We start from the raw sequence: 55,517 nt of genomic DNA, 5'->3' as shown, positions 1-55,517 counted from the left end.
AGCACCCGCACGGAAAAATGCTCAAGTGCATGCGACAATGTACCCCGACCTACCCTGCCAGGAGGCTGCCATGGCCCGCCACCGTGAACTCAAGATCACCCTCAAGCCGCTGCCGTTGATTGTGTGCGTTGCCTTTGGCCTGTGGCTGGGCGCCGTGGCCATTGCCGCGAGCCTGTGGCTGGCGCTGCAACTGTGGCCACAGCAGGTGCAGCCGCTGGCCCAGGCCGTGGCCCCCGGTGTGTACCGGCCTGCCGCCCCCCCGGCGCCAGCCCCGGCACAAGACGCCCAGGCCGAGATGTTCGAGCACTACAAGGGCATTCTGCGCAAACAGGAACTGCAACAGGCCGCCGAGGCCGCGCAGGGCAACCCGCGCAACCTCAACAGCCCCAAATGCCAGTTCTGGATGCAGCAGAACCGCACCGCCCCCACCGACAAAAGCCAGGCCAACGTGCTGGAGTTCTGTTACTGACCATGGACAAGACCCGCCTGCTGGCGCAGATCGTCGCCACCCTCGAGCATGACCTTGACGTGCTGACCCGCGCGGCGCAAAGCGCCTACGAAACTGCCACCGCCGAAGAGAACATTGCCGAGAACAAGTACGACACCCTGGGCCTGGAAGCTTCGTACCTGGCCACCGGCCAGGCCCGCCGCAGCGCCGAGATCCGCCAGGCGCTGCTGACCTACCAGCAATTGCTGCTGCGCGACCATGACCCGGCGCGCGGGGTGCAGATCAGCAACCTGGTGACCCTGGAAGATGACGCTGGCGGGCAGCGCCGGTTGTTCCTCGGGCCTGAGGCGGCGGGGTTGAAGATTGGTGAGGGGGATGAGCGGGTGACCGTGATCACCCCGCGCTCACCGCTGGGGCAGCAATTGATGGGCAAGCGGGTGGATGATGAGGTGAGCCTGGGAGCGCAGGCATTGTTCATTACGGGTATTGCCTGACCGGGCCCTACCGCCGGCAAGCCAGCTCCCACAGGATTACCACAGGCCTGAATACTGCAGGCTCCCTGTGGGAGCTGGCTTGCCGGCGATAAGTCTCGGTCAGGCAAAACACACCTAAAGGGTTTGCAAGGCATCGAACCGCCCCGCCAACCCCTGTTCGGCAAACTGCTCCACCACAAAATCGATAAACGCCCGGGTCTTGCCCGGCATCAGCTTGTGCTCGGCGAAATACAGGCTGATATGCCCGTCATCCACGTACCAGTCAGGCAACACCCGCCGCAGCCGCCCTGCCTGCAGGTATGGCACGGCAAATGGCAGGCTCACCAGGGCAATCCCCAGCCCCTGCTCGGCCACCGCGCACGCCGCGTCCGAATCGCTCATGGTCATCGCCTGGCGCAGTTGCATCGGCTGCTGCGCCTGCCAGCGGCTGGTCAAAGGCCACGAGCGCACCCGCCCGGTCTGCGGTGAGCGGATCAGGATGCCGTCGTGCCGCTGCAGCACCTGCGGGTCGTCAATCGGTGCGTGCCGCTGCAGGTAGGCCGGTGCTGCCACCAACACCCGGTGGGCCGGGGTCAGCTTGCGCGCCACCACCCCCGGCGGCAGATCGAAACCACCGCCAATCGCTGCATCGAAGCCCTGGCCGATCAGGTCGACCTGGCGGTTGTCGAAATGCCAATCCGGGGTAATCGCCGGATAACGCCGTAAAAACTCACCCAGCAAGGGCAACACATACAAGCGCCCGAACACAGTGCCCATGCTCACCCGCAACAACCCGGCCGGCTGGCCTTCGGCGCTGGCCAGGTTGGCCACGGCATACTGGATGGTACGAAAGCTGTCGCTGACTTCGCCCAGAAAACGCTGCCCCGCCTCAGTCAGGGTCAGCTTGCGGGTACTACGCTGGAACAACCGCACGCCCAGGCGCGCCTCCAGCTGAGCCACGTGCTTGCCCACGGCGGCGGGGGTAATGCTCAGGCGCCTGGCAGCTTCGGCAAAGCTGCCGACCTCGGCACTGCGGATGAAGCACTCCAACGCGTTGAACGATTCCACGGCCATCATTGCCAACCCAAGGTTTACTCTGCTGATAGTGATTGCCATCTTATCAGCAGGTAATCAAGCGCCGATACTTTGCCCATCCAAGGCATTTCGGCCTGGCTTCCAGCAGGAGATCAGCATGTCCAAGCAACTTTCACTCGAAGGCAAAGTGGCCCTGGTTCAGGGCGGTTCCCGCGGCATAGGCGCAGCCATCGTGCGCCGCCTGGCACGCGAAGGTGCGCACGTGGCCTTCACCTATGTCAGCTCCGCCGGCCCGGCAGAAGACCTGGCCCGCGAGATTACCGAAAACGGCGGCAAAGCCTTGGCCCTGCGGGCCGACAGCGCCGACGCAGCCGCCGTGCAACTGGCAGTGGATGACGCCGTGAAGGCCTTTGGCAGGCTGGATATCTTGGTCAACAACGCCGGTGTGCTGGCGGTAGCACCGGTGACCGAGTTCGACCTGGCCGACTTTGACCGCATGCTGGCGGTGAACGTACGCAGCGTGTTTGTCGCCAGTCAGGCCGCAGCCCGTTACATGGGCCAGGGCGGGCGCATCATCAATATTGGCAGCACCAACGCCGAGCGCATGCCATTTGCCGGCGGTGCGCCTTATGCCATGAGCAAGTCGGCGCTGGTTGGCCTGACCCGTGGCATGGCGCGTGATCTGGGGCCACAGGGCATTACCGTGAACAACGTGCAGCCGGGGCCGGTGGACACCGACATGAACCCCGCCAGTGGCGAGTTTGCCGAGAGCCTGATCCCGTTGATGGCGATTGGACGGTATGGCGAGCCGGAAGAAATTGCCGGCTTTGTGGCTTACCTTGCTGGGCCAGAGGCGGGGTATATCACCGGGGCAAGCCTCACGATTGATGGTGGGTTTGCCGCTTGAATTGATGGGTTGCCTGTTTCGGCCCATTGCCGGCAAGCCAGCGCCCACAAGATCACCACAGGCCTTGAACCCGTGGGGTTCCCGTGGGCGCTGGCTTGCCGGCAATGGGGCCAGAACAGGCTCAATCATTGCCCCCCAGATGCTGTTCCATCACCTCCAGAAACGCCCGGGCAGCAGGCGTCGGGCTGGAGGACCACACGGCATACAGGTGCCGCACCGGCGCATCTACCAACCGCGCCAGTGCCACACCTTCGAAACCCTGGGCCACCCGTTCCGGCACCAGGCCCACCGCCATGCCCCGCTGCACGAACTTTTCCACCAGGCGCACATGGCCGATCTCGAATTGCACCCGATGCTGCAGCCCCGCTGCCTGAAACGCCTCATCTGTCTGGCGCCGCGCCCCGGTGCCTTCGGGGAAATCCACCAGCACTTCATCCGCCAGATCGGCCAAAGCCAGCTGCCCGCAGCCGGCCAGCCGATGATCAACCGGCAACAACGCCACCAGTTCCTCCCTGGCCAGCAACCGATGCTGCACGCCCTGCACCACCTCGCCCTGCCACAGGCCAATGAAACCAACGTCCAGGCGCCGCTCGACCACATCGGCTATCAGCCATTCGCTCTTGGCCGTGATCCAGCGCACATCCACATCCGGGAATCGTCCGTGGAACACGGCCAGCAAGTCGACCAGGTCCAGCGCCGTGAGCGAGCTGATTTCCCCTATCGCCAGCCGCCCGCGCACCTGCCCGCATGCCGCCGCCACGTCATCGGCAATGCGCCGGGCCGCGTCCACCGCCGGCCGCGCGCTGAGCACAAAGGCCTCACCGGCAGGCGTCAGGCGCACCCGCCGCGAACTGCGCTCAAAAAGGCTTACACCCAGCTGCGCTTCCAGCCGCGCCACCTGGTGGCTGAGCGCCGACTGCACCACATGGCAGCGCTCAGCGGCACGGGTAAAACTGCCAGTGTCGGCCACGGCGAGGGCGTATTCGAGCTGCTTGAGGTTCATCGATCTATCTGCTTTCAAGATGGATAAGTTGAAAACTATACATTGGCGTCATGCCTGACACTTCTTGATAATTCCCCCACTTCCTACTGCCCGCCAAGAGAACCGCATGAACGCCCCCACTCTCAGCCGCGCCATGATCCTGCTGATGGCCACCGCCACCGGCCTGGCCGTGGCCAGCAACTACTACGCCCAACCGCTGCTGCACAGCATCGCCCAGCAGTTTGGCCTGAGCACTGCCAGCGCCGGCAGTATCGTCATTGCCGCACAGCTCAGCTATGGCGCCGGCCTGTTGCTACTGGCGCCGCTGGGTGACCTCTTCGAGCAGCGCCGGCTGATCACCGTGATGACCGCCATTGCCACGTTAGGGCTGGTCATCAGTGCATGTGCGCCGAGCCTGCCCTGGCTGATCCTCGGCACGGCGCTGACCGGGCTGTTCTCGGTGGTGGCGCAGATTCTGGTGCCCATGGCCGCGACCCTCAGCGAGCCGCATCAGCGTGGGCGCGCAGTCGGTACGCTGATGAGCGGCCTGCTGCTGGGCATCCTGCTGGCACGTACTGCTGCCGGTTTTATGGCCGAACTGGGCGGCTGGCGCAGCATCTACGTGTTGGCCGCTGTGCTGATGGCGGTCACCGCGGTGGCGCTGTACCGCAGCCTGCCGCAGCATCACAGCCATGCCGGGCTGAAGTACCCGGCACTGATCGGCTCGGTGTTCCGCCTGTTCATTGAAGAACCGGTCCTGCGCCTGCGCTCGCTGCTCGGCCTGCTGGCGTTCAGCCTGTTCGCCCTGTTCTGGACGCCCCTGGCCTTTTTGCTGACCAAGGGCCCCTACCACTACTCCGATGCAGTGATCGGCCTGTTCGGCCTGGCCGGTGCAGCCGGTGCGCTGTCGGCGAACTGGGCAGGGCGCCTGGCCGACCGCGGCAAAGGCGCGCTGGGTACCACCGTGGGCCTGGTGGTGTTGCTGCTGTCGTGGGTGCCGCTGGGCTTTGCCCAGCAGTCATTGCTGGCCCTGCTGCTGGGCGTGCTGATGCTCGACCTGGCGGTACAACTGGTGCACGTGAGCAATCAGAACGCAGTGATTGCCCTACGCCCCGAGGCACGTACGCGGCTGAACGCCGGGTATATCACCTGCTATTTCATTGGCGGGGCGCTGGGGTCATTGCTGGGCACGCAGTTGTTCCAGTACCAGGGCTGGATGGGCATTGTGGCGGCGGGCCTGGTGATTGGCGGGCTGGCGTTGCTGGTGTGGGGCCTGGCAGAGCGTAAGCGCAAGAACACCTTGCAGGTGGCCTGAATGACTCTTGCTGGCCTCTTCGCGGGCACGCCCGCTCCCACAGGTGCATCACAAACCTCAGGGCAGTGACAAGCCTGTGGGAGCGGGCGTGCCCGCGAAGAGGCCATTAGCCACGGCGACAATGCACCGCACGACCCTCCGTCGCATGGTCGTTGACTTGCCAGGCCAGGCAGCGCCCATTAGGCGCTGGTCAATGCCCTTTCCTGACAGGACGACTTTATGACAAGACTCACGGTGCAATCCGGCGATTTCTTGCAAGGTGAAGGCGAGTATCGCAACGGATCGCTCACACTCAAGACCCCGCGCAGCCCGTCACCGGGTGAGCGGATTTCCCTGGCCCGCATCAGCGACCTCCGGCTGGCCAGCCTGGAAACCAGCCGCAGCCTGGGCAGCGCCCTGGGCTGGGGTGTGGCGGGGGCCCTGGTGGCCGGGCCGGTGGGCTTGCTTGCCGGGCTGTGGCTAGGCGGCAAGGAGCAAGAAGCTACCTTCCTGGCCACCTTCAAGGATGGTCGCAAGCTCATGGCGATTACCGACGGCAAAACCTGGTCGAAGATCGATGACAGTTGGCGGCAGCACAAGCACCCTGCCAACCAGGGCTGAATATCGCGGGGCCTGGATCGTTTTATGCTGAGGGCGGCTGTTAAGATGCCGCCTTTTTCATGGCCTGTGCCGGCCTCTTCGCGGGTTTACCCGCGAAGAGGCCGGCACAGGTGTGCGCATCCAGGAGCCCCGCATGCCCCCGCGTCACCCCCGCCTGCCCCTGAGCCTGCTCAGCCTGGGCCTGGCCCTGCATTGCCCCCATGTGCTCGCCGAAAACAGCGTGGTGCTGGCCCCGCTGCAGGTGTCCGACACCTACGGCGACGACGGCTATCAGGCACACCAGGCCGCAGTGGGCGGCTTCCAGCCCGCGCCCTTGCTTGATACCCCTGCCGCCATCAGCGTTTTCAGCCAGCAACTGCTTGAAGACCGGCAGGTGCGCCAGCTAAGCGAAGTGCTGCAAAGCGACGCCTCGGTTGGCGAAAGCTATGCCCCCATCGGCTACTACGAAAACTTCAACGTGAGGGGCTTCGAGCTTAACGCCGCCAGCAGCTACCGTATCAACGGCCAGACCATTGCCGGCGAGCAGAACGTGGCCCTGGAAAACAAACAGCAAGTCGAGTTGCTAAAGGGCCTGTCCGGGCTGCAAAGCGGCGTTTCAGAGCCGGGTGGCCTGGTCAACTACGTGACCAAGCGCGCCGAGGATGTGCGTAGCGTCACGCTGTCGACCAACGCACAGGGCGAACGCTACCTGGCCACCGACCTGGGTGGCTGGTTCGGCAGCGAAAAACAGTTCGGCCTGCGTGCCAACCTGGCCCATGAGGACATCCGCTCGTATGTCGACCATGCGGATGGCAAGCGTGACTTCGCCTCGCTGGCCTTCGACTGGCAGATCAACCCGGATGCCACCCTGCAACTGGATGCCGAATACCAGCACCGCGAACAGCGCTCGGTGCCGGGTTACCAACTGCTGGGCGGCACCGCAGTGCCTCATGGCATCGACCCGGACGATCGTTTGGCGTACCAGCACTGGGCCAAACCCGTGCAGAACGACTCGCTGAACCTGGGCGGGCGCTTCGAGTACCGCTTCAACGAGGCCTGGACCGGCACCTTGAGTGCCTCGCGCAGCAAGGTGGTGATCGACGATTACAGCGCGTTTGCCTGGGGTTCGAGCGAAGGCGCGTTCTTTGCCGGCAATGGCGACTACGACATCTACGACTTCCGCAGCCCCGACGACACCCGCCGCACCGATGAAGCACAGGCCATGCTCAACGGGCACTTCGATGCGCTGGGCGTGGGGCATGAACTGACCGTGGGCACCAGCGCGCAGCGGCGCACGCTGGATCAACGGCCGTACTACAACGAGTGGCTGGGTACCGGCAACATCTACACCGGCGCCCCCGCCTTCGACCCGTCCGACAAAGCTGTCGGCGCCAGCGAACGCCGCCTGGACAGCCGTCAGTACGGCCTGTTCGTCAGCGACCGCATCAGCTTCAACGAACAGTGGCAGACCGTGCTGGGCGCCCGTGAAGTGCGCCTGGATGAAAAGACCTGGGACGAGAACGGTGTTGCCGGGCGCCATACCCGCCAATATGAGTTGCTGCCCAATGCTGCACTTATCTACAAGCCGCAGCCAGATACCACGGTATACGCCAGCTACGCCCAGGGCCTGTCTGCCGGCGGCACGGCACCCTGGTTTGCCAGCAACGCTGCCGAAATCCTCGCCCCCACAACCTCACACCAACTGGAACTGGGCCTCAAGCACGACTGGCAAGGCCTGAGCCTCAGCGCCGCGCTGTTCCAGATCCGCCAGGCCTACCAGTACGCACGCCCGGACGGTGCTGGCAACTTCACCTACGTGCAGCAAGGCCAGCAGAAAAACACCGGCCTGGAGCTGGGTGCCAGCGGCTGGGTAACCCGCAACTTGCAGGTACAGGCCAGCGCCGCAGCCATTCGTGCGCGGGTGAAAAACAGCGGTACCGATGCCTATGAAGGCCATCAGGCAATCAATGTGCCCAGGTTCCGGGCAGCACTGCACGCGCAATACACGCTGCCGGTACCGGGGCTGGCCCTGTTGGGCGGGGCGCGCTACAGCGCCAGCAAGTATGCGAGCCAGGCGGGCAATGTGGAGGTTGGCGGGTACACCGTGTTCGATGTAGGGAGCCGGTATCGTACGCGCATTGGCGGGTATGACACGGTGCTGCGCCTGACCGTGGATAACGTGTTCGACAAACGCTATTGGCGCGATGTGGGGGACTATCTGGGGGATAACTACCTGTTCCAGGGGGCGCCACGTACCGCTCGGCTTTCGGCTTCGGTCAGCTTTTAAGATCTTGGGGCCGCTTTGCGTCGCGATGGGCTGCAAAGCAGCCCCAAAGGCCCAAATACAAAAAGCCCCCGTGCTTTTCAGCGCGGGGGCTCTTCGTAGAATGTGGCGGTGAAGAAGGGATTTGAACCCTTGATACGATTTCTCGTATACACACTTTCCAGGCGTGCTCCTTCGACCACTCGGACACTTCACCGTTTCTCTTCAAGCCTTGCGGCCCGTCGAGGTGCGCTAATTTAGTGAAAGACATTCCCTTTGGCAAGCACTTTTTTCAAATTTTTCATGTATTTGCATTTGGCACGCGGTGAACGCTGACCGACCAGTCAGCCTTGCTGCTTTACCTGGCCTCTGGCGCTGGGTAACGTCGTCGCCACGCCAACAAAAGGACTCTGCCATGAGCGAGCTGATTAACTACCACGCCGAAGACGGCATCGCCACCCTGACCCTGAACAACGGCAAGGTCAACGCCATCTCGCCGGACGTCATCACCGCCTTCAACGCCGCGCTCGACCGCGCGATCGAAGCGCGCGCAGTGGTGATCATCACCGGGCAGCCAGGCATCCTGTCGGGTGGTTACGACCTCAAGGTGATGACCAGCGGCCCGCAAGAGGCAATCAGCCTCGTCACCGCCGGCTCTACCCTCGCCCGCCGCCTGCTGTCGCACCCGTTCCCGGTGGTGGTCGCCTGCCCGGGCAATGCCGTGGCCAAGGGCGCTTTCCTGCTGCTGTCGGCCGATTACCGCATTGGCGTCGAAGGCCCGTACAAGGTGTGCCTGAACGAAGTGCAGATCGGCATGACCATGCACCATGCCGGTATCGAACTGGCCCGCGACCGCCTGCGCCGCTCAGCCTTCCACCGCTCGGTGATCAATGCCGAGGTATTCGACCCACACGCGGCGGTCGATGCCGGCTTCCTCGACAAAGTGGTGCCGGCCGAGCAGTTGCAGGAAGCGGCACTGGCGGCGGCGCGTGAATTGAAGAAGCTGAACATGCTGGCGCACAAGAACACCAAGCTGAAAGTGCGTAAAGGCCTGCTGGAGGCCCTGGACAAGGCGATCGAGCTGGACCAGCAGCATATGGGCTAGGCCCACCGGCCTCTGTGGGAGCGGGCTTGCCCCGCGAAGCAGGCAACGCGTTGCACGGCACCGGCTCCGCCGGTGTTCGCGGGGCAAGCCTGCTGCCACCGTCAGCAAGGCGCAGCAACAAGGTTTGCCCGAACCAGTGCACATCCGTACACTCCCCGGCGACTGTCTGGTGTGAGTCGTACCATGCTTTATTCCTTGCGCATGCTTCTGCTGGCGCTGCATTTCCTTGTGGTTGGCGTCGTGGGCCTGGTCATCGGCCTGTGCCGCCCCTTCAACCCCGACAACAGCCGCATATTCGCCCACCTCTACAGCCGCCCGGCCACCAGACTGCTGCGCATCAAGGTCAAGGCCGAGGTCGGCCCGCTATGGGATCAGCCCCCCGGTTGCGTGATCATCGCCAACCACCAATCCAACTTCGACCTGTTCGTGCTCGGCCAGGTCGTGCCACGACGCACCGTTGCCATCGGCAAGAAAAGCCTGGGCTGGGTTCCGTTGTTCGGCCAGCTGTTCTGGCTGGGCGGCAACGTGCTGATCGACCGCAAGAACAGCTACCAGGCACGCAAGGCCCTGCAGAAAACCACCCGCGTGCTGCAGGACGATACCTCGATCTGGGTGTTCCCCGAAGGCACACGCAACCCTGGTGAACACTTGCTGGCATTCAAGAAAGGCGCTTTTCACATGGCCATCGAGGCCGGCGTGCCGATTGTGCCGGTATGCGTCAGCCGCTATGCCAAACGCATGGGCCTGAACAGCTGGCGCCAGCGCACGGTAGTCGTCCGTTCGCTGCCGCCCATTACAACCGCCGGCATGACCCAACGGGACATCCCGGCGCTGATCGAGCAGTGCCGGGTGCAGATGCAGCAATGCATCGACCGCATGGAACACGAGCTGGCCTGAAGCCGGTTGCTCTTGGGCCGGGTACGGCCCAAGCTGTACCCCGTGTTCAACCGGAATAAGCAGGCAACCATGGGTCGAGTCGTGGCATCGGCGGTGTACAGCGCCGGCAGAAAGGTCACCAACATCAGCATCGACGAAGGCAGCGAGTGGGCGCGCAAGCCGGGGCACTTTGTGTGGATTGGCCTGGAAGAGCCCAACGCCGAGGAACTGGCCAACCTGCAATGCCAGTTCAACCTGCACGAGCTGGCCATCGAAGACGCCCTGGAAAAGCACAGCCGGCCCAAACTGGAAACCTTCGGCGACGCGCTGTTCATCGTCACCTACTCGCCAGTGCGCCATGAAGGCAAGCTGGAGTTCATCGAAACGCATATCTTTGCCGGCAACGGCTACATCATCACGTGCCGCAATGGCCACTCCAAATCCTATGCCCTGGTGCGCCAGCGCTGCGAGGCGCGGCCGCTGCTGCTGGAGCACGGTGAAGATTTTGTGCTGTACGCCCTGCTCGACTTCGTCACCGAGAACTACCAGCCGGTCAGCGAGGCCATTCATGGTGAAATCGAGGAGTTGGAGCAAAGCGTGCTCGGCGGTTCGTTGCAGGAGGATGACATCCGCCGCCTGCACAGCCTGCGCCGCGACATCCTGCGCCTGCGCCGCTATGTGGCGCCGATGGTGGAAGTGAGCGAGGAGTTGCAGCGCCTGAGCTTTCCGTTTATCGACAAGAACATGCGCCCGTATTTTCGTGATGTGCAGATTCACGTGACCCGGCAGATGGAAGACCTGGCCGGCATCCGCGACATCGCCAGCCAGACCATCGAGATCGGCATGCTGCTGGAGTCGTCACGGCAGAGCATCGTGCAACGCAAATTCGCGGCCTGGGCGGCGATTCTGGCTTTCCCTACAGCGATTGCGGGGATTTACGGGATGAACTTCCAGAACATGCCGGAGCTGGGGTGGCACTATGGATACTTCGGGGTACTGGGGGTGATCGTGCTGGGATGTACGGGGTTGTTTGCCAGCTTCAAGAAGTCTGGCTGGCTCTGAGATTGCCGGGGCCGCTTTGCGGCCCCCGCCACTACGCCGCGTTATGCTTGCTCACCGGCTGCTGGATAAAGCGCATCATCCACTCCCCCACCAGGTCGCCCTGGTGCTCGGTGGCCAGGCTGGCCACCGCCTTGTGGTACACCTCATCCCCCAGGTATTCCTGGCGGGCATCCAGCAGCGCGCGTGAATAGTCGTGCACGAACTCCGGGTGGCCCTGGAAGCACAGCACCTGGTCGCGGATGTGGTACGCCGCATTCGGGCAGAAATCGCTTGAAGCAATCACCGTGGCGCCTTCCGGCAGTTCGGTCACCTGGTCCTGGTGGCTGATCAGCAAGGTCAGCTCCGACACCTCCGGGTCCATCCACGGCGCATGGGCCGCCAGCGAGTAGCGATGGATGCCCACGCCCCAGCCCTTCTCCGCCCGCTCGGCCTTGCCACCCAAGGTCAGCGCCAGCAACTGATGGCCAAAACACACCCCCAGCAGCTTCTCGCCACGCTCGTAAAGCTTCAGCAAGTAGGCCCTGAGCGTCTGGATCCAGGCATCTGTACCGAACGAATCGGCCTTGCTGCCCGTCACAAGGTAGGCATCGAACACTTCATTCTCGGCGGGATAGTCGCCGTGCATCACGTTGTAGACACGAAATTCGGCGGCAATCGGCTGACGCGAGAAAAGCTGCTCGAACATCCTGCCGTAGCCCTGGTACTGCGCCGTCAACTCCGGTCGCAGGACATCGGTTTCAAGGATGCAGATGCGTAACGACATAGGGGTAGTCCTGAACGACATGGGTGGGAATCTGCTGTAGAGACTGACGCGAAAGACACGTACAAGCAAGTAGGCTGCACTGACGAACGGTCACATTTCGTCGGTACCCGCTTTGTGCTTGCGCCCCTGTCTAGTCAGAGCATGCCAGCCAGATGGCACATGGCCTCATAGCTAACTGAAATCAATGAACCACACAATTAGAACAAAGGGTTCTCAAACATGCATCACACACACCCTACTGTTGGATGTATATCCACTTTCAAGAGGCATGCAGTTCAGGCGCCAAGCGTCGCCACTGTGATCGACCCGAAGCGCGACAAGGAAGCCAACGGGTATTCAGGAATAACAACAAGAAGGCGGTCCGCCATGTTCAGACAATCAAAAATTCGCCAAGCTGGGCTCATTCTCTTTGCCACGACATTGCTGTTGATATTGCCGAACCTGACACGTTTATTCGGCTGACCCTTTCGGTGGCGCCAACGGGCAGTGCACAGGTAACCTGCCGGCCTTGATGGTCGGAGATTACCCATGCGCCACTGCCTTGCACTGTTTGCGTTGTTCCTGAGCCTGCCGCTGTCGGCGGCGCAACTGCACCTTGAGCTGGGCGCCAGCGCGCGCCAGTGGAGCAGCGCCGAACTGCTCGGCCACCCGCAGGCCCGGGATATCAGCGTCGATCAGGATGTGTCATACAAACGCCCCATGCACTATCGGGCGGTGCCATTGGCCACGCTGCTGGAAGGCGTAAGCCCCGCTGATCACCTGCAGGCCGTGGCACGGGATGGCTTTGCCGCCGAAATGCCCGCCGCACCGCTGCTGCAGCCAGGGCCGGCACGGGCCTGGTTGGCCATAGAGGACCCCGACAAACCGTGGCCGGCATTGGGCAAGGGCAAACCCAGCGCGGGGCCGTTCTACCTGGTGTGGACTCAGCCGCAAGCGAGCGGCATTCGCCCGGAGCAGTGGCCGTTCCAGATTTCCACCCTTCGTAAACTGGACGCTGTCGAGACGCGCTTCCCGGCCTTGCTGCCCGATCCGAAGTTGCCAGCCGATAGCCCGGTGCGCCAGGGCTTTGCCTTGTTTCAGCAGAACTGCATGGCGTGCCACCGCCTTAACGGTGCGGGGGATGCGCAAATGGGGCCGGATTTGAACATGCCGCACAACCCGACCGAGTATTTCCAGCCGGGTTATCTGCGCCAATTGATTCGCAACCCGCAAAGCCTAAGGCAGTGGCCGCAGGCAAAGATGCCGGGGTTTGCTGAAAACGTGCTGAGTGAACAAGACCTGGATGCGTTGCTGGCTTATCTGGGGCATATGGCTGGGCGCAAGCCTTGAGGGCTTCTTCGCGGCTTCACCCGCGAAGAAGGCAACGGAAAACCTTCAGGCAGTCTGCCGTTCGTGCTTGACTCCCCACCCTTCCACCTCCCCCCCATAAGGTGTCACCAACTGCTCGAACGCCTCTTCAAAGTCGCCAATCCCGCCATAGGTCGCATACATGACCTTGCTCAGTTCCAGGTGCCAGGCACCGTCGCCCAGCTCTTTCACCTGGGCATTGAGCGATTCGCCACGAAACTGCCCGGCGGCGCGGCGGGCACCTGCTTCATCGGGGAATACGGCATAGAACTCGATGGGGTGGATCTGGGTGAAGTCGAAACCGCCTGCCTTCATCTGGCGCAGGACGTTGCTGCTGATATCGTCGTTCTGGCTGCTCATGAATCGTCCTCCTGAATAACGCAATGGATAGACTTTCCGTGCACTACGCACCTGCCGGCAATCAATGGCCGAGCAGTTCGAGCTGATGCAAGACGCGAATTGAAACGGCGCCTACCCGCAGAATGGCAGGCACCTTTCATCATCGTAGCGCTTGAACAGGCACCACGCAAACGTGTGGGTCAGGGCGCTTCGTGAATACTGGTGATGGTCACCCCGCTATGCTCCTTGAGCCAGCGGGCGGTCGGGGAAATGGTGCGGTCCTGGAAGTCGTTGAGGTCCAGCTCGTCCATCACCGGGAACAGCTGCGAACGGATGGCCCGCGCGGCTTCCTCCTCGCTGGGACGGTGCTCGGTCCGCAGCATCAGGGTGGACGGTTCGCCTTTTTGATCGGCAAAGATGACTTCCCACTCTTTCATTGAACAAGTCCTCCCAATCCAGATACACCACGGTGTGATGCCTGATCAACTGACCTTGGGGCCGGGAGAATGTTCAGTCTGTAAAGGCCTCTTCGCGGGGCAAGCCCGCTCCCACAGAGATATCAACGGCGGGTTTGCGATGATTTCCCTGTGGGAGCGGGCTTGCCCCGCGAATGGGCCGCAACGCGGCCGCTTTTGCAGCCTTACTTCGGCGTGCCGTGCACGACACCGGCGGTGTTATCCAGCAGGCTCTTGGTCGCCGTCTGGATATACGCTTCCAGCTTTTTCAGCATTTCTGGCTGGTCCGGGCTTTCAATCAGTTCGGCCTTGAACTCGCTGCCCAACTGATAGCGGTACATGCGCGGGGTCATGTCCTTGGACTCGATCAGGATGCGGTCGCCTTGCACCAGGCCGACGATCTGCTCGCTGCCCGACGGCTTGATCATGCCCACGCCCTGGTCACCCTCAGGCAGGTTGAGCAGATCACGCCCCCAGCACTGGTGGCGGGCCTTGCCACCCAGGCGGCCCATGATGGTCGGCACGATGTCGACCTGGGTGCCCACGGTGTGGTTCACCGCACCAAACTTCTCCTGAATGCCCGGGGCAATCAGCAGCAGCGGCACGTTGAAACGGCCCAGGTCCAGTTCGGTGACTTGCTGGTGGTTGCCAAAGCCATGGTCGCCGACGATGACGAACAGGGTTTCCTTGAAGTATGGCTCTTTACGCGCCTTCTCGAAGAACTGGCCCAGCGCCCAGTCCGAATAGCGCATGGCAGTGAGGTGCTCGTCCAGGCGGCCTTGCCCGGTGACCTTCTCGACCGGCAGGTCTTTGGGCAGCGCGTATGGGGTGTGGTTGGAAAGCGTCTGCAGCAGCGCGTAGATCGGTTTCTTGCCGTCGTGCTTGGCCAGCTCCTCGTTGCCGCGGTCGAACATGTCCTGGTCGGACACGCCCCAGGTCGGGTCGGAGAACACCGGGTTGACGAAGTCGTTACGGCCAATGAAGGTGGTCATGCCCTGGTTGCCGAAGAACCCGGACTGGTTGTCCCAGGCAAAATCGCCGTTGTAGACGTACACGTCGTCGTAATCACGGGCGCTCAACAGTGCCGGCAGGCCCGACAGCTTGTGGCCGCCTTCCGGGGTCTGCATCAGGTATTCGAAGCCTGGCAGGTTGGGGAAGCAGGCCATGGTGGCGAACATACCTTGATGGGTATGGGTGCCGTTGGAGAAGAAGCGGTCGAACAGCAGGCCTTCTTTGGCCAGCTTGTCGAAGTACGGGGTAATGTTGTTGGGGCTGCCCAGTGCGCCTACCGAGTGGCCGGCGAAGCTTTCCATCAGGATCACTACCACGTTCTTGATCGGCAGGGTGCGCTCGGCCGGCGGCACGAAGTCGCGGCGGATGGCAGCCTCGTCGGCATCGACCAGGGTGTCGTGTGCCGTCAGCAGTTGCTCGCGCACGCTTTGCGTGGCCACGTTCTGCTCCAGTACCGGCTTCCAGATGTTGGCGCGGTCTTCGCCGAAGCGGCTCTTGGCAGCGTCGATCAGGGTCAGGGTGCCGTTCAGGCCTAACTGGTTGACGAAGTTGGAGTCAGTGGTAAACGCATCACCCCAGCGCATTGGCGGGCCTTGGCGCAGGGTGCCACGGGCAGCGACCACGGCCACCAGCAGAATCACCATGAACACCGCCAGGCGGTTGTACCATGGGGCAACCCGGTGCAGGCCTTCGCCACGGGTCGCGCGGTCGATGCCCTTGAACAGCAGGCTCAGCAGCCAGGTACCGAAGGCCCAGGCCAGCAGGTAGCGCACCACCGGGAAACCGTACCAGAGCATGCTCATGACGGTTTTCGGGTCTTCCTTGATGTACTGGAACACCAGGCCGTTAAGGCGCTGGTGGAACTCGCGGTAGAAGTCCATCTCCATCAGGCCGAGGAACATTACCACGCTCGAGGCAAGGGTCAGCCAGAAGCGGAACACCCCACGCCGGGCCATGGCCCAAGGGCTTAGGATGGCCAGCAGCAGCGGGATGCTGAGGTACACCACCACGCGCAGGTCGAAGCGCAAGCCGTTGAAGAAGCCTTCGGCAACGGTGGAATACGGGGTATCACCGATCATGTCGCTGTTGTAGACCAGCAGCGCCAGGCGCACCAGGCTGAGCATCAGCATGATCACCAGCCCGCTGAGCAGCGTGTAGGCCAGGTGGGATTTCAGGGTCGGCGAAAACGACGTTCGCGCGCCCTGTTGCTTCAAGGCGTCCGTGTTAGCCATGAATGGGGAGGTCCTAGGATTGCGGTTTGCGAAGAGGCGATGGCGCTAGACCAACGCAGCATTGTGCGGGTGCGGATTCTGTTTAAACCAATGTGAAAATTTTGTCACTGGGATGTTGCGGCTTTTGTCTGTGCCGGCCTCTTCGCGGGCTTGCCCGCTCCCACAGGAGCCCCACAACTCTTGAGAGCGGCGCAGTACCTGTGGGAGCGGGCGAGCCCGCGAAAAGACCGGCACAGGCGTTCAGATGCGCACGTTCCCCCGCGGCCCGGCAATTGCCCAGATCACCAGCCCTACCACCGGCAACAGTGCGATCAGCAAGATCCACAACACTTTGACACCCACCTCGCTGCCACTCTTGATGACATTGAGGATGGCCCAGATATCCAGCGCCAGAATGATCAGCCCGACGAGGCTGTTGAAGGTAGACCCCATGCCTAAACTCCTGTCCAGAGGCTTTGCTGCACAGCATAGCCAGCTATCGCACCAATAGAAGGGAATCCTTGGCCGTTGGCACAGGTCCCTGAGTAGACTGACTGCAATAACTGATTCGAGGTTCGCATGCCCCCCGCACACAGCCAAAGCGCCGCCCCACTTTCACTGCTGCACGCCTGGCGTCAGCAGGTGGCCCACACCCCTTGGCTCAGCGCCGGCCTGGGGCTGAGCCTGCTGGCAGTGATCGCACTGCTGGTGGCCAGCTTCTGGAACGCGGTGAACGGCGACCATGCCGATAACCTGCACCTGGCCGTGCTAGGCGGGTTGTCCGGCTTTGGCGCCACCGCGTTGGGTGCAGTGCTGGCGGTAGTGCTGCGCGATGTCAGCGCCCGCACCCAGGACGTGATGCTTGGCTTTGCCGCCGGCATGATGCTGGCGGCCAGTTCGTTTTCACTGATTCTGCCGGGCCTGGACGCCGCCCGCGAGATCACCGGCAACGGCCCGGCTGCGGCCTTTACCGTAGTGCTGGGCATGGCGCTGGGCGTATTGCTGATGCTGGGCCTGGACCGGTTCACCCCGCACGAGCACGAAAGCACCGGCCCATGCGGCCCCGAGGCCGAGCGTATCAGCCGGGTATGGCTGTTCGTGCTGGCGATCACGTTGCACAACCTGCCTGAAGGCATGGCGATTGGCGTGAGCTTCGCCAATGGCGACATGAACATCGGCCTGCCGCTGACCAGCGCCATCGCCATCCAGGACATCCCTGAGGGGCTGGCCGTGGCGCTGGCCCTGCGCGCTACCGGGCTTTCGAACATGAAAGCCGCGCTGGTGGCGATAGGGTCTGGGCTGATGGAGCCGCTGGGGGCGGTGATCGGGCTGGGGATTTCGACCGGCTTTGCCCTCGCCTACCCGATCAGCATGGGGCTGGCGGCGGGGGCGATGATCTTTGTGGTGAGCCACGAGGTCATCCCCGAGACCCACCGCAATGGGCACCAGACGGCGGCGACCCTTGGGTTGATGGGTGGCTTCGGCGTGATGATGTTTCTGGATACCGCGCTGGGCTGAGGTTTTGCGGTTGCCTGTGCCGGCCTCTTCGCGGGCTTGCCCGCGAAGAGGCAAACGACGAAATCAGATGTGCACGGCGACTTTCAGGGCTTCCAGGGCCGGCTCGACCTTGATGCCCAGCGCTGCACCCAGTTCCAGCACGCGCGCCAGGTCGTTCTGCCCCACCATCACCACCTGCAGCTCGTCATCCAGCAACTGGCTGAAGTTCAGCAACACATAACCACCGGCTTCTTTGTTCAGTGCGCCCATCTGCACCTGAATGCGGTTGAGCGCGGTCAGTGGCTCGGTGCGGGCCAGTTGCTTGGGCTTGAGGGTGAACGGCACGCTGCTGTCGAACGAGTCGCTGATCTGCTGGAACAGGTCCTGATAGCTGTCAGCCTGGAACACTACAGTGTCCGGCAAGCTGCCCAGCACCACCCATTCGCCCAGCGGGATGGGGAAGCTGTCGTCGTAGTTGATGTCGGGGTTGGCGGCCAGGAAAGCGGCCGGGTCGGCGTAGGCCTGGGCGGCCTCGTCGGCGATGCGCTCGATGTCGGCCTCACGCATGCAGCCGGCGCCAATGAGGCTGATGAATTCGAGCAACTGAGTTTTCATGAAAGGGGGCCTGCGACGGGTGAAAAGTCGCCAAGGATAGCCGCAAATGCCCCCGGGCGGTTAGCCGGCAAGCGTTTGCAAGCGTGCGGCTGTGTCCACCGCGCCCATGGTTTGCGCGGCCATCAGCGCGGTGGCGCCGCGGGCATCCTGGCGAGTCGGGTCGGCGCCTTGGGCCAACAGGTACTCGAGGATTTCGCTGCGGTTGAACATGGCCGCCAGCATTAATGCGGTGCGGCCGTCCTGCGCTGCGGCATCGACTGGCACGCCGTGCTCCAGCAGCAGGCGGATCATCGCCAAATCCCCCTTGAACGCGGCACCGGCAATCGGCAACTGGCCGTTGTCGTTGGCAATCAGCGGGTCGGCGCCCTGCGCCAGGAGCACGCGCACCGCGTCGTGGTGGCCGTGGTAGCTGGCCAGCATCAGCAGGGTATCGCCTTTGTGGTTACGCAGGTTGGCCGGCAGGCCGCTGGCAAGCAGGCGACCTAGCATTTCAGCATCCCCCTGGCGGGCACGTTCGAACACTTGCTCGGCGAACGCAGCAGTTTCGTCGTCGGTCATTGTGGCTGGCGCGGTGTGGCTGGACATCGGGAACCTCCTGGCATAAATGATTGCCCAAGTGTTTGTCAGGCACGCCATTGTGGTCAAAGGTTCAGATTCTATAGGGCCAATAGCTAAAGCCGGACCCGTGCAAAATGCACTGTGCAAAATGCACGACCATGCAACCTGCACGGCACCGCTTCTTCAAATACCTATTAAGTGACTGTTTTTACTGGGTTTTTTCTGAAATCAAGTTCTGGCACGGTCGCTGCAATCATCAACTCATGTCTGCCACACTAGCCAGGAGTTGATATGGACCTCATCCAGCAAAAGTTCGTCTCGGTATTTTCGGCCTATCAGGTGACTACCCAGGCACGCCCTGATGGCGGCGTACTGTTGACCCTGCGTGCCGCTGACAACAAAGTCACCCGCCGGGTGCTGACCTATGCGCAGCTGCACAACGCAGAGCAACTGTCCTGGGCGATCAGCGCCATCCGCCGTGACCTGGCTGAACAGGCCAGCGAGTTGCCAGTGATTACCATGCTGCAGAGCCAGCAACGGTTTGCCCTGCCGACCTATCGCTGAGCTTGGTGGTGTTGCTAGTGGCCCCATCGCCGGCAAGCCAGCCCCCACATTGACCACGTCGGCCTCAAGGCCTGCGCATAACCTGTGGGAGCTGGCTTGCCGGCGATAGGGCCTACCCAGCAATTAAAGCTCGTCAATCCCCATGAACGCCCGCGCAGTCACATCTCCGGTGAATCGCGCTTGCGCGCCCTGCTCGCTGCCATACAAACGCAACGCCAGGCAAAAAGGCGTCGCGCCCAGTTCTACCCAGCGCCGTGTTCCCGCCGGCACTACCAGCTGGTCACCCTTCTCGCACAGCACCGAATACACCCAGTCGCCCAGCCGCAGGCCAACCTGCGCCCTCCCGCTGACCACGGCAAACACCTCGTCGGCCTCATGCACATGCTCATCGCGCACATCGACTTGCAGCGCGTCTTCACCGTCACGGTTCAACAACACGTAGGCTTTGCTGCCGTGTGCAGTCATCAACTGGTCCAGATACTCACGGCTGAGCTCCAGTGCCTCACCGTCGGCCGTGCCAGGCCGCACCCGCAGGCCAGGCTCGCAATGGGAAAAATGCACGCCCTGCTCGGCAAGGGTCGCGGCGATATCGTCGTGGTGGGTCAGCACCTTGTTCGGCAGTTCCGGGCTGGCGGGGTGAAAAACGCTGAGAATGCTCATCAGGGGCGGGTCCTGGTCGGTTGCGAACAAAGGGCAATGATAACGGCTGCAGCCAAGGCTGCGGCACTGGCCATACCAAAGGTGAAGGTGGGGCCCAGCAGTTTCCAGCTGTAGCCCGAATATAATGCCCCCAGTGCACCGCCGGTGCCCGACAGCGCCGCGTACAACGCCTGGCCCTGGCCCTGCTGGCGGGCGCCGAAACTGGCCTGGACGAACGCGATGCTGGCAGCGTGAAAGCAACCGAAGGTGGCCGCGTGCAGCAGCTGGGCGAAGATCAGCACGGCCGGTGCCTCGGCCAGGTTGCCCAGCAGCAACCAGCGCAAAGCCGCCAGCAAAAAGCTGACCAGCAAAACGCGTTGCACACTGAAGCGCGCAAATAGCCGGCTCATCACCATGAACATCAGCACTTCGGCCACCACCCCCAGCGCCCACAGCAGGCCGATGGCACTGCGGCTGTAACCCAGGTGCTCCAGGTGCAGGGTAAGGAAGGTGTAGTACGGCCCATGGCTGAGCTGCATCAGCGCCACGCAGGCGTAGAACGCGACCACCCCCGGGGCCCGCAACTGCTGCAGGAAGCCGCCGGCGCCTTTGCGCTCGCCCTGCTCCACCGGCTGGGCGTTTGGCACCCACAGGCTGGCAGCGACAATACCGGCCATGATCGTGACCAGGGCCACCGGGTAGATGTCCAGGCTCAGCCATTCGAACAGGCGGCCCAGGCCAACCACCGTGAGGATGAAGCCGATAGAGCCCCACAGGCGCACCTGGCTGTAGCGCGACGTTTGCCCGTGCAGGTGGGCCAGGGTGATGACCTCGAACTGCGGCAGCACCGCGTGCCAGAAGAACGCGTGCAGGGCCATCACCAGCGCCAGCCACGCGTAGCTTTTGCCGAAGAAGATCAGGGCGAAGGTGGCCAGGGTGGACAACGCGCCCAGGCGCACGATCAACAAGCGCTGGCCGGTACGGTCGCCCAGCCAGCCCCACAGGTTGGGGGCGATGCAGCGCATCAGCATGGGAATGGCCACCAGCTCGCCGATACGCGCCGGGGAGAAGCCCAGGTGGTCGAAGTACAGGGCCAGGAAGGGGGCGGTGGAGCCTAGCAGGGCGAAGTAGAACAGGTAGAAGCTGGACAGGCGCCAGTAGGGGATGGGTTGCATGGATTTACCGTCTGAACCGGCACCACCCTGTAGGCGCAGCCTTGTGCTGCGAAAGGGCCGATGTCGCCATAGAGATGTGTGCTAGCTGCACCGGCCCTTTCGCAGCACGAGGCTGCTGCTGCAAAGAGCGGGCCGGCGCAAGCAACACGGTCAGAGCTGGCCCAGCACCGGGGTGGTTACCTTCACATCGGCATTCTGCGCACGGTGGCGCAGCAGGTGGTCCATCAGCGCGATGGCCATCATCGCCTCGGCGATCGGCGTGGCGCGGATGCCCACGCACGGGTCGTGGCGGCCTTTGGTGATGACGTCCACCGGGTTGCCGTCGATGTCGATCGAGCGACCCGGGGTGGTGATGCTGGAAGTCGGCTTCAGCGCCAGGTGGGCAACGATCGGCTGGCCCGAGGAAATGCCGCCCAGGATGCCACCTGCGTTATTGCTGAGGAAGCCTTGCGGGGTCAGCTCGTCACGGTGCTCGGTACCGCGCTGGGCCACGCTGGCGAAGCCGGCGCCGATTTCCACGCCTTTGACCGCGTTGATGCTCATCAGCGCATGGGCCAGCTCGGCATCGAGGCGGTCGAAGATCGGCTCGCCCAGGCCAGGCATCACACCCTCGGCGACCACGGTGATCTTGGCACCTACAGAGTCCTGGTCACGGCGCAGTTGGTCCATGTAGGCCTCCAGCTCCGGCACCTTGTCCGGGTCGGGGCTGAAGAAGGCGTTCTGCTCCACCGATTCCCAGGTCTTGAACGGGATTTCAATCGGACCCAGCTGGCTCATGTAGCCACGTACGGTGATGCCCTGGGTGGCCAGGTACTTCTTGGCGATGGCACCAGCAGCCACGCGCATGGCGGTTTCGCGGGCCGAACTGCGGCCACCGCCGCGATAGTCGCGGATACCGTATTTGTGGTGGTAGGTGTAGTCGGCGTGGGCCGGGCGGAACAGGTCCTTGATGGCCGAGTAGTCCTTGGACTTCTGGTCGGTGTTGCGGATCAGCAAGCCGATCGAGCAGCCAGTGGTGCGGCCTTCGAACACGCCGGAGAGGATTTCCACCTCATCGGCTTCCTGGCGCTGGGTGGTGTGCCGGCTGGTGCCAGGCTTGCGCCGGTCGAGGTCGTGCTGCAGGTCGGCCAGGGAAATTTCAAGGCCCGGTGGGCATCCATCGACAATGGCGACCAACGCCGGGCCATGGCTTTCGCCAGCGGTGGTGACAGTGAACAGCTTGCCGTAGGTATTGCCGGACATGGGCGCTCCGCGAGTTCTGCCTGAAATGGACGAAAGCGGCAGTATACAGATGGATTGGTTGTCTGTACTGGCCCTATCGCCGGCAAGCCAGCGATGGGGCCGATCCTGCAACACACTACCCGAGAACCTTCCCGCAAACATTGGGTCAAAGCTGCATCTCCCCATGTAGTACCGCATGATGTCGCGCCTCGTCGCCTTGCTCTTACTGCTGTGCACCGGCCTGGCCCAGGCCGCTGCCCCCACCGTGCTGCAACGCCCGATCGACCTGGACACCGGCCAAGGCGTGCTGCACGGCAGCCTGCTGCTGCCGCAACAGGCCTCCCCGCCGCCGGTGGTACTGATTATCGCCGGCTCCGGCCCCACCGACCGCGACGGCAACAACCCGGCGTCGGGCCGGGTCGACAACCTCAAACGCCTGGCTTTGCTACTGGCCAACGAGCACATTGCAAGCGTGCGCTACGACAAGCGTGGAGTGGCTGCCAGCCAGCCGGCCACGCCTGATGAGCGCAACCTCAGCGTGGAGCGCTACGTGGCCGATGTGGTCGCCTGGAGCCACAAGCTCAAGGCTGACCCGCGCTTCGGCCCGCTGATCCTGGTTGGGCATAGCGAAGGTGCGCTGATCGCAAGCCTGGCCGCAGAACAGGCCGGCGCCAGTGCGGTGATCACCCTGGCCGGCAGTGGCCGGCCGCTGGCCGACGTGCTGCGCGAGCAACTGGCCAAGCGGCTGCCACCGGCGCAACTGGCCAGTGGCAGCGCCCTGCTCGACCGCCTGCAGGCCGGGCAAACCAGCCTGGAAGTACCCGCGCCGCTGCGCCAGGTGTTCCGCCCCAGCGTTCAGCCCTACCTGATCTCGCTGTTCCAGCAGAACCCGGCGGCAGCCTTTGCCCGCCTGCCCATGCCCGCATTGATCGTGCAGGGGCGCAACGACGTGCAGGTGGACGTGGCCGACGCCGAACGGCTCAAGGCGGCCAAGCCGGATGCGCAGCTTGTGCTGATCGACGGCATGAACCACATGCTGCGCATCAGCCCCAGGGACATGAGCCAGCAGCGCGACAGCTACCTCAACCCCGAGCTGCCGCTGGCGCGCGAGCTGGGTGAGCGCATTGTGACGTTCATCCAGCATTTGCCTTCGGCATGAGGTAAACGAGCTCAGGTCCGCGGCAAGCCTGCCGATACAGCAGGCATAGCCGAGGACAAGCCTGATGACTACCGCCCCCGCCGCCGCAGAGCCGGCCGAAGAATCCCAGGAAAACCCTGCCCTGCCTTGGGCAGAACTGGGCACAGAACACTTCCAGCTGCTGCGCCTGGCCGCGCTGCCCACCGACCGCAGCACCGGCGCACGGCCGCTACGCTTTGTGCAGTTCGGCTATGCCGAGCGCCACGACAAGGCCCACAGCTTGCTACGCATGGAAATCCAGCTGCCTGGGCAAAAGGTGCACAAAGAGCAGAACCGCCTGGACATCCGCGTAGACCATACCGAGCGCCTTGTGCGCATTGGCAGTGAACACGGCCTGCAACTGGAACCGGTAAACCGTGGCATTGGCCGCTTCATGCTCGCCCAGGCCGCGCAATGGCTGCAGCGCAAGTGGCCGCACTACCGGGTGCCAGGCATGGCGCTGCCGAGCAAGGATGCCCTGAGCGAGGACTCACGCCTGCGCCGTGACCAATGCTTGCGCGGGGTGGGGATCGAAGTGGAGTACGAGGACGGCCAGCACCTGAAGGGCCGGACCGTGGACATGACCGTAGGCCAGCTTAAGGCCGCCTGGAGCAACGAGCGCCTGCAGCGAGTGGAGATTCTGGACGCCGCCAACCTGCTGCAGCAGGCGGACCAGCAGTTGCAAGAGATGGAGGGGCAACTGCGCGAGCGCGATGAACGGGTGGCCAAGTACCACCGCGAGGACAGCGGGCTGCGCTTCACCATCACCTGCCTGGTGGCGTTTGCGGTGTTTCAGGCGGGGTTGTTGATCTGGATAGCAACCCGCTGACACCGCGCCAGCGGGTGGATATTAGGGCCGCTTTGCGGCCCATCGCGACACAAGGCCGCTCCCACAAGGTATCGCGATCAATCTGTGGGAGCGGCCTTGTGTCGCGATGGGCTGCAAAGCAGCCCCAAATAGCCTAAACGCGGGCTTTGAACAACTCCTGATGCTGGCGGCACTGCTCGGCGGTGAGCATGAACACCCCATGCCCGCCACGCTCGAACTCCAGCCAGGCAAAGTCCACTTCTGGGTACAACGCCTCGACATGCACCTGGCTGTTGCCCACTTCAACAATCAGCAGGCCCTTGTCGGTCAGGTGGTCTGCCGCTTCGGCCAGCATGCGCCGTACCAGGTCCAGGCCGTCGTTGCCGCAGGCCAGGCCCAGTTCGGGCTCGTGGTGATACTCGGCCGGCATGTCGTCGAAGTCTTCGGCATCGACGTACGGCGGGTTGGACAGGATCAGGTCGAAACGCTGCCCCGGCAAGCCGCCAAAACCATCGCCCTGCACGGTATACACGCGGCCATCCAGGCCATGGCGCTCGATATTCTGGTTGGCCACTTCAAGGGCCTCGAACGACAGGTCGGCCAGCACCACCTCTGCCTCGGGGAACACGTCGGCGGCGACGATACCAATACAGCCCGACCCCGTGCACAGGTCAAGAATGCGTGCCGGCTCGCTCGCCAGCCACGGTTCGAAGCGTTTTTCGATCAGCTCGCCAATGGGCGAGCGCGGCACCAGCACGCGCTCGTCAACGATGAACGCCATGCCGCAGAACCACGCTTCGCCCAACAGGTAGGCAGCCGGCACCCGCTCTTCGATCCGGCGTTTGAGCAAATGCTGCAGGCGTACCCGCTCGTCGTCCTCGAGCATGCAGTCCAGGTAGCTGTCGGCCACCTCCCATGGCAGGTGCACAGCACCCAGCACCAGCATGCGGGCCTCGTCCCAAGCGTTGTCGGCACCGTGGCCGAAGAACAGGTCGTGCTCGTGGAAGCGGCTGACCGCCCAGCGGATGTAGTCGCGCAGCGTGCGCAGACGGGATGTGATCACGGGGTACTCCTATTTCAGACCGGCCAAAAGTCTAACAGCCCCACCCGCACATTTGTTCGTTTGCCGTGACCAGTGGCTAGCCAGAGGCCAGTAACCACGCCGCTTGCGTTGTCAACCATTCCCATTGGCGTCAAGGCAGGGGACAATAGGTATACAAAAGCCCTTCCAAGGAGCCCTTGATGTCCGTTCCAACCACGATGTTCCGCCTCACTGGCCGCGACTACCCGCCGGCCAAGCTGAGCCACGCCAGCCTGATCATCATCGATGCACAAAAGGAGTACCTCAGTGGGCCCCTGCAGCTGTCGGGCATGGACGAGGCCGTGGCCAACATCGCCAGGTTGCTCGACGCCGCCCGTAAAAGCGGCCGTCCGATCATCCATGTTCGCCACCTGGGCACTGTCGGTGGCCGCTTCGACCCACAGGGGCCTGCCGGCCAGTTCATTCCGGGGCTGGAGCCGCTCGAAGGCGAAATCGTCATCGAAAAACGCATGCCCAACGCATTCAAGAACACCCAACTGCACGAAACGCTGCAGGCGCTGGGCCACCTGGACCTGATCGTCTGTGGTTTCATGAGCCATTCCAGCGTCAGCACCACCGTGCGCCGCGCCAAGGACTATGGTTACCGGTGCACCCTGGTGGAAGACGCCTCGGCAACCCGTGACCTGGCCTTCAAGGATGGCGTCATCCCGGCCGCGCAGATTCACCAGTGCGAAATGGCCGTGATGGCTGACAACTTCGCTTGCGTGGCCCCCACCGCCAGCCTGATCTGAGCGGCTGGGCACTACCGCCCGGCAGCCGGGCGGAACCCGATGGGCGGCGGCAGGTCGAATTCCGGATATCCACAGAGGAGAGCGGAATGAAGCTTAAAGGCAGTTTCGACGCCAAGCGCCTGCGCCCGCGCCAGCCGCGCAATTGGGGCGCCCGCCTGGCGGCCGGCCTGTCGGCGCTGCTGGCGACCCTGGGCGTGCTGCTGGCCATGGCCGGCGTCGCCGGTTTGCTGGGCAACTACCCTGCCCTGCAAGAACTCAACACCAACAAGCCGCTGTCCAGCATCCTCACCGTGGCTGGCTTGTTGCTGCTGTGGCTGGGGGTGCGCTTCTGGCGGCGCAGCCGTATTCGCTTGCGTCGCGGGCGGGAATTGAACCTGTCGCCGCACCTGATGAAAAAGCACGACTGAATCCTGCACTGGCCCTATCGCCGGCAAGCCAGCTCTCACAGGATTATCACAGGCCTGAGTGTTGTGCAGTACCTGTGGGCGCTGGCTTGCCGGCGATAGGGCCCGCACAGGCTGCACACGGCCCCACAGTCGCGTAAACTACGCCGCCCACGTGGAGGCATCATGCAAGACGACGATTTTTCCCTGTTCAAGGCCGAAGTGCGTGGCGTGAAGCCAATCCGCCACGACCGCGCCGAAGTCGGCAAGCCCAAGGCCGACCGCCAGAAGCTGGCCGGTCTGCGCCAGGCAGCGACCGTGCGCAGTGACAAGGCCTTGGTAATCGACGGTATGTCCGACCTGTTCGTCATCGATGTTGGCGCCGAAGACGAGCTTATGTGGCGCCGCGACGGCGTTCAGGAAGGCCAGTTGCGCAAGCTGAAGCTGGGCCAGATCCCGTTCGAGGGCAGCCTCGACCTGCACGGCATGACCGTGGAAAAGGCCCGCGAAACCCTGTGGGACTTCATCGCCGAAGCTACCAGACTGGAAGTGCGCTGCGTAAGGGTTACCCACGGCAAGGCGGCACGTCTGGACGGCAAGCGCCCGATGATCAAAAGCCACGTCAACACCTGGCTGCGCCAGCACCCGCAAGTGCTCGGTTTTGCCTCGTGCAGCGCCCGCCACGGCGGCACCGGCGCGGTGTATGTCATGCTCAAGCGAACCATGCTCGAAGGCCGCGACGAGTAACGCCGCGCTTGCAGCGCCGCCCTCACCGCCGTAACCTTCGTTTTTGCGATTTTTTCCCACAGGTAGATCCATGTCCCTGGAACAGAACTACACCGAGATCCTCAGCCAGATTGGCGAGGACGTCTCCCGTGAGGGCCTGCTCGACACGCCCAAGCGGGCTGCAAAGGCGATGAAGTACCTTTGCCGCGGTTATGAGCAAACACTGGAAGAAGTCACCAACAACGCGCTGTTCAGCTCTGACAACAGCGAAATGGTGCTGGTCCGGGACATCGAGCTGTATTCGATGTGCGAACACCACATGCTGCCGTTCATCGGCAAGGCACACGTGGCCTACCTGCCCAAGGGCAAGGTACTGGGCCTGTCGAAAGTAGCGCGCATCGTCGACATGTATGCCCGCCGCCTGCAGATCCAGGAAAACCTCAGCCGCCAGATCGCCGAAGCCGTGCAGCAGGTCACCGGTGCCGCCGGTGTGGCCGTGGTGGTCGAGGCCAAGCACATGTGCATGATGATGCGCGGTGTCGAAAAGCAGAACTCGACCATGATCACCTCGGTGATGCTGGGTGAGTTCCGCGACAACGCCGCCACCCGCAGCGAGTTCCTCAGCCTGATCAAGTGATTGGCTGCTGACCCCAAGCCGACCCAGCCGGGTCGGCTTTTGCATTTCAGGAGTTGCCCATGATCGTCAAAGCCCTGCGGGTTGGCCTCGGCCAGCTCATCGTGTTCGGTGACTGGATCAGCCGCCCAGCCAAGCGCAAGCGCGACGCCGCTGCCCAGGCCCGCGTCGAGCAAGCGGCCAAGGGCCTGGCGCTGTACCAGTTCCATGCCTGCCCGTTCTGCGTAAAGACCCGCCGCACCCTGCACCGGCTGAATGTGCCGGTGGCGCTGCGCGATGCAAAGAATGACCCGGTGCACCGCCAGGCCCTGCAGGAAGGTGGCGGCCGGGTGAAGGTGCCGTGCCTGCGCATTGAAGAAGCCGGCAAGGTGACCTGGATGTATGAGTCCAAGGCCATCGTTGCCTACCTGGATGAGCGTTTTGCCTCGGCCTGATAGCGTCTAGTCATCCCGTATCGGCCCTATCGCCGGCAAGCCAGCTCCCACAGGTTAATCACAGGGCTGAATATTGTGGGGTCCCTGTGGGAGCTGGCTTGCCGGCGATAGGGCCAGCACAGGCTGACAATCAACCCACCATCGGCACATGCCGCGGGTGGCTGCTGACCCGCTCCAGCCAGGCCCGTACCGCCGGGTAATCGGCCAGGTCGAACCCGCCCTGCTGCGCCACATGGGTGTAGGCATACAGCGCCACATCGGCAATGGAGTACTGCTCACCCACCAGGTAAGGCGTCATCTGCAGCTGTCGCTCCATCACCCTCAGTGCCTTGTAGCCGCCCTTGTGCAGCTTGCGGTACTCATCCACCCGTTCATCCGGCAGCCCCAGGTAGAACTGGATGAAGCGCGCCACGGCAATGTACGGCTCATGGCTGTACTGCTCGAAGAACTGCCACTGCAACACCTGCGTGCGCAGGCGCGGTTCGCTGGGCAGGAACTCGCTGCCATCGGCCAGGAAGTTGAGAATGGCATTGGATTCCCACAGGTAGCTGCCGTCTTCCAGCTCCAGCACGGGCACCTTGCCGTTGGGGTTCATCGCCAGAAACTCAGGCGTTTCGGTCTCGCCCTTGAGGATGTCCACCGGGTGCCATTCATACGGCCGGCCCAGCAGGCTCAACATCAGCTTGACCTTGTAGCAGTTGCCCGACTGGTAGTCGCCATAGACCTTGTACATCGCCCCTCCCCTTCCAAGCAGTTTTGCAATTGCGCCCAATAGTTGGTGACTGTACGGCTAAAAGCAATGGCCGCTGTATGGCAAGGATCAATCTTGCTCGCTGTAGTCTGAAAAAACTGCTTACACCTTTACAAGGACTTTGTTCATGACCGATGCCACTTCCGCACGCCTGCGGCCCCTGGCAGACACTTCCCCGTCGGCGGTGGTCGCCGGCTTCATCGCCATGCTCACCGGCTATACCAGTTCGCTGGTATTGATGTTCCAGGCCGGCCAGGCAGCCGGGCTGACCACCGCGCAGATCTCCTCTTGGATCTGGGCGCTGTCGATCGGCATGGCGGTCTGCAGCATCGGCCTGTCGCTGCGCTACCGCACCCCGATCACCATTGCCTGGTCTACCCCCGGTGCCGCCTTGCTGATCACCAGCCTGGGCGGTGTGAGCTATGGCGAGGCCATTGGTGCCTACATCACCTGTGCCGTGCTGGTACTCCTCTGCGGCCTCACCGGCAGCTTCGAGCGCCTGGTCAAACGGATTCCGGCTTCGCTGGCCTCGGCGTTGCTGGCGGGTATCCTGTTCAAGATCGGTAGCGAAATTTTTGTTGCGGCGCAGCATCGCACATTGCTGGTGCTGGGCATGTTCTTCAGCTACCTGCTGGTCAAGCGCCTGTCGCCGCGTTACTGCGTGCTGGCGGCGTTGCTGGTGGGCACGGCATTGTCCGGCGCCCTGGGCCTGCTGGACTTCAGCGGCTTCCACCTGGAGGTGGCCAAGCCGGTGTGGACCACACCAAGCTTCTCGCTGGCGGCAACCATCAGCATTGGCATTCCGCTGTTCGTGGTGGCCATGACCTCCCAGAACATGCCCGGCGTCGCCGTGCTGCGTGCCGACGGCTATCAGGTACCGGCCTCGCCGCTGATTTCAGCCACCGGCTTTGCCTCACTGTTGCTGGCGCCATTCGGTTCGCACGGGGTCAACCTGGCGGCGATCAGCGCGGCGATCTGCACCGGGCCACACGCCCATGAAGACCCAGGCAAACGCTACACCGCAGCGGTATGGTGCGGGATTTTCTACGGCATCGCCGGGGTGTTCGGGGCGACCTTGGCGGCGTTGTTTGCAGCGTTGCCGAAAGAGCTGGTGCTGTCGATTGCCGCCCTGGCGCTGTTCGGCTCGATCATGAACGGGCTGACCGTGGCCATGAGCGAGGCGCGCGAGCGGGAGGCGGCAGTGATTACCTTCATGGTCACGGCTTCAGGACTTACGTTGTTCTCGATTGGCTCGGCGTTCTGGGGGATTGTGGCGGGGGTGCTGGCCTTGATGATCCTCAACCCGCGCAAGGCCTGACTGCAACGCGGTAAATGTGGGAGCGGCCCTTTCGCGACACAAGGCCGCTCCCACAAAGACCGTATTCACAAAGCCTGCTGAATCACAACCTGAAATGCCCCACCATCCCCTTCAAATCAATGCCTAACTGCGCCAGTTCCACACTCGACCGGGCATTGTCCTGCATTGCCAGCGCCGCCTGATCCGCACTGCCGCGAATCTGCGTGACACTGCGGCTGATCTCTTCCGCCACCGAGCTCTGCTGCTCGGCCGCCGCAGCAATCTGCTGGTTCATCTGCTGGATCAACGAAACCGCAGCAGCAATGCTGCCCAACGCGCTCTCGGTGTGCAGCGCATCGGCCACCGCCAACCGCACCAGCTCGGTGCTGCCACGGATCTGCGCCACCGACTGCTGGGCATTGCCGCGCAGGCTGGCAACCAGTGCCTCGATCTGCTCGGTAGACTGCCGGGTACGCCGCGCCAACGCACGCACCTCATCGGCCACCACGGCAAAACCACGCCCCTGCTCGCCAGCGCGGGCGGCCTCGATGGCGGCATTCAGCGCCAGCAGGTTGGTCTGCTCGGCCACGCTTTTGATCACTTCGAGCACGTCGCCGATGGTGTGGATTTCGGCACTGAGGCTGTCGATGCCGGCGCTGGCCGTTTCCGCTGCCGACGCCAACTGCTCGATGCGCTGCATGCTCTGACGCACCACCTGCTGCCCCGAGCCGACCTTGTCGTCCGCCGCCTGGGCGGCCTGCGCCGCTTGCTCGGCATTGCGCGCCACATCGTGCACAGTGGCCGTCATCTGCTGCATGGCGGTGGCCACCTGCTCGGTTTCCTCCTTCTGGCTGCCCACCTCACGGTTGGTCTGCTCGGTCACGGCCGACAACGCCTGGGCGCTGCCAGCCAGTTGTTCGATACCTTGCTGCAACCCACTGACAATGCCCGACAGGCCCGCCGCCATCTGCTGCATGGCCTGCATCAACTGCCCCACCTCGTCGCGCCGCGGTGGCTGGGCGTCAAAGCCAAGCTCGCCAGCCGCAATGCGCTGGGCGCGGCCGATGACATGCTTGAGCGGGCCGACGACCGCGCGAGTGATCAGCCAGGCAGCCAGTACACCCACCAGCAGCGCCAAGGCAGTGGCCAAGGCAATGGCCACAGCATTGCGTTGCAGCTCGGCCTGCAGGGCCTGCTGCTGGGTCAGGTAGGCCTGGTCGACCCTCCCGGTGACCTGCTCGGCACTGGCCTGCAACTGGGCTTTGAGCCCCTGCTCACGGGCCAGCTGGTCGGTATATTCATTGAGTTTTTCCGAGAAGCTGCCAATGTGCCCCGCCACTTCGCCCAGCACGCTCTGGTAGCCGGCATCACTGACCGTGCCCTGCAACTGACCAACCAGGCTGGCAGCCTCCACTGTCTGGGCAATGCGCGCCTGGCTCACGCCCTCTTCGCCCTTGCGGCTTTTTTCCAAGCGTACGCGCGCTTCGTCCATGGCCTGCAACATCAGCCGCGATACCTGTGCCACCTGCGCAGCCTGCTCAAGAAACTCGCCCCCCTGCTGGCCCTGGGACTGCTTGAGGGTATAGACGCCGTCATCGGCCAGGCCGGCCTGCAGCACATCAAGGTTATTGGCAACGCTGGACACCGACCAGCTGGCCATGTCCAGCGCCAGCTCCTTGGCCTGCACCGCTGCTACGAAAGCCTCGAACGCCTGGCCGTAGGCCGCCAGGTCAGTTTCTGCGGCCACCAACGCCGGCAGGCCACGGGCGCGCTCGGCCAAGCCCTGCAGGCCACTGCGCAAGGCCTCGGCCTGCTGAATATCGGAGCGCAGGGCAAATGCCTGCTCATGCTGACGCAAGCGCAGCAGGTCGGTATTGAACTGTGCCAGTTGGCGCAAACTGTCGAAGCGCTGGCCAACGCTGGCCAGCGCGGCGATGCCGATGGCCGCCACCGCCAGGGTCAGCACCAGCACCAAGGCAAAGCCCAGGCCGAGTTTGCGGGCCATGCCCAGGTTGGCCAGCACACCGTGCTTGCTCGCGCCCATCGCCGATTCCCCTTCTGCGTGCGAGGTGATCCCGAAGGCCAAGGGTGGCAACGTTGCCCGCCGATGAACAAGGGCCTGGCGTCAGAATAGTGTCAAATAGCTATGAGCGTGTCGTTTTCAGCTTGGCAGAGGTCGCCCCGCATACCGGTTAGGGGCCTCGACCCGCGAATACTGCCCAGAGGCGACATGGATGCGCACCTGGCTCAGATCGCCGTAGCCCCGCCATCCACCGTCAGGCAATGCCCGGTGGTAAACGCTGCGCCGTCGCTGCACAGGTACAGCACGGCGCTGGCAATTTCCTCGACCTTGCCAATGCGACCTACCGGGTGCATGGCGGCGGCGAACTCGGCTTTGCGTGGGTCTGCCTCGTAGGCGCGGCGGAACATGTCGGTATCGATTACCGCCGGGCACACGGCATTCACACGGATGCCCTTCTTGGCGTATTCGATGGCCGCCGACTTGGTCAGGCCTATCACTGCGTGCTTGGAGGCGCTGTAAATACTCATCTTTGGCGCCGCACCCAGCCCCGCCACCGACGCGGTATTGACGATCACCCCACCGCCTTGGACCAGCAGCAAGGGCAGCTGGTACTTCATGCACAGCCACACGCCCTTCACGTTAACGCCCATGATGGCATCGAACTCCGCCTCACTGCCTTCGGCCAGGCGGTGTTGCTCAATCTCGATGCCGGCGTTGTTGTAGGCATAGTCCAGCCGGCCGAATGCAGCGATCAGGCGCTCGTGCAACTGGCGCACCTCGGCGTCGCGGGTAACGTCACAGGCGATGAACAAGGCCTCGCCACCTGCGGCGTGAATCTGCGCCACCGTCGCCTCGCCACCCAGCGGGTCGAGGTCGGCCACCACCACCTTCAGGCCCTCATGGGCGAACGCCAGGGCCGTCGCCCGGCCTATGCCGGCAGCGCCGCCAGTGACCAGCGCTACCTGGCCGGAAAAGGTCATGCTCATTGCGTGCTCCTCAGGGGATGGTGGGTTTCAGAGCATAGTCAGACACCGCCAGGCCGGGCAGCATCATCACACCAACGGTTGAGCTACCATGCTTGTCAGTGATGTTAGGGACCTGCCTACATCAACAAGGTAGATTGAACACCTATCATCTTCCATTGCCCACAAGGACCCCGCCATGACCCAGACCAACCGCCGCTTCCTGCTTGCCAAACGCCCGGTCGGCGCAGTGCGCCGTGACGACTTCACCTTCGAAAGCGTACCCGCCGAACAACCTGGCGAAGGCCAGGTGCTGGTGCGCAACCTGTACCTGTCGCTGGACCCCGCCATGCGCGGCTGGATGAACGAAGGCAAGTCCTACATCCCCCCCGTGGCCCTGGGTCAGGTCATGCGTGCGCTGGGCGTGGGCGAAGTGGTTGCGTCCAACCACCCGGCGTTCAAGCCGGGCGACCACGTCAGTGGCGCCCTTGGCGTGCAAGACTACTTCACCGGCGAGCCCCAGGGCCTGCACAAGATCGACCCCAACCTGGCGCCCCTGCCCCGCTACCTGTCGGCACTGGGCATGACCGGCATGACCGCCTACTTCGCCCTGCTGGAAGTTGGCCAACCCAAGGCCGGCGAAACCGTGGTCATCTCCGGCGCTGCCGGTGCGGTGGGCAGCATTGTCGGGCAAATTGCCAAGGTCAAAGGCTGCCGCGTGGTCGGCATTGCCGGCGGGGCCGAGAAGTGCCAGTACCTGAAAGATGAACTGGGCTTTGACGGGGTGATCGACTACAAGGCCGAAGACGTGCTGGCCGGCTTGAAGCGCGAATGCCCCAAAGGTGTGGACGTTTACTTTGACAACGTGGGCGGCGACATCCTCGATGCCGTGCTGACGCGCATCAACTTCAAGGCCCGCATCGTGATTTGCGGTGCGATCAGCCAGTACAACAACAAGGAAGCGGTAAAAGGCCCGGCCAACTACCTGTCGCTGCTGGTGAACCGTGCACGCATGGAAGGCTTTGTGGTGATGGACCATGCCAAGGACTACGGCAAGGCCGCGCTGGAGATGGCCGGCTGGCTGGCCAGTGGGCAGGTGAAGAGCAAGGAGGATGTGGTGGAGGGGCTGGAGACGTTCCCTGAGACGTTGCTGAAGCTGTTCAGTGGGGAGAATTTTGGCAAGTTGGTGCTGAAGGTGTGACGTTGTGAGTTGCGTTTGGGGCTGAAAGCGCGTGCCTTGAGGGGTTTAGCGCCTGTGAGATCGAGCGCCGCGCGGGCGGCGCTCGATCTCACAGGCAAAGAAAATGCCCTGCCGGACCTTCCAGCCATCACACCTCATCCAGCCCGAAAAAAAAGCCAGCACACGCGTGCTGGCCTTTTTCATTACCGGGGGCTATTTACCCACGAATCTGCGCCACCACCGCAGCCAGCGCCTGGGCCGGGTCTGTGGCCTGGCTGATCGGTCGGCCGATCACCAGGTAATCCGAACCCGCATCCAGTGCCTGGCGCGGAGTGAGGATACGACGCTGGTCGTCCTGCGCACTGCCCGCCGGGCGAATGCCCGGGGTTACCAGCTGCAGCGACGGGTGCGCCGCCTTCAACGCCGGGGCCTCCAGCGCCGAACACACCAAACCGTCCATGCCCGCCTTTTGCGCCAGCGCCGCCAGGCGCAATACCTGCTCTTGCGGGTCGACATCCAGGCCAATACCGGCCAGGTCTTCGCGCTCCATGCTGGTCAGCACGGTCACGCCAATCAGCAATGGCTGCTGGCCGCTGCGCTTGTCCAGCACTTCACGGCAGGCGGCCATCATGCGCAGGCCACCGGAGCAATGCACGTTCACCATCCACACACCCATCTCGGCAGCAGCTTTTACAGCCATTGCCGTGGTGTTGGGGATGTCGTGGAACTTGAGGTCCAGGAACACTTCGAAGCCCTTGTCGCACAGGGTTTCGACAATGCCCGAAGCGCTGCTGGTGAACAGCTCCTTGCCAACCTTCACCCGGCACAGCGCGGGGTCAAGCTGGTCAGCCAGCTTCAGGGCGGCCTCACGGGTAGGGTAATCCAGGGCGACGATCAGGGGCGTCTGGCAGGCGGACATGGGCAGGGTCTCTTGGCAAGTCGAAAACGGCGCGCATTGTAAACGAAGTGACGCAGGCTTTGGGGCCCATGGGTCACGGAATTGGCCCAGCGGCGGCTGGCTTCTATAATTGAACCAACGGAACGGGTTAATGCTCAAATTTCGTACAAGCACTGCACACCCCCCGCTTAAGGAGTATGACAATGCCCTGGTATGCCTGGCTGATCCTCATCATAGCCCTCGGCTCCATCGTCGGCGGGCTGATGATGCTGCGCGATACGGCAAAAAAACTGCCACTGACTGACGAGCAACTGCGCAAGGTGCATGAGCGCAATGCCGAAGCGGACGCAAAGGACAACCAAGACCGCTGACGCACCAGGCGCTTGATTGAGGGCCAGGGCGACAAGCCCCAGCCCCCTCTCCCCTTACTCCACCATCACTTTGTCCCGGTTACGCTCCAGCAACGCGTTTCCGATCCCCTTGATCTCCAGCAATTCATCCACCGAAGCGAACGGCCCATTAGCCTCACGGTAGGCGACGATGGCCTCGGCCTTGGCTTTCCCTATCCCGTTCAACTCCTTCTGCAACGTCAGCGCATCAGCCTTGTTCAGGTCAAGCCGTGGCGCCTGCTGGGTCGGCATTTGGGCCACCACCGGTACCGGCTCGGGCACCGCCGTGGCGCTGGCAGGCGCCGCGCTAAGGGAGAAAGACAGGCTGGCGAACAGCGGCAGCAGCAGGTACGACAGAACGTTGTTGCGCATTGAAGAACACTCCTTGGGTTGGTCATTTTCCAGCAGCCGTTTTCCTTCGGCTGCGCAACAAACCCTAGTGCCTGCCCCCGCGGCAAAACAGCCCCCAACAGTAGCGAATGGTTACAGAAACTGTCTGCAATGGGCTCAACGTCATCTACCCAAAAAAGCCGTCAGCACGCCCACACCAGCCGCGCCCCATTTTTTATAGGCGTTTCGCTAAATTTACAGGCAGATTCTCGTTGGTCAGATACGGGCTGCCGACCTGCACCAGGCCATTCTCCTACAGCACCCGCCGCTCATGGCCCGCCTCTCAGGCAACCTGTCGCCGGCCCGCAAATCTCCTCGGCATGGCTGGCACCCTGCCGGCCTGCTGCTAGATTTGTTCAACACGGAAAACCGGTTTGCTTAAAGGACCCAAGCAAGAGGACCACCGCTGTGCCTCTCAAGACCCTCATCGTGTTCGGTACCCGCCCAGAAGCCATCAAGATGGCCCCCTTGGCCCTTCAGCTTGCTAACGACCCCCGCTTCGAGTCACGCGTGTGCGTTACCGGCCAGCATCGGCAAATGCTCGACCAGGTGCTGAAACTGTTCGAGATCAGCCCCGAGTACGACTTGAACATCATGCAACCCGGCCAGGACCTGACTGGCGTAACCACCGCGATTTTGCATGGCATCAAACCCATACTGGCTGAATTCAAGCCCGACATGGTGCTGGTGCACGGCGACACGGCCACCACCTTTGCCACCAGCCTGGCGGCGTACTACCAACAAATCCCGATCGCCCACGTTGAGGCCGGCCTGCGCACCCATAACCTGTATTCGCCCTGGCCCGAGGAGGGCAACCGGCGCCTGACCGGTGCGCTAGCCGCACTGCACTTCGCCCCTACCGCCATCTCGCACGATAATTTGCTGCGCGAAGGCATCGACCACGCCAGTGTTTTCATCACCGGCAATACAGTGATCGATGCCTTGCTGCAAGTGGTGCGCAAACTTGAGGTGCCAACACTGAGGGCTCAATTCGAGCACATGTTCCAATACCTTGCGGCTGATCGGCAGATGGTATTGATTACAGGCCACCGGCGAGAGAACTTTGGTGATGGCTTTGACCGCATTTGCCAGGCCCTGGTGCAAACCGCGCGGCAGTTCCCTGAGGTAGACATGGTGTACCCGGTGCACCTTAACCCTAACGTACGTGAGCCGGTAACGCGGTTGCTGGCGGACGTGAGCAACATCCACCTGATCGAGCCGCTGGACTACTTGCCGTTCGTTTATCTGATGACCCGTGCATACGTGATACTCACCGACTCCGGCGGTATTCAGGAGGAAGCACCAGCGCTGGGCAAACCCGTGCTGGTGATGCGCGATACCACAGAGCGGCCGGAGGCGGTAGCGGCGGGGACCGTGAAACTGGTCGGCACGCAGGTTGACGTCATAGTCGGGGAGCTGGCCAGGTTGCTGACGGATGAGCGCGCCTACCGTCAAATGAGCGTGGCGCAGAACCCCTATGGCGATGGCAAGGCATGTGACCGCATAGTTCAAGCGCTAGCCAGTTTTTGTATGAGCTTGAAAAGCGCATAGCCAGCCGTTCCAGGCAGCGAAGGGGGCTATTGCGTAGCCCCCTGCCGAGCAAGTTGGCTGACGGATCAACCGCGATGCCTACCCCGGAAGTAATCGATCAGCCCCTGGGTGGAGCCGTCTTCGGCGCTGTCTTCCAGGGTGCCAACCAGGCGTTGGTACACACCCTTGCCCAGCTCTTTGCCCAGCTCCACGCCCCACTGGTCAAAGGCGTTGATGCCCCAGATGACGCTCTGCACGAACACTTTGTGCTCGTACATCGCCACCAGCGCGCCCAAGCGGCGAGGGCTGATGCGCTCCACTACCAGGGTGTTGCTAGGGCGGTTGCCCGGGATCACCTTGTGCGGGGCCAGCTTCTCGATGTCCACTTCGTTCAGGCCTTTGCTGCGCAGTTCGGCCTCGGCTTCTTCACGTGTCTTGCCCTGCATCAGCGCCTGGCTCTGCGACAGGCAGTTGGCGTACAGCCACTGATGATGGTCGGCCACCGGGTTGAAGCTCACGACCGGCACGATGAAGTCGGCCGGAATCAGCTGGGTGCCCTGGTGCAACAACTGGTGGTAGGCATGCTGGCCGTTACAGCCGACGCCGCCCCAGATCACCGGGCCGGTGGCGGTTTTCACCGGGGCGCCGTCCTGCAGCACGCTCTTGCCGTTGGACTCCATGTCCAGCTGCTGCAGGTGCTTGGTAATGTTGCGCAGGTAGTGGTCGTACGGCAGGATCGCGTGGCTGCTCGCGCCCCAGAAATTGCCATACCACACACCCAGCAGGGCCAGCAGCACCGGCATGTTCTTGTCGAACGGCGCGGTCTGGAAGTGCTGGTCCATGGTGTGGGCACCTGACAGCAGCTCCTTGAAGTTGGCGGTGCCGATGGCCAGGGCAATGGGCAGGCCGATGGCCGACCATAGCGAATAGCGCCCACCCACCCAGTCCCACATCGGGAAGATGTTCTCTTCGCGAATGCCGAACGCCACTGCGGCGGCCTTGTTGCTGGAAACCGCGATGAAATGGCGGTACAGCTCGGCTTCCGAGCCGCCCTGGGCCAGGTACCAGGTACGCGCAGCCATGGCGTTTTTCAGGGTCTCGAGGGTGTTGAACGACTTCGACGAGACGATGAACAGGGTGGTTTCGGCGCGCAGGTTGGCCGAGAGCTCGTGGAATTCACTGCCGTCGATGTTCGCCAGGTAGTGGCAGCGTACGCCACGCTGAGCGTAAGGCAGTAGCGCTTCGGAAACCAGCTCGGGGCCAAGGAACGAGCCACCGATGCCAATGTTGACCACGTCGGTGATCGGCGTCTCGTTGTAGCCGCGCCACTGGCCACAATGGATGCGCCCGACCAGTTCAGTGATTTGGTTGAGCACCTTGTGCACTTCCGGCATGACGTCCACGCCGTTGACGCTGAGCTTGTCGCCCACCGGCCGGCGCAGGGCGGTGTGCAGCACCGGGCGGCCTTCGGAAGCGTTGATGATTTCGCCGCTGAACATCGACTTGATGGCGCCCTGCAGGCCCACTTCGTTGGCCAGGTTCACCAGCAGGTCGCGGCTTTGTTCGGTGATCAGGTTTTTCGAGTAGTCGAGGAACAGGCCGCAGCAGCTCAGGGAGAACTGGTCAAAGCGTTGGGCATCGGCGGCGAAGGCTTCGCGCATGCTGAAGCCTTGCATGGCTTTGCGATGTTCATTCAGCGCCTGCCAGGCGGGCATGCGCGTTACATCATGGGGGTTACGGTAATACGACATTGCAACTCGGTTCCTTCATGTACATCGTTCCTTGAATAGCCCCACTGCAGCGGGGCCTGGGTAGCAGCAACTGTTTGGCCCCTGAACTGAAAGACTGCTTGGTGCTTGCGTGCCCATGTAAAGCAACCTGGCATTGTATGTGCTGCTAATAGCCGGTTGCCAGCCATGAAGGTGACTTCTCCCGCTCATCGTGCAGAATTGTAAAAAAGTGTACGGAATAAGGCAGAGAAATGTATCATTGGATCCATTAGGCTGATGGCATTTTGATTCCATAAGGATGTGACGTGGTAGGCGATCCCCGGGTTTGGCAAAACGAGTACCCCCATGTTGTGCGTTATCGTGATGCCACCCTGCATTTTCAAACCGTCCTCCCCAGCCATACCCGGCAAGCTATCGAGCAGTTGGTGGAACAGACGCCAACCGCCAAACGCGTGAGTGCGCCGCTCCCGTGTAGCGCCAGCAAGCTTTTTGCCAAACGCGAAAAGCTCGACTCACTGAAAAAAAAATGGCGCATGCAACGTGGTAACCCAAAGCGCAACGGGATGTACGACTGGCCCATTGAAGAGCTGATTAACACGCGTGAAGCGGCCAAGCGAGGCGCCCGGGTACCGGGGCTGATCGGTTATGGATACACCAGCTCGAAACTTGGGCTGATCCAGGACTTTTTCCTGATTACCGAGTTGCTGCACGATCACGTCGACGGGTTGAGCAAAGCCCGTGAGGCGCCCGCAGCAGTGAGCGCCGTGATAGAGGCTACCTTCGAGCTGCTGCATGCATTGCACCGCCGAGGCATTACGCATATGGACCTGTGGGTTGCCAATGTCATGCTGCCCCAACAGGGTAAAGCTCGCGCCATCGACCTGGAAAACTGCTTCTTCGGCCAAACGGATTACCCGGATGAAATCCTGGGCTTCCAGTTTGGTTTTATCTACTTCCGAGAGATTTATCGGTACATCACCGAAGCGGACTATGACAGCGCGGTAGAGCAGGCGCTGGCCACGTATTTCCCGAACATTGGTCGCGCGGGTTTCGACCGCATTTATGCATTGGCCAAGCATCAGGAGGTGGGGCGCCTGGAGCGGCGTGACATCTTCAACAACGGCGTACTGCAGAGCCGTTGGTAGGGCCAGAGCGGGTTTAAGCTGTAGCGACGAACTTGCCCCAGGGCAGCGGTTAATCAATCAAGGCGGTTATGCGGCCATCGCCGGCAAGCGGGCCGCATTAGCTGCCGCCCTATCGGTCCAACAGCCCTTGGCGCCGCTGCAGATACACCCAATCCACAATTTCTCCCTGAGGCGAGTAACCACTGACCAGTTCTCGCAACAACTGTCGCACACGGGTGAAGTCATCGTCGGCAACCGCAGCCAGCAACTGGGTCAGCCGCTCACGCAGAAAATCCCACGCCAGGAAATCTTCGTTGGCGGCCATGATCATCGGGTGGGCTGTGGGCGATACGTCATCGCCGATAAGCAACTCTTCGTAGAGCTTTTCACCGGGGCGTAGCCCCGTGAAGTCGATGGCGATATCGCCCTGCGGGTTGCCCTGGCTGCGCACACTCAGCCCCGAGAGGTGGATCATTTTTTCGGCCAGCTCGACAATGCGTACTGGCTCACCCATATCCAGCACGAACACATCGCCGCCCTGCCCCATGGCACCGGCCTGCACCACCAGTTGGGCAGCTTCGGGGATGGTCATGAAGTAACGGGTAATTTTCGGGTGAGTTACCGTCAACGGCCCACCCGCCTTGATCTGCTTGTGAAACAGCGGAATCACCGACCCGGAAGAGCCCAGAACGTTGCCAAAGCGCACCATGGTGAACCGGGTCTTGTTCACCCGGGCAATCTTGCTGCTGTCTCCATACATCACCGGTGCCGCCTCGCGGCTCAGCGCCTGCAGGATGAGCTCGGACAACCGCTTGGTGCTGCCCATGACATTAGTCGGCCGCACGGCTTTGTCGGTGGAAATGAGCACGAAGTTGGCGACACCGGTCTGCAGTGCTGCCTGGGCAGTACACAACGTGCCATAAACATTGTTGAGAATACCTTCGGCGATGTTGTGCTCGACCATCGGCACATGCTTGTAGGCTGCCGCATGGTAGACCGTATCGACGCGCCAGGTGGCCATTACATCAACCAGGTGCTGCTGATTGCGAACCGAGCCCAGAATCGGCAACAGCCTTACCGATAGCGACTCACGCAAGATGCGCTGTTCCAACTCACTCAAAATGCTGTAAAGGTTGAATTCACTGTGATCGAACAACAGTAGCGTGGTAGGCCCCAGCCCGATGATCTGGCGGCACAGCTCGGCACCTATGGAGCCCCCCGCCCCGGTGACCAACACGGTTTGCTTGTAGATGCAGCGCTCAAGCAGCCCTTCCTGGGCGGGAACCGGGTCACGCCCCAGCAGATCGGCGATGTCTACGTCCTGAATGTCATCCACTTTTACCCGGCCACTGGCCAGGTCGGCGAAAGCTGGCACGCTCCGTACGTGCAATGGGTAAGGCTCAAGGAAAGAAAGAATTTCCTTTCGTCTTGCGCGTGAGGCCGAGGGTAGCGCCAGAAGAATTTCTTGAGCCCCCGTTTCCTTGATCATCTGTTGCAAATGCTTGGGCTTGTAGACTTGCAAGCCCGAAATGACACGGTTGGCAAGGTCGCTATCGTCATCGATAAACGCCACGGGCCGCATCACCCGCCCCATTCGCAGCGCAGCCAGCAGCTGATTGCCTGCCGTACCCGCTCCGTAGATAGCTACTTTGATCAGGCCGTCATCGCGATTGGCAAACGGAATCTGATGAGCCCCGGTGAACCAGTCACCCAGGAAATACTGCCGCATGATCAGGCGCAAACCGCCGATGATGACCATGCTCAACCACCAGTAATTGAAAATGATCGACCGCGGCACAACAACCTGATGGTTACTGTACCAATACACCACCACCGCCAGAATGAGCGATGACAGTGTCACAGCCTTGATGATGGTGACGAGGGCATCATTGCCAAAATAGCGCATCACTGCCCGGTACATGCCAAACCGTATAAACAACGGGATGGCCACCGCAGGAGCAGCCACGAACAGCCAGGCGTGCGTGACGATGGGGTTGTACATTTCATCGAGGCCCAAGCGCACGATAAAGGACAGCCACAACGCGAACCAGATCAGCGAGATGTCCGTACACACCTGAATGAGCCGCTTCTGACGCCGGGACAGATTGACCAGATACTGGCGCATTCTGTCTTTCTTCTCGTCGCTCATTCGGCACTCCTCAGCGCAAAAGAACCTCGTTTGAATGACCTGAGCGCTGGCCGGCCATACCACGGCGTTAGCAGCTCTCTACGATGGCCTCCTTGCCCGCCCATCCTATTCCTTTTTCCCTGCATGGTAGGTGACCGCCAAGACTATGAGAGGCACATAAGCGACCAGGGTTCCCGTGGCGCCATCAACCTTGAAGAGCACCACCGCCAGCGCTATTGGCAACAGCCAAGCGAGGTTGATCGCCGCCACCGCCAGGCTTACAGGCCGATGGCTGCCGTGGTGGCGCGAAGCATACTGATAGGCATGACTACGATGTGCTTCGTAAACCTTTTCACCGCGCAACAGGCGACGCCCCAGGGTAAATGTGGCGTCGACTACAAACACACCCAAAAGTATTAACCACCCCCAGAATAATAGCGGGTTTACCGAACCCGCCATCAATGCCAGCAAACCCAGCACGATGCCGAGGAAGCCACTGCCTGCATCGCCCATGAAGATGCGGGCGGGCGGGAAGTTCCAGCACAGGAAGCCAACCACGGACGCCGCCAGTAATAGCGGCAGCCATGCAGCCTGAGCATGGCCGCTAACCCAGTAAAGCAAGGCCCCGCCCAGACATACGCAAATGGCCTCAATACTGGCAAGGCCATCGATGCCGTCCATGAAGTTGTAAAGGTTGAGCAGCCACACCAGATACAGTACCCCTATGATGCTGCTTAACCAGACCGGCCCCAGCGCCAGGCCGAAGACAGAAAGAGGCGGCATCCCGCCAAGCCAGGCAAGCCCCCATCCGGCCGCTGCGAAATGCCCCAGCAAACGCCACCGTGCAGCGATGTGCCCGTGGTCATCCATGAAGCCGATCAGGGCAACCAGCCCCCCCGCACCCAGCAAGCTGACCAGCTGTACCGGAGCGATGGACCCGGCCCAAGCCAGGCCAAGCATGGCAACCAGCATCGCCACCACGAATGACAGGCCACCACCACGGGGGGTTGGCAAGGTATGCGAGCTACGAGCATTGGGGATATCCAGCAGGCTGCGCGACAGCGCATAGCGGCGCAATACTGCGGTCATACACCAGGACGCGACGCCTGCCACGACGATCAGCCATATCATACGCGGCGGTTTTCCAGAAAAGATCGAGCGGCCATGTTCAGTCCTTGCTCCAACGTGTAAGGGGGGCGCCAGCCGAGCAGTTGCCGGTTTTTATCGATGTCCACCTGCAGCGAGCCGAGCAAGCGCTGGGCAAGGTCCTGTCGGCCAATCAGCCGGGCTGCCCCGTGCAACAGGGCTGAGGACACAGGCAAAAGCCGGGCGGGCCTGCCCAGTGCACGGCCAAGCGCACGCAACAGATACGCCAGCGAGACATCTTCGCCGTCACTGGCCAGGAAGGTTTGGTTAGCGGCGCCCGGGTGGTCGATGCAAGTGATGATCAAATCGACCAGATTTGCCAGCGACACCAGGCTGCGACGGTTATCAACCGCGCCGAAAGGCAGGGGCAAGCCCCGTTGCACGCAGCGCATCATGCTGCGGAAATTGGCTTTGACACCTGGCCCGTAAACCAGCACCGGGCGGATGACTACAACCTCCATGCCGGTAGCTGCCGCCAGTTGGCGCAACCCCTGCTCCGCTTCATGCTTGGACACGCCGTAAGCATCCTGAGGTGCCGGTGCGTCGTCGGCGCACAGGGGCCGGCCGGGTTGACTCGCCTCACCATTGACCTTGACCGAACTGATGAAAATAAAACGCCGCACACCAGCTGCCGCTGCCTGGCGGGCCAGGTTGAGGGTGCCCTCGACATTGATCCGACGGAACTCGGCCAAACTATCGGCGGCGGTTTCTTTCATCACATGCACCCGGGCTGCGGCATGCACCACAACGCTGACACCTGCCAGTGCCGGTGCCCAATCGGTGGTGGCAGCCAGGTCGCTTACCGTCACAACCTGAACGCCCGTGGTATCTCCGCGACCAGTGCCACGCAAAGCCGCACGGGTTGCGAAGCTACCCATCGTTGCCAGCCGACTACAGACTGCGCTGCCGACAAAACCGCTGGCGCCTGTAACAAGAATGGTGCGTCGTTCCATGAAATCAGATCTCAATTTACCCAAGTGCCGCCAAGGCTGAACGGCAGCGTAGCCCATCGGGTGGGTAACGCTTACAACAGGCGACGGTAGAGGCCGGCATACGCACTGGCCATTGCCGATGCGGTAAATACTTCCTCGTAACGCTGCAGTGCCTTGGCGCCCATGGCTTGCGCCAACGTCGGGTCATCCCACAAGCGTTGCATGGCCTGAGCCAGCGCTGCAGCGTCACGCGGCGGCACCACAAGACCGGTCTCGCCAGCCAAATTGATGAAGGTGGTACCAGAACCCATTTCACAGGAAATCAACGGTTTGCCATACATCGCCGCTTCCAGCAGTGAGATGCCGAATGACTCGGAGCGCAGGTGGGACGGGAAGGCAAATGCATAGCACAGCTCAAGCAACGCTGCCTTGTCGTCATCTCCAAGGCCACCCAGGAACTGTACGTTGCCAAGGCCCTTCTGCTGCGCCTGCGCCTTGAGCTGCGCCTCAAGAAAGCCGCCGCCCATGATCACCACCGGCAACCGATTGATGTGCGCGGCTTCCAGTAGATAATCCAGCCCTTTGTAATAGCGCAGGGCCCCTACGAAGAGGAAGAAGCGCTCGCCCAGACGTGCACGCCAATAAGCCAGTTTTTCAACCGACGCCTTGGGATAGGTGCCACGGTCGAGACCGTAGGGAATAATTTCGACCTTGTCCTTGAACCGCGTCAGCACTGGGCTGTGCGCAGCATAGTTGGGCGAGGATGCTACTATCCGGTCAACGCTGGCAAAAAACCGGTTCATCAACGGCTGATATAGCTTCAATAGCCACTTCTGCTTGACGATGTCGGAATGGTAGCTGACCACCGTGGGCTTGTTCAGCCGCGCCAGGAAATGCACCAGGTCCATGTAGGGCCAAGGGAAATGGTAATGCACAATGTCAGCCTGGGCGGCCAACTCGGCAAAGTCCTTCATGGCCGACAACGAAAAGCCGGTCGAGGCCACATGCAAATCAAGCTTGGATCGGTGCGTTACATGATTGCCCACTGTTTCATTGCGCGCAGCGCCGCGCGGGCTCAGGTATAGCACCTCGGGTTGCACGCCATGGGCCTGAGTACCTTCTGCAATCTGAAAAATGACTTGCTCGATACCCCCCATGGAGTCGGGGTAATACGTTTTAAAAAAATGCAGGACCTTGATCATCGTTCCCTGACCGATTTATAGACCTCGATGGTTGCCTGTGCACAGCGCTCCCAAGAGAAACCCCCGGCATGCTGCAGCCCCTGCTGCACCGCAGTTGCGCGCCAGGTTTCGTCTTCCAGGCCCTGGCACAACAATGCAGTCAGGCCCTCCACGTCGTCGGGCGAGCACATCAACGCCGCCGGCCCTGCAACTTCCGGCAGCGAAGAACTGTTGGAACACACCACAGGCACCCCTGAGCTCATGGCCTCGAGTACGGGCAAGCCAAACCCTTCATAATGGGATGGGAAGGTGAACAGCCGTGCTCCGGCAAACAGCAGGGGCAAGTCTTCGCTGGCAACAAAACCGAGATAGCGCGCCCAGCCTTGCTGTTGTGCCTGGGCAATGCGGCCGTGGATCGCCTCGCTGCGCCAGCCATGGTAGCCCGTAAGGATCAGCGGCCAGCGCTGGCGCAATGCAAGAGGCAACCGACCGTAAGCATCCAGCATGGTCTCGATATTCTTGCGCGGCTCAATGGTGCCGACGAACAGGCTATAGCCACCCGGCTCAAGGACATGACGCGACAGCGCTTCGCGCAACGCTACATACGGACGGGGGTGGAACTCTGGCGAGCTGGCCAACGGAACGGTGTGAATACGCTCAAGCGGCCAGGCAAAATAGTCCGCCAATTCCTGTCGGGTATAGCTCGAATCGGTGATGAGCGCATCTGCACGCTCAAGTGTCAGCTTGAGCTCCTTCTGCAAATAGCGGGCAATTTGCGGCGCATGGCAATGCGCCCAGGTGAAGGGCGACAAGTCGTGGAATGTCGCCACGGTACGGCCGGCGAACTTTGGCAGGTAGTAATTGGGGCTGTGATAGATGAAGTCATCATGGCCACGCAACGCACGCTCACGCAAATACGGCATCAAGCGCCGATAGGCCTCCACTGCCAGCGCATTTTTTTGCACCAGACGCTTCAAGCCATGCACGGCATCCGATTTATCGGTAGCCTCAGGCAGCGCCTGCAAGAATCTGCGCCCGGCGAACAAGCGCAACTCTTCTAGTTCGCTGCTTTGTTGCAGGCGGGAAGCCAGCTCGTAGGTGTAGCGCCCGATACCGGTAAGAGGGAAGCGCACCGGCTCGACAGAAAGGATGAGCTTCATTTACCAGCAAGCATCCATCCCAAGGTGTCATCCAGCGAGGGTGTTTGCCAGCCGGGCACCAGCGCTTTCAGCAAACTGTTATCACCGCACAGGGTCTTGACCTCATTGGCGCGAACAAATGCCGGGTTAACCTGTACTTCGATGGAATGCCCAGTGATGGCGGAACATTTGCCAATAACTTCACGCAGCGAGTGGGTAGAGCCCGAGCTTACATTGACCACCTGCCCCAACGGGCGCGCCTCGATCAGGCCACGATATGCCCGCACGACTGCACGTACATCACTGAAGTCCCGCCAGACATCGAGATTGCCCAGCTCGATGGTGTCAGCCTTGCGGCGGAAGTGCGAAACGATCTTGGGCAGCAGGAAGTTGTCTGCCTGCCCAACACCGGTGTAATTGAAAGGACGCGTGATGACGATAGGCAACCGGTCACACCACAGCCGCGCCATGTATTCCATGGCCAGTTTGCTGACCGCGTAATCATTGGCGGGCGCCGGTGGGGTCTGTTCGCCCAGCATCCCTTCGGAAACGTTGCCATACACGTTGGCACTGCTGGCAATCAACACACATTCTGGTGTTTTGCCGCAGGCTGCAATGGCTTCGAGCAGGTTCCGTGTGCCTATCAGGTTGACTTGATAGAACGCATCGGCGGCACCATGCCCGACAAAAGCTATGGCAGCCAGATGCAGGACGACATCTGGCTGCAGTTCGGCCAGCAACGCGCGCAGGCCCGGCCCATCGGTCAGATCGGCCTGACGATAGTCGGGGGCCTGCAAAGGCTGGCTCCCAGTCCCGAAAACTTCGTAGCCACTGGCCCGCAATTCGGCCGCCATGTAACGGCCGGTGAACCCGTGAATACCTGTAATCAGCGCGCGTTTACTGGCCATTTGCATCAGAACGAGAACCCTTTTTCGTTACGACGCAGGTCGGCTTCGACCATCATGCGGCACAGCTCTTCCAGGCTGGTTTTTGGTTCCCAACCCAGCACTTGCTTGGCCTTGTCAGGGTTGCCGATCAGCAGCTCGACTTCGGCCGGGCGGTAGAATTTCGGGTTGATGACAACCAGTACCTTGCCGCTGGCTGCGCAGGTACCCTGCTCTGCCTCGTCCTTGCCGCTCCAGTGGATTTCGATGCCGGCAGCCTTGAACGCCATGGACACGAAGTCACGTACGGTTTCGGTGCGGTTGGTGGCGAGCACGAAGGTATCAGGCTGTTCAGCTTGCAGCATGCGCCACATGCCTTCGACGTACTCTTTGGCAAAGCCCCAGTCGCGCTTGGCATCGAGGTTGCCCAGCTCCAGCTTGTCCAGCAGGCCCAGCTTGATCTTGGCCACCGAGTCGGTGATCTTGCGGGTCACGAACTCACGGCCGCGCAGTGGCGACTCATGGTTGAACAAGATGCCGCTGGTGGCAAAGATGTTATACGACTCACGGTAGTTGATGGTCATCCAGTGAGCGTACAGCTTGGCCACGCCGTAAGGGCTACGCGGGTAGAACGGGGTGGTCTCGACCTGTGGAATTTCCTGGACCTTGCCGAACATTTCCGAAGTCGACGCTTGATAGAAACGTGCCTTCGGATTGACGATACGAATGGCCTCGAGCAGGTTCACAGCACCCAGGCCGGTGATTTCGGCGGTGGTCAGTGGCTGTTCGAACGATACGCCAACAAAGCTCTGCGCAGCGAGGTTGTATACCTCGGTGGCTTCCGTGGTTTGCAGCAGGCGAATGCTGGCCGACAGGTCGGTGAGGTCGTACTCGACCAGGTGCAGGTTAGGGTTGGTGTGAATGCCCAACTCCTCGATGCGCCAGAAGTTAACCGAGCTGGTACGACGATAGGTGCCATAGACTGTATAGCCCTTTTCCAGCAGCAGTTCCGCCAGGTAGGCGCCGTCTTGACCAGTGATCCCAGTAACGATTGCTTTCATGCGACTTAACCAACTCCGATAGTGCCGTGCGGGCATGTGTTAATAGGTTTGACGCGGGCAGTTCCAGCCACGCATTTTCGGTTCCATGCCGAAGTATACATAGGTCGTACGCACTACTCGACTTACAAAGTACTGGCGCGACACACGCTGGCAGCTATGAGCTCGCCTGGAACGACCCAGGGCCGGTCAGGCGCCGCAGAATGGCGTAGGCGCCATTGAGGGGAGCATAAGTTCCACGGCCCAAAGCCGCCACAACAAAACGTGTAGGAATATTCCGAATCGGACGACTGTTGCTTGCCCGCCCCTGGCTATGGAGGCGGGGAAGATATCGAGCGCAATGGGGGGGCGCTCGATTGGGCAGACGCTGCAACACCCCGGTTGAAGGCCCGCAGCCCGATCAGCTGCGAGCGTCCACCCGCGGAACATCGCCACCCGGCAAGCTGGTTTCCGGCACCGGGCTCAGCCACACATTGACGTTATCCACACTTTCCTGATTCAGCTCCCCCGCCCAACGGTTGAGCAGGAACAGGTTGGTGATGAAGTCGTACTGCGTCTTCAACAGATCGCGGCGCGCCTTGAATTCGTTCTGCACGGCAGTGAGCACATCCACGGCATTGACCACACCGAAGGTGAACGCCTTCTGCGCCGCAACGCTGGACTGCTGCGCCGATGACAGCGCATTGCGGTTAGCGCGAATCTTCTCGACCGCAGCCTGCGCAGTCAGATAGGCGGTGGTGGTTTCCTTGACCACCTGACGCCGTACGCCTTCCAGCTGTTCCTCGGCGGCCAGCTGGTCATCGTAGAGGCCACGCACCCGCGCGGAGGTAGAACCACCGCTGTAGATCGGGATTTTTACCCCTATAGAGGCCACATAGCTCTCACTGCGCGGCGCCTGGGTGTTGTCGTAGCCTTGGTCGTTCTGCTGCGCACTCAAACTCAACCCCAGCTGCGGGTAGTGCTCACCTTTACCCTCACGCACCGCCGCATTGGCCGCCTCCGCCCCACTTTGATACGACTTGAGCAAAGGGTTGGTTTCAATAGCTTGGGTTACCCAGTTCTGCAAAGGCCGGGTGGGAGCTTGCAATGCTACATCGTTGCGCACTCGGCTGAGTGGCTCGGTAATCGGCCGGCCGACGATTTCGGCCAACGCTTCGCGACTTACTTGCACCTGATTACGCGCTTCGACTTCTTGCGCAAGCAAAAAGTCCACCCGTGCCTGCATATCGAGCTTGTCGGTGATCTTAGCCATTTGCCGATCGAACATGCTGCTGACGCGGTCGAGGTTTTTCTGGGTTGCGCGGCGCTCCGCCTGCACCAATTCCAGCTCATCGTCGGCGGCAAGCGCTACAAAGTAGCGCTTCGCCAAGTCGACGGTAGCTTCTGCAAGCGCATCTTCAGCCTCATGACCCTTCTGATCTTTTACGCTTTTGGACTTCTGGTAACGCTCCCACGCCGGCTTGTTGTACAGGTACTGGGTGAGGCTGAGCGAGTAAGTTTCAGTATTGTAAAGATCGCGACTAATCTCGTTCTCGCGCAGGATGCGGCTTGAGTTGGCGTTGGCCGACACCTGTGGCAACAAGCTACCGAGCGCTGCCCGCTGCTGCTCGCTGGCAGAGCGCGCGCGCGCGTAAGCGGCGAGGACCCGTGGGTCCTCCAGGCGCGCTTCACGGTACAACCCCGCCAGGTCCAACGTGTACGTGGATGCCGAAACCCCTTTCGGCTGCTCACCTACCGCCCCCTGCCCTTCCACGGCCACCGCCTGCCAGGCGACCATGCACATCATTAATCCAGGTAGCAAACGCAGCACAATCATTCCTCGATCAGCGATTCAGCGAACATGTTGCGCGCCGGCTTCAACAGGTACTGCAGCATGGTGCGGTCGCCTGCGTTGATGAGGACCTCGGCTGGCATGCCAGGTTGCAGCTTGCGGTTGCCGAGTTTTTTCATGCCGTCTTCGGTGACTTTGACGCGGACCAGGTAGTACTGGTCGCCCGAACGCTCATCGACCAGGCTGTCAGCCGAAATGCGGGTCAACTTGCCTTCGATGACCGGGGTGGTGGCCTGGTTGAACGCGGAGAAGCGAACGTCCGCAGTCTTGCCCAGCTCAAGCCGGTCAATGTCTCGCGTGGCCACTTTGGCTTCCACCACAAGCTCCGACTGAGCTGGCACGATATCCAGCAAAGGTGTGGCAGCGCTGACCACGCCACCAATGGTGTGCACTTTCATGTCCAGAACCATGCCGCTTTCCGGTGCACGGATCACCACACGGGAGAGCCTGTCACGCAGCGCCGCTTCCTTTTCCTGCAGATCGAACACTTGGGCTTGGACGTCGGACAGCTCTTTGGCCACGTCAGCATCGAACTTCTTCTTCAACTGCACGATCTGCAGCTCGGTCTCCCCGATCTGCAGCTTGGTCTTGGTAATGCTTGACTGGTGGTCAGCCACTTCAGTCTTCAGCATGTCGAGCTTGCGCTCCTGCTCCAGCAACCGCTGGTTGTCGACAAAGCCCTCGGCCAACAGCTCTTTCAGCTGTTTGATTTCGCCGGAGTACGACTTGTTCAGGCCTGCTTTGGTGCGGATCATGTCGTTCAGACCGGCGATCTGCTGCTGCATTTGCTGGATCCGCTCACGGTTGACCGAGATCTCACCCTGCAAAGAATCGTGGCGGGCCTTGAACACCTGCTGCTCGCCGGCCAACGCTTCTTGCGCTCGGTCAGAATCGGTACCCTCCATCGTCACTGGCGGGATCGAACCCAAGCCGTCACGCTCTGCACGGAGACGTGCCTCTTTATAACGTGCGACAATCAATTGGTTTCGAGTGGACTCATACTCCGCGCTCAGCTGCGACTCATCCAGTACAATCAGCGGGTCACCCTTCTGTACCAGATCGCCATCACGGGCATGAAGCTCTTTGACGATGCCACCCTCCAAATGCTGCACGGTCTTGCGGTAATTCTGCACGGTTACCACACCGGTGCCGTGCACGGCATTGCTCAGAGGCGCGAAAGCCGCCCAAGTACCAAAAATACCGAACGTTACAAAAACGATGGTCAGCCCGATGCGGCGAATGCCGCGATCCGATGTAGGCATGTCATCGAAGTTGTGGTCGAACGTTGTGATCGCTTTACTGCTCATCTAGAAATCCTTTCAAGCGCCAGTGCTGGTGCTGGCGGCTGGTACAACGGCAGTGGGCGCAACCGGCGTAGCGGCAGGCGTGTTAGGCGGGGTAGTAGGCGACTGAGCCGCAGCCGCCTGGGCGCCGCGCTGCTGAAGCTTGGCTTGCTGGGCAGCCAGCTCGGCTATAACACGGTCGCGCTCGCCGTACAGCGAAATGGTGCCACCAGCCATGACCAGAATGCGGTCCAGGCGCGTAAGGATATTGGGGCGGTGAGAAACAATGAACACGGTCGCGCCGGTTTCCTTGAGCTTTTGCAGGGCAACGCCCAGCGCCCGCTCGCCCACATCGTCAAGGTTCGAATTAGGCTCATCGAGTACGATCAATCGCGGGTTGCCGTAGATGGCGCGAGCCAGACCGATACGCTGACGCTGACCTCCGGAGAGGTTTACCCCATCGCTGCCGATGACCGTATCGTAGCCGTCCGGCAGCATCAGGATCATTTCGTGCACACCCGCCATTTGCGCGGCCTGCACGACCTTGTCAGGGTCTACCTTGTCGAAACGCGCGATATTCTCGCTGATGCTGCCCTCGAACAGCTCAATGTCCTGCGGCAGGTAACCCACATAAGGGCCGAGGGCTTGCTTGTCCCAACTGGCAATATCCGCACCATCAAGGCGGACGACACCATGCTGGGGCGGCCAGATACCCATCAAAGCCCGTACCAGGGTGGACTTGCCGGCTGCACTTGGGCCGACGATGCCGACGATGGAACCCGCGGGGGTTACGAAGCTGATATTGCGCAGTACTGGGGACTTGGCGCCCGGCGGCGCGACGATGAGATTTTCAACCTGGATATGACCTTCAGGCGCGGGAAGCGGCATGCGCTCAGGCTCTTTATTAAGGTCGTCCATGACTTTATTCAGACGGTCATACTGCACCTTGGCAGCGACAAAGCCCTTCCAACTGTTGATCATTTGATCGATAGGGGACAGCGCCCGACCAAGCAACAAGGAACCAGCCATCAACAGACCTGGATTGATTTCATGCTGAATGACGAGATAAGCACCTAACGCCAACATGACCGATTGCGACCACATGCGGAACATTTTCGAAATAGAGCTAACGACCCCGCCCTTATCGCTAGCCTGTGATTGCAGCATCATCACGTAGCGCTGACGCTTCGCCCAACGGTTCATGAGCGTTTCCAGCATACCCATGGACTCGATCACTTCGGCATTACGCAGCGTCTTAGACGTGATCACATTGGAAGCTACGTTTTCTTTGTTCGCTATGGCTAGAGCCTGACCTGTCACACGGTGATTAATCACTGCAAAGACGGCCAAAATTGATCCACACGCCAACGTCATCCACCCAAACCACGGGTGGAATAGGAACATCACGGCCGTATAAATGGGAAACCACGGAGCGTCGAAGAATGCGAACACGCCCGCTCCCGTGAAAAACTGTCGCAAAGACGTCAGGTCATTCAACGACTGCGCTGTAGCATCAGCCCCCCCACTCTGGAGTGACCGCTTAAAGCTGGCTCTGTACACATCCCTGCTCAACAGCACATCTAGCCTATTGCTTATACGCACCATAATCCGCGACCGAACCCATTCGAGCGAGCCTAGAGTCAGCAACAGGACGGTCAGGATCAATGTCAGCATCAACAAAGTTGACGTGCTGCCGGACGGCACGACGCGCCCAGAGACCTGAATCATGTATAAAGTAGGCACTAGCATCAGCGTGTTGACGAAGAAGCTGAAGAAACCGACCGAAAGGAAGCTGCTTTTACAAGCTTTGAGGGCAGCCTGCAGGTTATTTTCGGGTTGTGAACTCATGGTATCCATACTGAGGTAGGCGAAAGCGGCGGGCAGTGTAACACCCACATCGGGACAGCTGCGTGTCAGATTGTCCGGAAGACGACTCGTTCCGTGACCAATCGCCTGAATCATGAAATTTCTAACGAGAAATCTGGCTGGAATTTTCCAGCCTCTGCACGGGTGAGCATCAGGCGACCAACGGCTCTCCTCGCAGAAAAAGCAGTTGAAGCCATGTCAAAAAAACCGCACCATGCGAACATATTGCGCTAAAGAATCCGTAAATCTCTGATTTTCCGCTGCTTCTAGGTAAAATTTTTTAATCCCTGCGTTCCGCTCAGGTATTCCAAACAGCATGCCCCGAGTGCTAACAAGATTGCTAAGTTCCCAGCGGATATGAAATTTTTTTTAGAAATCGTGGTTGACAACATTTCCCTCGGACGGCATCTTCGCCACTCGCAGGGAGCCATCACTGGCCGTTTGGTGCACGCACGGGTTTGAGCAAGTTAGCTACCAGTGTTTTTGCTTAAAAGGAGCTTAACAACGCCATGTCTATGCCTTCGCAGACCCTTGACGGCCTGAAAATCAGCTCTCGGGTTACGCTGCTCGAGCCGGGCATGTATATCTTCCGCTACGCCTCGCAACCCCCTGCCGACAAGCCGGTGTGCATTGCCCTGCAGCAAGCACCGCTAGGTAAAGGTTCTATCGACTTCTTCCCTGCCGAGGGCGTCAGCAAAAACATGCTGACCAAGCTGGGCGACACCATTGTGGCGCGGGTCAAAGGTGGCGTTACCACTGTCTTGATCACCGAGTACCACATGTTTGACGAAGTGATCGACCCCATCGACCTTCGCATCGACCGTATCGACACTTCGCCTGCCATAATGCGCACCTATGCGGTGGTCGCCACCGCCGAGCCAGCACAGACTATTGCTGCGACCACTAAGCCACTCCCCATCATGCTTACAGCCCACCTGAAGAACGCGGGTGAGGTGGCATCGAGTGAGGGCTGGGTCGGCGCTCCAGGCACTGACGATTTCATCGAATCCTTCGCCGTCGACTGGGCTGAAAAACCGGTCGGCGTAGATCTGCTCTATACCTGCATGGTGGCCGGCTCTGGCCCCTGCCGCAATGTTTCCACTGGCACCGTTATCGGCGCCCGCGCGCAGGGCCTGCCCCTGCTGTGCGTCGGCTTCAGCCTGGTGGGCCCATTGCGCAAACATTACGAACTTACAGGCCTGGTTGTGTTCGGCAATGCCGAGCCACAACGCTTGGTCGCCAATCAGATGATGCATGGCCCCACCGGCAACGAGCCGTTGGTGGCGCTGCATATCGCCCTTACCCCCGTTACGAAGATGAACGCTGCCCGCCTTAAGTCTCCGTGGGAAAACTCTGCAAG

The 55,517-nt window shown here is 61.6% G+C and carries 54 protein-coding genes, 1 tRNA gene and 1 pseudogene (1 of these 56 running past the window's edge); 25 read left to right on the top strand and 31 right to left on the bottom strand.

Translation table 11 applies throughout. From position 1 onward, the window contains the following. Positions 1 to 70: 70 nt before the first annotated feature. Complete coding sequence (locus OZ911_RS06860; protein ID WP_016485438.1) at positions 71 to 469, top strand: hypothetical protein; 399 nt, start codon at positions 71 to 73, stop codon at positions 467 to 469. Between the two features lie 2 nt (positions 470 to 471). Continuing rightward, a complete protein-coding gene (locus OZ911_RS06855; protein ID WP_016485437.1) occupies positions 472 to 942 on the top strand; it encodes a GreA/GreB family elongation factor in 471 nt (156 codons plus the stop codon). Positions 943 to 1,056: 114 nt separating this feature from the next. Here OZ911_RS06855 and OZ911_RS06850 read toward each other — a convergent pair whose 3' ends face one another. After that, positions 1,057 to 1,995, bottom strand: coding sequence for a LysR family transcriptional regulator (locus OZ911_RS06850; protein WP_024717730.1), 939 nt, complete (start codon positions 1,993 to 1,995; stop codon positions 1,057 to 1,059). Positions 1,996 to 2,113: 118 nt separating this feature from the next. Here OZ911_RS06850 and OZ911_RS06845 point away from each other — a divergent pair, with 118 nt between their 5' ends. After that, positions 2,114 to 2,863 carry a 3-oxoacyl-ACP reductase family protein gene (locus tag OZ911_RS06845; protein ID WP_070086824.1) on the top strand — a complete coding sequence of 250 codons (750 nt, stop codon included), beginning with the start codon at positions 2,114 to 2,116 and terminating at the stop codon, positions 2,861 to 2,863. 121 nt (positions 2,864 to 2,984) lie between these two features. On the opposite strand, the gene OZ911_RS06840 is transcribed toward OZ911_RS06845, so the two are convergent. Beyond that, positions 2,985 to 3,866 (bottom strand): LysR family transcriptional regulator, encoded by an 882-nt coding sequence (locus tag OZ911_RS06840; protein ID WP_145913227.1) that lies wholly within the window; start codon positions 3,864 to 3,866, stop codon positions 2,985 to 2,987. Positions 3,867 to 3,972: 106 nt separating this feature from the next. On the opposite strand from OZ911_RS06840, the gene OZ911_RS06835 reads away from it, so the two are divergent. From OZ911_RS06835 to OZ911_RS06825, 3 genes are all read left to right on the top strand, one after another. Beyond that, a complete protein-coding gene (locus OZ911_RS06835; RefSeq protein ID WP_023048856.1) occupies positions 3,973 to 5,160 on the top strand; it encodes an MFS transporter in 1,188 nt (395 codons plus the stop codon). A gap of 219 nt (positions 5,161 to 5,379) precedes the next feature. Further along, positions 5,380 to 5,760: a hypothetical protein gene (locus tag OZ911_RS06830; RefSeq protein ID WP_016485432.1), complete on the top strand. Its 381-nt coding sequence runs from the start codon at positions 5,380 to 5,382 to the stop codon at positions 5,758 to 5,760. Positions 5,761 to 5,893: 133 nt separating this feature from the next. Beyond that, entirely contained in the window at positions 5,894 to 8,026 is a 2,133-nt protein-coding gene (locus OZ911_RS06825; protein WP_023048855.1) for a TonB-dependent siderophore receptor, read from the top strand. A 103-nt stretch (positions 8,027 to 8,129) separates the two neighbouring features. On the opposite strand, the gene OZ911_RS06820 is transcribed toward OZ911_RS06825, so the two are convergent. Beyond that, positions 8,130 to 8,219 (bottom strand) — tRNA-Ser (locus tag OZ911_RS06820). Between the two features lie 198 nt (positions 8,220 to 8,417). Between OZ911_RS06820 and OZ911_RS06815 the strand changes: the two genes are divergently transcribed. The 3 genes from OZ911_RS06815 to OZ911_RS06805 all read left to right on the top strand — a co-directional run bounded on the left by OZ911_RS06815 (position 8,418) and on the right by OZ911_RS06805 (position 11,045). Next, a complete protein-coding gene (locus OZ911_RS06815; protein WP_023048854.1) occupies positions 8,418 to 9,107 on the top strand; it encodes a crotonase/enoyl-CoA hydratase family protein in 690 nt (229 codons plus the stop codon). A gap of 183 nt (positions 9,108 to 9,290) precedes the next feature. Continuing rightward, positions 9,291 to 10,004: a lysophospholipid acyltransferase family protein gene (locus OZ911_RS06810; protein WP_016485429.1), complete on the top strand. Its 714-nt coding sequence runs from the start codon at positions 9,291 to 9,293 to the stop codon at positions 10,002 to 10,004. 69 nt (positions 10,005 to 10,073) lie between these two features. After that, positions 10,074 to 11,045 (top strand): magnesium and cobalt transport protein CorA, encoded by a 972-nt coding sequence (locus OZ911_RS06805; protein ID WP_024717731.1) that lies wholly within the window; start codon positions 10,074 to 10,076, stop codon positions 11,043 to 11,045. Positions 11,046 to 11,076: 31 nt separating this feature from the next. Here OZ911_RS06805 and OZ911_RS06800 read toward each other — a convergent pair whose 3' ends face one another. Beyond that, the gene (locus tag OZ911_RS06800) at positions 11,077 to 11,808 is read right to left on the bottom strand and encodes an amidotransferase (protein ID WP_023048853.1); all 732 of its coding nucleotides are present in this window, start codon (positions 11,806 to 11,808) and stop codon (positions 11,077 to 11,079) included. Positions 11,809 to 12,336: 528 nt separating this feature from the next. Between OZ911_RS06800 and OZ911_RS06795 the strand changes: the two genes are divergently transcribed. Then, positions 12,337 to 13,137: a cytochrome c gene (locus tag OZ911_RS06795; protein ID WP_023048852.1), complete on the top strand. Its 801-nt coding sequence runs from the start codon at positions 12,337 to 12,339 to the stop codon at positions 13,135 to 13,137. A gap of 45 nt (positions 13,138 to 13,182) precedes the next feature. Here the strand turns inward: OZ911_RS06795 and OZ911_RS06790 are convergent, their stop codons facing one another. From OZ911_RS06790 to OZ911_RS06775, 4 genes are all read right to left on the bottom strand, one after another. Next, positions 13,183 to 13,515, bottom strand: a complete 333-nt coding sequence (locus OZ911_RS06790) for a ribonuclease E inhibitor RraB (RefSeq protein WP_016485425.1) — start codon at positions 13,513 to 13,515, stop codon at positions 13,183 to 13,185. A gap of 179 nt (positions 13,516 to 13,694) precedes the next feature. Next, positions 13,695 to 13,931 (bottom strand): hypothetical protein, encoded by a 237-nt coding sequence (locus OZ911_RS06785; RefSeq protein ID WP_016485424.1) that lies wholly within the window; start codon positions 13,929 to 13,931, stop codon positions 13,695 to 13,697. Positions 13,932 to 14,134: 203 nt separating this feature from the next. Beyond that, positions 14,135 to 16,192, bottom strand: a complete 2,058-nt coding sequence (locus OZ911_RS06780) for an LTA synthase family protein (RefSeq protein WP_023047701.1) — start codon at positions 16,190 to 16,192, stop codon at positions 14,135 to 14,137. A gap of 240 nt (positions 16,193 to 16,432) precedes the next feature. Continuing rightward, positions 16,433 to 16,624, bottom strand: a complete 192-nt coding sequence (locus OZ911_RS06775; RefSeq protein ID WP_016485422.1) for a PLDc N-terminal domain-containing protein — start codon at positions 16,622 to 16,624, stop codon at positions 16,433 to 16,435. A 126-nt stretch (positions 16,625 to 16,750) separates the two neighbouring features. Between OZ911_RS06775 and OZ911_RS06770 the strand changes: the two genes are divergently transcribed. Further along, a complete protein-coding gene (locus OZ911_RS06770) occupies positions 16,751 to 17,689 on the top strand; it encodes a ZIP family metal transporter (RefSeq protein WP_016485421.1) in 939 nt (312 codons plus the stop codon). 63 nt (positions 17,690 to 17,752) lie between these two features. On the opposite strand, the gene OZ911_RS06765 is transcribed toward OZ911_RS06770, so the two are convergent. Both OZ911_RS06765 and OZ911_RS06760 read right to left on the bottom strand, forming a co-directional pair. Continuing rightward, on the bottom strand, positions 17,753 to 18,283 hold the full coding sequence (locus OZ911_RS06765) for a hypothetical protein (protein WP_016485420.1): 531 nt from the start codon (positions 18,281 to 18,283) through the stop codon (positions 17,753 to 17,755). Positions 18,284 to 18,343: 60 nt separating this feature from the next. Beyond that, positions 18,344 to 18,868 carry an ankyrin repeat domain-containing protein gene (locus tag OZ911_RS06760; RefSeq protein WP_016485419.1) on the bottom strand — a complete coding sequence of 175 codons (525 nt, stop codon included), beginning with the start codon at positions 18,866 to 18,868 and terminating at the stop codon, positions 18,344 to 18,346. Positions 18,869 to 19,132: 264 nt separating this feature from the next. On the opposite strand from OZ911_RS06760, the gene OZ911_RS06755 reads away from it, so the two are divergent. Then, on the top strand, positions 19,133 to 19,405 hold the full coding sequence (locus OZ911_RS06755; protein WP_016485418.1) for a DUF3509 domain-containing protein: 273 nt from the start codon (positions 19,133 to 19,135) through the stop codon (positions 19,403 to 19,405). A gap of 123 nt (positions 19,406 to 19,528) precedes the next feature. Here OZ911_RS06755 and OZ911_RS06750 read toward each other — a convergent pair whose 3' ends face one another. The 3 genes from OZ911_RS06750 to aroC form a co-directional block, all read right to left on the bottom strand. Then, a complete protein-coding gene (locus tag OZ911_RS06750) occupies positions 19,529 to 20,065 on the bottom strand; it encodes an oxidase (RefSeq protein WP_023047702.1) in 537 nt (178 codons plus the stop codon). After that, entirely contained in the window at positions 20,065 to 21,219 is a 1,155-nt protein-coding gene (locus OZ911_RS06745; RefSeq protein WP_016485416.1) for an MFS transporter, read from the bottom strand. The genes OZ911_RS06750 and OZ911_RS06745 overlap by 1 nt, the downstream gene beginning before the upstream one ends. 150 nt (positions 21,220 to 21,369) lie before the next feature. After that, positions 21,370 to 22,461 (bottom strand): chorismate synthase, encoded by a 1,092-nt coding sequence (gene aroC, locus OZ911_RS06740; protein ID WP_016485415.1) that lies wholly within the window; start codon positions 22,459 to 22,461, stop codon positions 21,370 to 21,372. Between the two features lie 175 nt (positions 22,462 to 22,636). On the opposite strand from aroC, the gene OZ911_RS06735 reads away from it, so the two are divergent. Together OZ911_RS06735 and OZ911_RS06730 are read left to right on the top strand one after the other, a co-directional pair. After that, a complete protein-coding gene (locus OZ911_RS06735; protein ID WP_016485414.1) occupies positions 22,637 to 23,599 on the top strand; it encodes an alpha/beta hydrolase in 963 nt (320 codons plus the stop codon). Positions 23,600 to 23,663: 64 nt separating this feature from the next. Further along, the gene (locus OZ911_RS06730) at positions 23,664 to 24,446 is read left to right on the top strand and encodes a hypothetical protein (RefSeq protein ID WP_023048646.1); all 783 of its coding nucleotides are present in this window, start codon (positions 23,664 to 23,666) and stop codon (positions 24,444 to 24,446) included. Positions 24,447 to 24,579: 133 nt separating this feature from the next. On the opposite strand, the gene prmB is transcribed toward OZ911_RS06730, so the two are convergent. Beyond that, positions 24,580 to 25,488, bottom strand: coding sequence for a 50S ribosomal protein L3 N(5)-glutamine methyltransferase (prmB, locus tag OZ911_RS06725; RefSeq protein WP_016485412.1), 909 nt, complete (start codon positions 25,486 to 25,488; stop codon positions 24,580 to 24,582). A gap of 179 nt (positions 25,489 to 25,667) precedes the next feature. Here prmB and OZ911_RS06720 point away from each other — a divergent pair, with 179 nt between their 5' ends. The 5 genes from OZ911_RS06720 (at position 25,668) to OZ911_RS06700 (ending at position 28,435) form a co-directional block, all read left to right on the top strand. Beyond that, positions 25,668 to 26,258, top strand: coding sequence for a cysteine hydrolase family protein (locus OZ911_RS06720; protein ID WP_012271080.1), 591 nt, complete (start codon positions 25,668 to 25,670; stop codon positions 26,256 to 26,258). 86 nt (positions 26,259 to 26,344) lie between these two features. Further along, positions 26,345 to 26,665 (top strand): hypothetical protein, encoded by a 321-nt coding sequence (locus tag OZ911_RS06715; RefSeq protein WP_016485411.1) that lies wholly within the window; start codon positions 26,345 to 26,347, stop codon positions 26,663 to 26,665. 162 nt (positions 26,666 to 26,827) lie between these two features. After that, positions 26,828 to 27,388 (top strand): Smr/MutS family protein, encoded by a 561-nt coding sequence (locus OZ911_RS06710; protein ID WP_060518466.1) that lies wholly within the window; start codon positions 26,828 to 26,830, stop codon positions 27,386 to 27,388. 70 nt (positions 27,389 to 27,458) lie between these two features. Beyond that, positions 27,459 to 28,004 (top strand): GTP cyclohydrolase I FolE, encoded by a 546-nt coding sequence (folE, locus tag OZ911_RS06705; protein WP_003252789.1) that lies wholly within the window; start codon positions 27,459 to 27,461, stop codon positions 28,002 to 28,004. A gap of 59 nt (positions 28,005 to 28,063) precedes the next feature. Further along, positions 28,064 to 28,435, top strand: a complete 372-nt coding sequence (locus OZ911_RS06700) for a glutaredoxin (RefSeq protein ID WP_016485409.1) — start codon at positions 28,064 to 28,066, stop codon at positions 28,433 to 28,435. 130 nt (positions 28,436 to 28,565) lie between these two features. Here the strand turns inward: OZ911_RS06700 and OZ911_RS06695 are convergent, their stop codons facing one another. Further along, the gene (locus tag OZ911_RS06695; protein ID WP_023047772.1) at positions 28,566 to 29,168 is read right to left on the bottom strand and encodes a glutathione S-transferase family protein; all 603 of its coding nucleotides are present in this window, start codon (positions 29,166 to 29,168) and stop codon (positions 28,566 to 28,568) included. Between the two features lie 145 nt (positions 29,169 to 29,313). Between OZ911_RS06695 and OZ911_RS06690 the strand changes: the two genes are divergently transcribed. Continuing rightward, the gene (locus OZ911_RS06690; protein WP_016485407.1) at positions 29,314 to 30,504 is read left to right on the top strand and encodes a benzoate/H(+) symporter BenE family transporter; all 1,191 of its coding nucleotides are present in this window, start codon (positions 29,314 to 29,316) and stop codon (positions 30,502 to 30,504) included. Between the two features lie 82 nt (positions 30,505 to 30,586). On the opposite strand, the gene OZ911_RS28935 is transcribed toward OZ911_RS06690, so the two are convergent. The 3 genes and pseudogenes from OZ911_RS28935 to OZ911_RS06680 form a co-directional block, all read right to left on the bottom strand. Then, positions 30,587 to 31,291, bottom strand: a complete 705-nt coding sequence (locus tag OZ911_RS28935) for a methyl-accepting chemotaxis protein (RefSeq protein WP_371855235.1) — start codon at positions 31,289 to 31,291, stop codon at positions 30,587 to 30,589. Positions 31,292 to 31,495: 204 nt separating this feature from the next. Then, positions 31,496 to 31,975, bottom strand: a pseudogene (locus tag OZ911_RS28930) (methyl-accepting chemotaxis protein); the annotation flags it as partial. A 755-nt stretch (positions 31,976 to 32,730) separates the two neighbouring features. Further along, a complete protein-coding gene (locus OZ911_RS06680) occupies positions 32,731 to 33,492 on the bottom strand; it encodes an SDR family oxidoreductase (protein ID WP_023047773.1) in 762 nt (253 codons plus the stop codon). 175 nt (positions 33,493 to 33,667) lie between these two features. Between OZ911_RS06680 and OZ911_RS06675 the strand changes: the two genes are divergently transcribed. Then, complete coding sequence (locus OZ911_RS06675; protein ID WP_023047774.1) at positions 33,668 to 34,669, top strand: NADP-dependent oxidoreductase; 1,002 nt, start codon at positions 33,668 to 33,670, stop codon at positions 34,667 to 34,669. A gap of 196 nt (positions 34,670 to 34,865) precedes the next feature. Here the strand turns inward: OZ911_RS06675 and pyrF are convergent, their stop codons facing one another. After that, entirely contained in the window at positions 34,866 to 35,567 is a 702-nt protein-coding gene (gene pyrF, locus OZ911_RS06670; protein ID WP_016485403.1) for an orotidine-5'-phosphate decarboxylase, read from the bottom strand. A 182-nt stretch (positions 35,568 to 35,749) separates the two neighbouring features. On the opposite strand from pyrF, the gene OZ911_RS06665 reads away from it, so the two are divergent. Continuing rightward, entirely contained in the window at positions 35,750 to 35,917 is a 168-nt protein-coding gene (locus OZ911_RS06665; protein ID WP_016485402.1) for a DUF2897 family protein, read from the top strand. Between the two features lie 54 nt (positions 35,918 to 35,971). Here OZ911_RS06665 and OZ911_RS06660 read toward each other — a convergent pair whose 3' ends face one another. After that, positions 35,972 to 36,307, bottom strand: a complete 336-nt coding sequence (locus tag OZ911_RS06660) for a ComEA family DNA-binding protein (protein ID WP_016485401.1) — start codon at positions 36,305 to 36,307, stop codon at positions 35,972 to 35,974. Between the two features lie 426 nt (positions 36,308 to 36,733). On the opposite strand from OZ911_RS06660, the gene wecB reads away from it, so the two are divergent. Next, positions 36,734 to 37,876: a non-hydrolyzing UDP-N-acetylglucosamine 2-epimerase gene (gene wecB / locus OZ911_RS06655; RefSeq protein ID WP_016485400.1), complete on the top strand. Its 1,143-nt coding sequence runs from the start codon at positions 36,734 to 36,736 to the stop codon at positions 37,874 to 37,876. Between the two features lie 65 nt (positions 37,877 to 37,941). Here the strand turns inward: wecB and pgi are convergent, their stop codons facing one another. Then, complete coding sequence (gene pgi / locus OZ911_RS06650) at positions 37,942 to 39,606, bottom strand: glucose-6-phosphate isomerase (RefSeq protein ID WP_268968586.1); 1,665 nt, start codon at positions 39,604 to 39,606, stop codon at positions 37,942 to 37,944. 329 nt (positions 39,607 to 39,935) lie between these two features. Here pgi and OZ911_RS06645 point away from each other — a divergent pair, with 329 nt between their 5' ends. Continuing rightward, positions 39,936 to 40,730, top strand: coding sequence for a lipopolysaccharide kinase InaA family protein (locus OZ911_RS06645; RefSeq protein ID WP_224372456.1), 795 nt, complete (start codon positions 39,936 to 39,938; stop codon positions 40,728 to 40,730). 109 nt (positions 40,731 to 40,839) lie between these two features. On the opposite strand, the gene OZ911_RS06640 is transcribed toward OZ911_RS06645, so the two are convergent. From OZ911_RS06640 to OZ911_RS06595, 10 genes are all read right to left on the bottom strand, one after another. Then, a complete protein-coding gene (locus OZ911_RS06640) occupies positions 40,840 to 42,858 on the bottom strand; it encodes a polysaccharide biosynthesis protein (protein WP_016485397.1) in 2,019 nt (672 codons plus the stop codon). Positions 42,859 to 42,963: 105 nt separating this feature from the next. Further along, positions 42,964 to 43,968, bottom strand: a complete 1,005-nt coding sequence (locus tag OZ911_RS06635; protein WP_016485396.1) for an MraY family glycosyltransferase — start codon at positions 43,966 to 43,968, stop codon at positions 42,964 to 42,966. After that, positions 43,965 to 44,936: a UDP-glucose 4-epimerase family protein gene (locus tag OZ911_RS06630; RefSeq protein WP_031311951.1), complete on the bottom strand. Its 972-nt coding sequence runs from the start codon at positions 44,934 to 44,936 to the stop codon at positions 43,965 to 43,967. Before OZ911_RS06630 ends, OZ911_RS06635 begins: the two co-directional genes overlap by 4 nt. Before the next feature lie 71 nt (positions 44,937 to 45,007). Beyond that, on the bottom strand, positions 45,008 to 46,117 hold the full coding sequence (locus OZ911_RS06625) for a glycosyltransferase family 4 protein (RefSeq protein ID WP_070087013.1): 1,110 nt from the start codon (positions 46,115 to 46,117) through the stop codon (positions 45,008 to 45,010). Continuing rightward, on the bottom strand, positions 46,114 to 47,256 hold the full coding sequence (locus tag OZ911_RS06620; RefSeq protein WP_268968585.1) for a glycosyltransferase family 4 protein: 1,143 nt from the start codon (positions 47,254 to 47,256) through the stop codon (positions 46,114 to 46,116). The genes OZ911_RS06625 and OZ911_RS06620 overlap by 4 nt, the downstream gene beginning before the upstream one ends. Beyond that, positions 47,253 to 48,149 (bottom strand): GDP-mannose 4,6-dehydratase, encoded by an 897-nt coding sequence (locus tag OZ911_RS06615; RefSeq protein ID WP_023047781.1) that lies wholly within the window; start codon positions 48,147 to 48,149, stop codon positions 47,253 to 47,255. The genes OZ911_RS06620 and OZ911_RS06615 overlap by 4 nt, the downstream gene beginning before the upstream one ends. Beyond that, positions 48,149 to 49,180, bottom strand: coding sequence for a GDP-mannose 4,6-dehydratase (gmd, locus tag OZ911_RS06610; RefSeq protein WP_023047782.1), 1,032 nt, complete (start codon positions 49,178 to 49,180; stop codon positions 48,149 to 48,151). The genes OZ911_RS06615 and gmd overlap by 1 nt, the downstream gene beginning before the upstream one ends. Positions 49,181 to 49,577: 397 nt before the next feature. Next, positions 49,578 to 50,993, bottom strand: coding sequence for a TolC family outer membrane protein (locus tag OZ911_RS06605; RefSeq protein WP_031311952.1), 1,416 nt, complete (start codon positions 50,991 to 50,993; stop codon positions 49,578 to 49,580). After that, positions 50,990 to 52,315 (bottom strand): HlyD family type I secretion periplasmic adaptor subunit, encoded by a 1,326-nt coding sequence (locus OZ911_RS06600; protein ID WP_023047784.1) that lies wholly within the window; start codon positions 52,313 to 52,315, stop codon positions 50,990 to 50,992. Before OZ911_RS06600 ends, OZ911_RS06605 begins: the two co-directional genes overlap by 4 nt. A gap of 12 nt (positions 52,316 to 52,327) precedes the next feature. Then, entirely contained in the window at positions 52,328 to 54,139 is a 1,812-nt protein-coding gene (locus tag OZ911_RS06595; RefSeq protein WP_033731679.1) for a type I secretion system permease/ATPase, read from the bottom strand. Between the two features lie 533 nt (positions 54,140 to 54,672). Here OZ911_RS06595 and OZ911_RS06590 point away from each other — a divergent pair. Beyond that, positions 54,673 to 55,517: the 5' portion of a hypothetical protein gene (locus tag OZ911_RS06590; protein ID WP_016485387.1), read on the top strand. The gene runs 37 nt beyond the window's last position; the window shows 845 of its 882 coding nt (coding positions 1-845); it begins with the start codon at positions 54,673 to 54,675; its stop codon lies beyond the right edge, outside the window.

Origin of the sequence: Pseudomonas fortuita (assembly GCF_026898135.2) — a bacterium.
Classification (GTDB): Bacteria; Pseudomonadota; Gammaproteobacteria; order Pseudomonadales; family Pseudomonadaceae; genus Aquipseudomonas; species Aquipseudomonas fortuita.
This window is presented reverse-complemented; position numbering and strand designations above follow the sequence as displayed.

Bases quoted from the DNA above. Each gene is read 5' to 3' on its own strand.
- OZ911_RS06860 (WP_016485438.1), top strand. From the start codon at position 71: ATGGCCCGCCACCGTGAACTCAAGATCACCCTCAAGCCGCTGCCGTTG.
- OZ911_RS06855 (WP_016485437.1), top strand. From the start codon at position 472: ATGGACAAGACCCGCCTGCTGGCGCAGATCGTCGCCACCCTCGAGCAT.
- OZ911_RS06850 (WP_024717730.1), bottom strand. From the start codon at position 1,995: ATGGCCGTGGAATCGTTCAACGCGTTGGAGTGCTTCATCCGCAGTGCC.
- OZ911_RS06845 (WP_070086824.1), top strand. From the start codon at position 2,114: ATGTCCAAGCAACTTTCACTCGAAGGCAAAGTGGCCCTGGTTCAGGGC.
- OZ911_RS06840 (WP_145913227.1), bottom strand. From the start codon at position 3,866: ATGAACCTCAAGCAGCTCGAATACGCCCTCGCCGTGGCCGACACTGGC.
- OZ911_RS06835 (WP_023048856.1), top strand. From the start codon at position 3,973: ATGAACGCCCCCACTCTCAGCCGCGCCATGATCCTGCTGATGGCCACC.
- OZ911_RS06830 (WP_016485432.1), top strand. From the start codon at position 5,380: ATGACAAGACTCACGGTGCAATCCGGCGATTTCTTGCAAGGTGAAGGC.
- OZ911_RS06825 (WP_023048855.1), top strand. From the start codon at position 5,894: ATGCCCCCGCGTCACCCCCGCCTGCCCCTGAGCCTGCTCAGCCTGGGC.
- OZ911_RS06815 (WP_023048854.1), top strand. From the start codon at position 8,418: ATGAGCGAGCTGATTAACTACCACGCCGAAGACGGCATCGCCACCCTG.
- OZ911_RS06810 (WP_016485429.1), top strand. From the start codon at position 9,291: ATGCTTTATTCCTTGCGCATGCTTCTGCTGGCGCTGCATTTCCTTGTG.
- OZ911_RS06805 (WP_024717731.1), top strand. From the start codon at position 10,074: ATGGGTCGAGTCGTGGCATCGGCGGTGTACAGCGCCGGCAGAAAGGTC.
- OZ911_RS06800 (WP_023048853.1), bottom strand. From the start codon at position 11,808: ATGTCGTTACGCATCTGCATCCTTGAAACCGATGTCCTGCGACCGGAG.
- OZ911_RS06795 (WP_023048852.1), top strand. From the start codon at position 12,337: ATGCGCCACTGCCTTGCACTGTTTGCGTTGTTCCTGAGCCTGCCGCTG.
- OZ911_RS06790 (WP_016485425.1), bottom strand. From the start codon at position 13,515: ATGAGCAGCCAGAACGACGATATCAGCAGCAACGTCCTGCGCCAGATG.
- OZ911_RS06785 (WP_016485424.1), bottom strand. From the start codon at position 13,931: ATGAAAGAGTGGGAAGTCATCTTTGCCGATCAAAAAGGCGAACCGTCC.
- OZ911_RS06780 (WP_023047701.1), bottom strand. From the start codon at position 16,192: ATGGCTAACACGGACGCCTTGAAGCAACAGGGCGCGCGAACGTCGTTT.
- OZ911_RS06775 (WP_016485422.1), bottom strand. From the start codon at position 16,624: ATGGGGTCTACCTTCAACAGCCTCGTCGGGCTGATCATTCTGGCGCTG.
- OZ911_RS06770 (WP_016485421.1), top strand. From the start codon at position 16,751: ATGCCCCCCGCACACAGCCAAAGCGCCGCCCCACTTTCACTGCTGCAC.
- OZ911_RS06765 (WP_016485420.1), bottom strand. From the start codon at position 18,283: ATGAAAACTCAGTTGCTCGAATTCATCAGCCTCATTGGCGCCGGCTGC.
- OZ911_RS06760 (WP_016485419.1), bottom strand. From the start codon at position 18,868: ATGTCCAGCCACACCGCGCCAGCCACAATGACCGACGACGAAACTGCT.
- OZ911_RS06755 (WP_016485418.1), top strand. From the start codon at position 19,133: ATGGACCTCATCCAGCAAAAGTTCGTCTCGGTATTTTCGGCCTATCAG.
- OZ911_RS06750 (WP_023047702.1), bottom strand. From the start codon at position 20,065: ATGAGCATTCTCAGCGTTTTTCACCCCGCCAGCCCGGAACTGCCGAAC.
- OZ911_RS06745 (WP_016485416.1), bottom strand. From the start codon at position 21,219: ATGCAACCCATCCCCTACTGGCGCCTGTCCAGCTTCTACCTGTTCTAC.
- aroC (WP_016485415.1), bottom strand. From the start codon at position 22,461: ATGTCCGGCAATACCTACGGCAAGCTGTTCACTGTCACCACCGCTGGC.
- OZ911_RS06735 (WP_016485414.1), top strand. From the start codon at position 22,637: ATGATGTCGCGCCTCGTCGCCTTGCTCTTACTGCTGTGCACCGGCCTG.
- OZ911_RS06730 (WP_023048646.1), top strand. From the start codon at position 23,664: ATGACTACCGCCCCCGCCGCCGCAGAGCCGGCCGAAGAATCCCAGGAA.
- OZ911_RS06720 (WP_012271080.1), top strand. From the start codon at position 25,668: ATGTCCGTTCCAACCACGATGTTCCGCCTCACTGGCCGCGACTACCCG.
- OZ911_RS06715 (WP_016485411.1), top strand. From the start codon at position 26,345: ATGAAGCTTAAAGGCAGTTTCGACGCCAAGCGCCTGCGCCCGCGCCAG.
- OZ911_RS06710 (WP_060518466.1), top strand. From the start codon at position 26,828: ATGCAAGACGACGATTTTTCCCTGTTCAAGGCCGAAGTGCGTGGCGTG.
- folE (WP_003252789.1), top strand. From the start codon at position 27,459: ATGTCCCTGGAACAGAACTACACCGAGATCCTCAGCCAGATTGGCGAG.
- OZ911_RS06700 (WP_016485409.1), top strand. From the start codon at position 28,064: ATGATCGTCAAAGCCCTGCGGGTTGGCCTCGGCCAGCTCATCGTGTTC.
- OZ911_RS06695 (WP_023047772.1), bottom strand. From the start codon at position 29,168: ATGTACAAGGTCTATGGCGACTACCAGTCGGGCAACTGCTACAAGGTC.
- OZ911_RS06690 (WP_016485407.1), top strand. From the start codon at position 29,314: ATGACCGATGCCACTTCCGCACGCCTGCGGCCCCTGGCAGACACTTCC.
- OZ911_RS28935 (WP_371855235.1), bottom strand. From the start codon at position 31,291: ATGACGGCCACTGTGCACGATGTGGCGCGCAATGCCGAGCAAGCGGCG.
- OZ911_RS06680 (WP_023047773.1), bottom strand. From the start codon at position 33,492: ATGAGCATGACCTTTTCCGGCCAGGTAGCGCTGGTCACTGGCGGCGCT.
- OZ911_RS06675 (WP_023047774.1), top strand. From the start codon at position 33,668: ATGACCCAGACCAACCGCCGCTTCCTGCTTGCCAAACGCCCGGTCGGC.
- pyrF (WP_016485403.1), bottom strand. From the start codon at position 35,567: ATGTCCGCCTGCCAGACGCCCCTGATCGTCGCCCTGGATTACCCTACC.
- OZ911_RS06665 (WP_016485402.1), top strand. From the start codon at position 35,750: ATGCCCTGGTATGCCTGGCTGATCCTCATCATAGCCCTCGGCTCCATC.
- OZ911_RS06660 (WP_016485401.1), bottom strand. From the start codon at position 36,307: ATGCGCAACAACGTTCTGTCGTACCTGCTGCTGCCGCTGTTCGCCAGC.
- pgi (WP_268968586.1), bottom strand. From the start codon at position 39,606: ATGTCGTATTACCGTAACCCCCATGATGTAACGCGCATGCCCGCCTGG.
- OZ911_RS06640 (WP_016485397.1), bottom strand. From the start codon at position 42,858: ATGAGCGACGAGAAGAAAGACAGAATGCGCCAGTATCTGGTCAATCTG.
- OZ911_RS06635 (WP_016485396.1), bottom strand. From the start codon at position 43,968: ATGATATGGCTGATCGTCGTGGCAGGCGTCGCGTCCTGGTGTATGACC.
- OZ911_RS06630 (WP_031311951.1), bottom strand. From the start codon at position 44,936: ATGGAACGACGCACCATTCTTGTTACAGGCGCCAGCGGTTTTGTCGGC.
- OZ911_RS06625 (WP_070087013.1), bottom strand. From the start codon at position 46,117: ATGATCAAGGTCCTGCATTTTTTTAAAACGTATTACCCCGACTCCATG.
- OZ911_RS06620 (WP_268968585.1), bottom strand. From the start codon at position 47,256: ATGAAGCTCATCCTTTCTGTCGAGCCGGTGCGCTTCCCTCTTACCGGT.
- OZ911_RS06615 (WP_023047781.1), bottom strand. From the start codon at position 48,149: ATGCAAATGGCCAGTAAACGCGCGCTGATTACAGGTATTCACGGGTTC.
- gmd (WP_023047782.1), bottom strand. From the start codon at position 49,180: ATGAAAGCAATCGTTACTGGGATCACTGGTCAAGACGGCGCCTACCTG.
- OZ911_RS06605 (WP_031311952.1), bottom strand. From the start codon at position 50,993: ATGATTGTGCTGCGTTTGCTACCTGGATTAATGATGTGCATGGTCGCC.
- OZ911_RS06600 (WP_023047784.1), bottom strand. From the start codon at position 52,315: ATGAGCAGTAAAGCGATCACAACGTTCGACCACAACTTCGATGACATG.
- OZ911_RS06595 (WP_033731679.1), bottom strand. From the start codon at position 54,139: ATGAGTTCACAACCCGAAAATAACCTGCAGGCTGCCCTCAAAGCTTGT.